This is a genomic window from Hallella colorans (assembly GCF_003096815.1).
Lineage (GTDB): Bacteria > Bacteroidota > Bacteroidia > Bacteroidales > Bacteroidaceae > Prevotella > Prevotella colorans.
Map to the genome: position 1 here is coordinate 57,672 of NZ_QENY01000002.1, position 57,671 is coordinate 115,342.

Sequence of the window (57,671 nt, forward strand, 5' to 3'; positions counted from 1 at the left end):
GAACACCCATACCATCCGTTTCTCTGCTGTGCCTTGTTTTTGGTGCCGGGTGTAGCTCTAATCAATTTTTTGGACGACATGCTCGACAATTATCTTCTTGTCGGATTGGCTCGTTTGTCCAATGCATTGGTTCAAATCGCGTCCATGACATTCGGCATTGTCATCGCAGTTAGTATCTGTGGAGTGAATGATTTTCTCACCACGCTTAGCATAAAACCTGTTATTAGCTATTGGGAGGCAGCCATTGTCACTTGTGTTTCGGCCATCGGTTTCGGCATGATATTTGGTGTTCCTCGCCGCACCTTGCCCGCCGTGGCTTTACTTGGCGTAGTGGGCATGTTCACTCGCAATTTTTTAGCCTTTGATCTTGATTTAGGAGTTACCATTGGTACGTTGGTCGGCGCGTCGCTTGTATCCATCATTGCCACACGGTTGGTTCAACCCACGCGCAGCCCCAACCATGTGCTCACCATTCCAAGCGTTATCCCAATGGTACCAGGCATATTGATGTATCGTGGCATTTTTGGATTTATCCAGATGGGAACAGCTGTTGATGAACTAATGCGATCACTCGATTTTCTCATCAACGCCGGACTTATCGTACTCTGCATCTCTATCGGCGTGGCCATACCCAACATTTTTGCCCGTCGCTGGGTAGCCACTACACGCAAACGCGAGTTGCAAAAACTCATAGCTGATCGCCGTGAGCGTGGCCGCTTTGTCAACCTGTCCGATTTTGACCAATGACAAGAACGTCAACAAATAGGTATCAAAATCGTACTAAAAGGCTTATACCCGTATGTCAGTCTTGTTGAAAACCATACAGAAATAGGCTATGTTGATAAATGCTATATATTTGGCAAACGTCTCTCTATGGCCTTTTGTACAAGTTTCGCGAGGGTCACACCACGCCGAGTTCGCCTTGCTATCTCTGTTCGCACGTCGTTTATTTCGTTGAAAAGCTCTGCCGCCGCAGTTTGTATGGCATTAGGTTTGCGCAGGCTCTTGTCGCCATCAGGATTTACGACGATGTGGATACCCTTAGCCTCCACGTGTATATCAATATTAGTTCCAGCCTCAACCGGTTCTCCGTCATAGTGTATAACACCTGGTTTTGATCGGTGTATATGCAATTTTTTGGTTTGAAAAGTCTTTATTTTAGAACTAATGTCAAGTGTCTTGCTAAACATATCTATGGCTATCTGTGGTGCCTCGAGCATGTCAAATGGCTCCATGATGATCACATCCATCAGTCCATCGCTCATCGATGCTTGTGGGGCTATATAGGCGTTGTTGCCGTATTGTGACGCGTTGGCACACGAAATGAGAAAAGCCTTGTAGAGGGAGACGTCGTCATCATTGCTTATCTCATAAGTCTCAGGTCGATATTTCAAACCGCTCTCAAGCACTTTTTGTATATAGGTTATTGGTCCACGCTTGCCCGTTTCGGCAAATTTCATGCTCACAAAAGCATCAAATCCCATTCCGCACGTGCAAAAAAAAGGATGCTCATTGATAACGCCATAGTCAAGTTCTCGTATCAAATGACGGTTTATTATCTCTATACTTTGCTTTATTTTCAAGGGTATTAGCAAGTGCCGAGCCAATCCGTTACCCGACCCACAGGGTACAATACCCAATGCGGTTTGTGTGTGCACCAATGCGCTTGCCACCTCATTCACAGTGCCATCACCACCGACAGCCACTACGATGTTTATGCCGCGCGAAGCCGCTTCTTGGGCTAAAGACTTGGCATGGCCTGCGTGGTCAGTGAATATAATGTCAATATCAAACTTGTCTTTGTCAATGTATCTCATTATCTCTGCTGGCAAATCCTCTTTACCAGCAGTTCCAGAGATTGGGTTGATAATAAATAGTACTGAGAGCTTCATTTTTCAAATTATTGACCCCGCAAAATTAATGATTTTATAACGATTAATGGGACGTTTCTTATTTGTTTTTTCTAAAATCCATGTTTTATCTGTTTTTTAAGTGCGATATTGGTTCTTTTTTGTATCTTTGCAGCCTATTTGAAATTGTAAGATATATCTACACCTATTTATATAATGGGACAATTACAGGAAAAGTTTAAAAGTTATCGTTTGCCTCAACAATATATGGAGGCTGGGGTTTATCCTTATTTTAGAGAGATTACAAGCAAGCAGGGGCCCGAAGTGACAATGGGTGGCCACAGAGTGCTCATGTTTGGCAGCAACGCTTACACTGGCCTGACAGCCGACGATCGTGTCATCACTGCGGCCAAGAAAGCTTTGGACAAATATGGGTCGGGCTGCGCGGGTAGCCGATTCCTCAATGGCACTCTCGACATTCACGTGCAATTGGAAAAAGAATTGGCTGCATTTGAGCATAAGGACGATGCGTTGTGCTTTTCCACTGGCTTTACGGTCAACTCTGGCGTTATCCCATCTTTGGTTGGTCGTGGCGATTACATTATATGCGACGATCGAGACCATGCCTCCATCGTTGATGGACGACGATTAAGTTTTGCCACTCAACTGCGCTATAAGCATAATGATATGGAAGATTTGGAGCGGGTGCTGCAAAAACTTCCCATAGAAGCCATTAAACTTATCGTAGTAGATGGCGTGTTCTCCATGGAGGGAGATCTCTGCAAATTGCCTGAGATCATTGCGTTAAAACACAAATATAACTGCTCTGTTATGGTAGACGAGGCTCATGGGTTGGGTGTGTTTGGCGAGCAAGGACGAGGCGTGTGCCACCATTTCGGCTTGCAAGACGAAGTTGATGTAATCATGGGCACTTTCTCAAAGAGTTTAGCTTCCATTGGCGGCTTTGTTACCTCAGATTTCGACACCATCAACTATATACGGCACACAAGCCGCACATACATTTTCTCGGCCAGCGACACACCGGCTGCCACGGCTGCCGCGATAGAGGCTTTGCACATTATTCAAAACGAGCCGGAACGCATTAGCCGCTTGTGGGATGTGACCAATTACGCATTGCAACGTTTCCGCGAGGAGGGTTTTGAGATTGGCGAGACCGAAAGCCCGATTATTCCTCTGTACGTTCGCGACATTGACAAAACATTCATGGTCACTCGGTTGGCTTTCGATAATGGTGTTTTCATCAATCCCGTGATTCCACCTGCGTGTGCTCCACAAGACACATTGGTGCGTTTCGCACTCATGGCAACACATACAAACGACCACGTAGAGCGAGGTGTACAGGTGCTCAAGAAGATATTTGTTCAAGAACACATTATCTAACAAGTGTTCGATGCCTTAGCGAGAACGAATGCAGAAATCGTCTTTCCGCATTCGTTCTCGTAATTTTTTTGCTACACGATACACATATTTGCCAATGCGTATCCATGCGACGAGGGTATAACGCCATGCCTTCTCCATAGCCTCGCGGGGGTGTGTATTTGTCTATGTACATCTTGCATGTAAGTCTCTAAATACTTAAGAATAGGGTAGGTTTTGGCCTTTCGCTCAGTCTCCATTTCCTCGGGTGACGTTTTCTGTTATCTGAGTTTTTCTTCCAATTTATAAAGCGTGACTATCGTTCTGGCGACACAAGCGGCATTTCTGTCGTCAGTAGCCAAAATGCTCGAACTTACGTTGTGCATGTGCCGTACATCCCAACAGCCCTGTGCCATCTGTTTGTGGTAGACGATAAAGCCATGGCGTTCGCAGTGAAAGTATCTTAATTCGGTTACGGGGACGATTGAAGCAAACGTAGACATCACCCTCGGAAGTGTTTAAATCATCACTGCATATCAATTGAGGCAGGCGAAGAATGCCCTGACGCGTATTCATAGGAGTGAATCAAATCCGAAAAAAAATTTGTTTTGTTGAGTGCAAACATATTTTTTTTCAGGCAAAGGAAGTAAAGCGGCTATACCACACAACGGCGTCTAATCTGGGATGCTTGCGGTGTTTGGGGCTGTAGCGTTTGACATAAGTTTGCCACGCTTTTGCCCATAACATTAAAAACCGTATATTCACCATTGGAATATACGGTTTTATGCCGTTAAGCGGGCATGCCCACTATACTTTTTAGATACGATTTTTAGCAAATTTTGCGCGAGCCATCGCCTATGACCACATCGATAACTTCAGGTTCATGGCCATATTTTGCGCAGAACTTTTGTTTGGCATCAGCTATAAACTTGTCGTAGATAGCATCTTTTACCAAGTTTATGGTACAGCCTCCAAAGCCGCCACCCATGATTCGACTACCTGTCACGCCGTTTTCTTTAGCCAGGCTGTTAAGATAGTCAAGTTCCTCGCAGCTCACCTCATACTCTTTGCTTAAACCCTGATGGGTCTCGTACATTTTCTTGCCCACTGTCTCGTAGTCTCCTTTGACCAAAGCGTCACAAACGGCAAGTACGCGATCTTTCTCGCCAAGTACATAGTGAGCGCGTGTGTAGTCTTCTTTGCTCACTTTGCCCTTTACTGCTTCCAAGTCATCCCACGACGCGTCGCGCAGTGTCTCAAATTTGCGCTCGGAAAATTGCTCGTTCAATGCTTTGACCACATTCTCGCAAGACAAGCGCCTGTCATTGTAGGGCGAACCAACTAACTCATGCTTTACCTTGGAGTTTAGCAATACCAACTTGTACCCTTGAGGGGCAAAGGGGAAATATTCAAACTCTCTACTGCGACAATCTAAGCGCATGAGCTTGCCTTTTTGCCCAAAAACGGAAGCAAATTGATCCATGATACCGCAATTCACGCCAACATACTTGTGTTCAGTGGCTTGCCCAGCAAGCACCATATCCCATTTGGAAACTTTGCCGTCGCCAAAGAGGTCGTTGATTGCAAAAGCGAAACAGCTTTCCAATGCGGCGCTCGAGGACATGCCCGCACCCAATGGTACGTCACCCGCAAAGGCAGCATTAAATGGCTTGACATCCACGCCAAGGGCTTTCATCTCGCGCACTATACCATAAATATAGCGTGCCCACGTGGCAGAAGGACCTTTGGGATCGTCTATCTCGAAGTGAACCATATCTTTCATGTCGATAGAGTAGATGTTGCAAGTTTTCTGTCCATTGGGCCTCACTTCTGCCATAATGCCTTGCTCCACGGCTCCTGGGAACACAAAACCGCCATTGTAATCGGTATGCTCGCCAATGAGATTAATGCGTCCGGGAGACGCATATATGTTACCAGTCTTACCATCAAAATGCTTGATAAAGCGGCTTCTTACATGTTCTATGTTCATGGTTGTAATATTTTAAAGGGTTAATAAGTTATTATTCATTTTTTTCACAGGCCTATTTTCGAGCCCCAGTTGCAGAACCAAATGATGTACGCGTAGAAAATAAACAAGCAGCAGGTGGCAGCTATCACGCCGGTTGCATCGACAATGACACCCATGAGCGGCATTAATAGGGCTGCCCCGATCACGCCAGTATTAATCACGCCGGTAGCCGTCTTCGTGTGGGGGCCAAGTTCTTGTAAACCTAAATTGAAGATTAGAGGCCACATCACTGAGTGGAACAGGCCAGCTACAAGCATGGCCCAAATGCCTGTCATGCCTGGCAGAACAATTGATAAACCAATGCAGGCAGCTCCAAGAATGAGGCAGGTGGAAAGTAATTTGCGAGCCTCAAATTTCGCCAATATGGCCGCGCCCACAAATCGGCCCACCATCATGCCTCCCCAATAGAAAGCAAGAAATGTCGTGGCTACCGTGGCATAACTGTCCGCATAAGCTGGTATGGCCCTAAACTTATAAGGAAGCATGGATGGAACACCAATCTCCACGCCCATATACATGAAGATGGCGAGTGCGCCAAGCCATACATGGGGATATTTAAACACGCTGCTCTTATATTGCCGATGCCCTCCTGATGCTTCAGCCTGCTTGGCCTCGTCTATCTTAGGCAGTTTCAAGAAAATGAGTATTCCACAGATGACGAGCGTAAAGATGCCAAGCCCAAGAAATGGACCGGGAACAGCGATTGGCGCTGGCGCTTGCCCTTTGATAATGACGTATGTGATAAAAAGGGGTGCCAATGTGGTGGCAACAGAGTTGAGAGCTTGGCTCAACGTCATGCGAAAAGCACCTTTCTCCGGGCTTCCCAACACCATGACATATGGGTTAGCTACATTTTGCAACATCACTACGCCACATGCCACTACGCACATGCTGCCTAAAAAGACGGCATATACTGTCGCTGAGTCTGCTGTGGCAGCGTCAACGCCTATGGCCGACCTAATGCCCACAGAGTTGGCGACGAACCCCAATCCCGCAACGGCCAGACCAAGGATAAGCGTTCCCTTATAACCAATTTTGTTCATAAGCATGGCAAAAGGTATGCTCAGCAGGTATGCGCCATAAAATGCGGTATTGACATATTGTCCTTGTTGAGCCGAAAGGTCAAAGGCCTTAGAGCAAAAAGCTATCATAGAATTGTTCATTGTGGTGATAAACCCTATCAAGAAGCACACTATGAACACAACAACAAGCGCAAATGTATAGTTGGTTTTGGGATTAGTCGAGTAGTTTTCCATGTGATATAATACGTGCGTTACATCTTTTAGAAAATAAAGAAAAGGACGAACAGCCTCCAACCGTGCTTTGTTGACATGAGGCTTGTTCATCCTTTCGGTTATTGTTTTATTTTACACCAAACTTGTAAATGGTCTTCTGCTTGTACTGCTCACCCTCCTTCAGCACCACGGATGGGAAGTAAGGACGATTGGGAGAGTCGGGGAAGTGCTGGCATTCGAAACAGATGGCCGACCGCTTCGGGAATGTAGCGCCATGTTGCCCTTTGTATCCATCGGCCCAGTTGTCCGTGTAGAGCTGCATGCCGGGCTCTGTAGTGTACACCTCCATTGTTCGGCCACTCTTTGGCTCGGTAATGCGCGCGGCAAAACTAAGTTCTCCTTCTTCTTTCTTGTTCAAAACAAAGCAGTGGTCATAACCTGCTCCACGCTTGATTTGTAGGTTGTCGGCATCAATGTCTTTGCCCACTTCTTTGGGAGTCCTGAAATCAAACGGCGTACCTTCCACGCATCGAATTTCGCCCGTTGGAATAGAAGTTTCATCAATAGGAAGATAAAAGTCGGCGTTGATCTCGCAGATGAGGTTGTCCACTTTGGGCGTAGGGTTGGCAATTCCAGCCAAAGAAAAGAATCCGTGATGCGTGAGGTTGACAATGGTCTTCTTGTTGGTACAAGCCAAATATTCTATTTGAAGCTCGTTGTTGTCAGTCCAAGTGTAAACCACCGTGGTTTTCAATTCGCCAGTAAACCCCTCTTCCCCGTATGCGGCCACATAGTGGAGCACTAACGTTTGATCGTTCATCATTTCTGGTTTCCACACTCGGGCATTGAAGCCTTTGACACCCCCATGCAAGGCATTAGGGCCATTATTTATCGGCAGGGAATACTCTTTGCCGTGCAAGGTGAATTTTCCTTTGGCAATACGGTTGCCAAATCGGCCGATCAGAGTGGACAGATAAGGCTCAGGGGAGTTGATAACGTCTTGGATATTGTCATGTCCTTGAATGACGTTGGCCAACTTGCCGTCTTTGTCTGGAACCATGATGGCTACAACAGCGCCACCATAATTTGTGATAGCCACTTCGTTGCCCGCTTTATTTTTTAGTATAAAGAGGTCAGTTTTTTTACCATTTACCGTGGTCTGGAAGTCCTCTCTTCTCAGACCACAAATGTTTTTGGTCTCTGTTGTATTCGTCATAGATATAAGTTTTTAGTTATATATTACTTTAATGCAAAGTAAATAAATTAAAATGACAAATACAAACTAATGGGTGAAAATTATGGAGCGATTAATGTTAAAAATCGTTTAAACATAGCAAATCGGCAACAATGTAATTGGATCCACCTATAAATATGAAATCGTCGGTGTCGGCGTCGTGTTTGGCCTCATGGTAAGCCTTGCCCACATTGTCAAATATTTGTCCTTTCAGCCCATGCTTTTTCCCCAATTCGTCAATCTTCGTGGCAGCTATCGCACGTTTGGTGGATGCCTGCGTCCAATAGTAAACCGCGTCTTTAGGTAGCATGGCCATCACACTGTTAACATCTTTGTCGTCCACCATTCCGAACACCATACGCAGCGTTTTGTATTTTTGCCCTTTGATTTGCGGAGCCAAATATTCCCAACCTGCCACGTTGTGGCCAATGTCGCATATGGTTTTTGGATGATCCGCAAGCAGTTGCCATCGACCCATAAGATGCGTTAGATGAGATATATTAGCCAATCCGTTTCTTACATTATTATCTGTTATGTTGAGCAAGACGCCTTTGTCGCCTATTTTTCCACGCAATACGTTGATAGCGCTAAGCACCGTGTTGGTGTTTTGGGTTTGGTATGCGCCGCTTAGCTCTCCGTGAAAGAAACCAAACGACTTGCTGTCGTAGTCGCGTCCGCCAGCCACACACGGCTTCGAGGTTATCACCTCCGGCGCGTCTTCGGCAAAAAAGATTTCTGCGCCGTGTCTCTTGGCCACCGCCTCAAACACTGGGCGAGTTTCCGGCGTGGCCTCACCGACGACCACTGGCGTGTTGTCTTTGATGATGCCAGCTTTCTCACCCGCTATCTTAGCCAATGTGTTGCCCAAAAATTGTGTGTGATCAAAGCTGATGTTGGTGATGACAGATAGGATGGGAGAGATGATATTGGTACAATCGAGCCGTCCTCCAAGCCCAACCTCTATCACGGCTATATCAACTTTTTGCTGCTTGAAATAGAGCAAGGCCAGAGCTGTGGTCAGCTCAAAAAAAGATGGATGGAGCGGTTCGAAAAAAGCTTTCTCGCTCTCTACGAACTTCGTAACGTCTCGCTCGCTGATGCACACGCCATCCACCCTGATACGCTCTCTAAAATCAACGAGGTGCGGAGACGTGTAAAGTCCCACCTTATAGCCGGCGTTTTGCAAAATAGCGGCTATGCTATGCGAGCACGAACCTTTGCCGTTGGTTCCCGCAACGTGAATGGTCTTGTAGGATAAGTGAGGATGCCCGAAATGCTCATCGAGTGCCAAAGAATTGTCCAATCCCTCCTTGTAGGCGCTGCCGCCCACGTGCTCGAACATGGGATAGCAATTGTACAGATAGTTTATGGTATCTTGATAATTCATCATCTTTCTGTCATGGTCATGCCATGGGATAATGATATATAAACAGAGACGACGTAAAACGGTTGCGTTTTTACGTCGTCGCCTTGTAATAATTAATGAAAAAAGTTTCTAAATCTTTCAAAGATATGTTTTTTGGTGGTGCTGTCTCCCATGAAGTTGTCGCTACCTTTCAATGATTCGACGGCCTTGCGCTCATCCGAGGATAGTGTCTTTGGTACATACACGCTGATATTCACAATGAGATCGCCCATGCCACTGCCATATCCCTGCACGGCTGGCAGGCCTTTTCCCCTGAGTCTTACGCTTTTGCCGGGTTGTGTGCCGGGCTCTATTTTCATTCTGACACGCTTGCCGTCTATGGTGGGAATAATGGCGTCGCCACCAAGCGTAGCGGTTGGAAAATCCAAGAGCAAGTTGTAAATCACGTCTTGATGGTCGCGCACAAAGGTGTCGTTGGGTTCTTCCTCCACTATGACTTGTATGTCACCGTTCACCCCGTTGCGTGGGCCGGCGTTGCCTTTGCCGCTCATGTTGATCACCATTCCTTCTTCTACACCCGCTGGTATTTTCACCTCGACAACCTCTTCGCCTTTCACTGTGCCCGTGCCACCACATTTATGGCATTTGTTTTTGATGATAGTACCTTCGCCGTGACATGTCGGACACTCGCTCTGCGTGGTCATCATGCCAAACATGCTTCTTACCGTGCGGTTAACCATGCCCGCGCCATGACAGGTGGGGCAAGTCTCTGGTATATGCCCGGGTTCGGCTCCTGTGCCATGACAATCGTCGCACACGATATCCTTTCTCACCTTAAACTTTTTGGTGACGCCACTTGCCACGTCTTGCAAAGATAGTTTAACCTTCAGTCTGAGGTCGCTGCCACGGTATACACGTTGCCGCGAACCGCCATCGCCACCACCAAATCCGCCAAATCCACCAAATCCGTCGCCGTGACCGCCAAAGATATCTCCGAACATGGAGAAAATGTCGTCCATGTTCATGCCGCCAGCGCCAAATCCGCCAAAACCGCTGCCTTGGGGGCCGTTAAAGCCAAACTGGTCGTACTGTTTGCGTTTTTGTGCATCGTGGAGCACCTCGTAAGCCTCGGCGGCTTCTTTGAATTTTTCCTCTGCCTCTTTGTTGTCGGGGTTGCGGTCGGGATGGTATTTGATGGCCAATTTGCGATAGGCCTTCTTGATTTCGTCTTCAGACGCATTTTTATCTACACCGAGAACCTCGTAATAATCTCTTTTCTCTGCCATTTTTTAGTTTTTTCTTGAGAAAATATTCGATACCGCAGAATTACTGTCCAACAGCCACTTTGGCATGACGGATCACTTTGTCGTTCATGGTATAACCCGTTTGCACACAGTCTATCACCTTGCCTTTCTTGTCATCCTCGGCTCCGGGCACCATGGCTACAGCCTCATGGAAATCTGTGTTAAAATCTTCTCCTACCGCGTCTATTTGTTTTACGCCAATAGATTCGAGTGTCTTCACAAATTTATTGAATATCATTTGCGTACCCTCCTTGATGGCTTTCGGATCCTCGCTCTTGTCAGCGACGGCTCGCTCAAAATCGTCAAGGATAGGCAACAGCGCCGAAACCGTCTTAGCACCGCCATTTTGTATTAGTTCCATCTTCTCTTTGATGGTGCGCTTTTTATAGTTTTCAAACTCGGCGATGGTGCGTAGCAACTTGTCCTTGAGAGACGCGATCTGCTCCTGAGCCTCCTCCAAAGGATCTTTTTCTGGCTCGGCTGGTTCAGCGGGAGTTTGTTCGTCAACGCTTGTTTGATTTTCGTTCGTGTCATCAGACATGGTTTCTTTCTCGCTCGCTTGCTCTGTTTGCGTGTAGTTATCTTCAGAAACCTCATTGTCTTGCGACAGTGGTTTTTTGGTATCTTTTATCTTTTCTGTCATAGTTTATTATATTTACACTTTGCAAACAACAAAAAACATGCCACTATTTAGGCCTTACATATAATGGCAGATGGTGGCTAACTGTACATCTTCGCTTTTTGCTCTTTTATCTGTTCGTCGTATATATACTCATCGTATGGCATGAGTTTGTCAATGGTGCCTTTGGGAGTGAGCTCGATGATGCGGTTTGACACCGTGCGTATGAACTCGTGGTCGTGGCTGGAAAATAGCACATTGCCCTTGAATGCTATAAGATTGTTATTGAAAGCCTGTATGCTTTCCAAATCCAAATGGTTGGTGGGGGTGTCGAGAATGAGACAGTTGGCGTTTTGTAGCTGCATGCGCGCTATCATGCACCGCATTTTCTCACCTCCTGATAGCACATTGACGCTTTTCTCCACCTCTTCTTGTCTGAAGAGCATTCGGCCCAAGTAAGCCTTCATGGCCACTTCGTTGCCGGGGCCGTATTGACTCAGCCAGTCCACAAGGTTAAGGTTACTCTCGAAAAATTCGGTGTTGTCCAATGGCAAATAAGCCGTGGTGATGGTGACGCCCCATTTATACTCGCCGCCGTCTGGTTCTCGATTGCCGTTGATAATCTCAAAAAGTGCGGTCATAGCCTTGGGGTTATGGCTTAGAAACACCACTTTTTGCCCCTTCTCTATGTTAAAGTTCACATTGTCAAAAAGCACGGTGCCATCGCTGTCAACAGCCTTGAGGTTTTCCACCTCGAGTATCTGGTTGCCCGGCTCGCGCTCCATCTGGAAGATTATGCCCGGATATTTGCGGCTCGACGGGCGTATCTCCTCCACATTTAACTTTTCTATCATCTTCTTGCGCGAGGTGGTTTGTCGGCTTTTTGCCACATTGGCAGAGAAACGACGGATAAACTCTTCCAGCTGTTTCTTTTTTTCCTCGGCTTTCATTTTTTGGTTTTGGGCTTGGCGCAGTGCCAACTGTGAGCTTTCGTACCAGAAACTATAGTTGCCGGAGAACACCGTCACTTTTCCAAAATCGATATCTATGGTTTGCGTGCTCACGGCATCGAGGAAGTGTCTGTCATGACTCACCACCAACACGGTTTGCGTGTCATCGATGTTGCCCAAATAGTCCTCAAGCCACTCCACGGTGTCGAGGTCAAGGTCATTGGTAGGCTCGTCCAAGAGTAGATTGTCCGGTTTGCCAAACAATGCCTTGGCCAACATTACGCGCACTTTCTCGTTATTGGATAGCTCGCCCATTATTTTCTGGTGCGATGCCTCTTTTACGCCCAAATTTTGCAGCAATTGAGCCGCGTTGCTCTCGGCTTCCCAACCGTTCATTTCGGCAAATTTCTCTTCGAGTTCGGCCGCCCGTGTGCCATCCTCGTCTGTCATTTCAGGCTTCGAGTAGAGCCTCTCGCGCTCTTTCATGTTATCCCACAAAGCCTCGTAGCCCATCAGCACTGTGTCCATCACGGTGTGGTCGTCATATTTGAAGTGGTCTTGCTCGAGAACCGAAAGACGTTCGCCCGGGCCCATTTCCACGGTACCCTTATTAGGTTCCAGCTCGCCGCTGATGGCACGTAGCAGCGTTGACTTGCCCGCGCCGTTGGCACCGATAACACCATAGATGTTGCCGCGCGTGAACTTAACGTTGACATCTTTGTAAAGTACTCTCTTTCCAAATTGGATAGCGATATTTGTCAGTGTAATCATTAATGGATTCTTGTCTTAATTAATATACTGTTATTATGTGCAAAGGTACAACAAAATTGGTAGATAAAATAATAAACCGTGCAAAAACCTACGGCCAAATGGTTTAGCGAGCCCAACCAAGGCGCTGTGGCAAACGCAAAGGGCAAAGTGACGAAACGCGAGGTGACGAAACGAGACAGGGCTTGGATAGCAAAATGACGACTGCAAACATTTGTCTAATTGATACATGAAAAAATACTACAAACATGTGCTTGTATTAACGATATTTGAAAAATAAAAGAAGTTTGTTCAAAAAACGCTCAAATTTCATGAGTTGGAATAATTGCCATTGTGTCAAGGATTTACAAACAACAATAAGTAAAACTTTACATTTTGTGGGCTTGTCGGTTGACGATCAATATCTAATGGGCGCGCGATTAGGTACTAATTACATGTTGATTAGCGTGTAATGGCGAGCTGAATAGAGCTTTTACACGGTGCCATTAATGCTCAATTGTTCAATGACTATGTTTTTGGAGTGTGAAAATTGCATCAGAAATCTGAAAAAACAGAAATATCTTCTCTAAAAGCATAAGTTTGTAAGGTCGTAATAATGGTATATTTTCTCAACAAATACACATTGTGAAAAGATTGCGCCATCGTGTTGAAGAGCGGACAAACAGAATGAGACGAAAAAGCCTCGGCGAGCAAATAAATGAAGACGGATTGACGGCACACGTAGCGACAAAAGACAGAATAAGTTAAGAAGAAGCTCTATATTTTCGATTTGAAAGCTTGTGGCATTGAAAAAAACTTCGTACTTTTACAACTTGTAAGAGCTGCTAAACGCATCAGAGCGAAAATAAACGGCCTTAAATCGAATTTACAGTAAATAACATATAGATATCAAATGGACGAGAATCAAACAATTGATCACGACAGAATTTTAAGGATTAACATTGAGGATGAGATGAAGTCATCCTATATCGACTATTCCATGTCGGTGATAGTGGCACGCGCCTTGCCCGATGTAAGGGATGGTTTCAAGCCTGTGCACCGCCGTATACTTTATGGCATGCTGGGCCTTGGCAACACGAATGACAAACCCTATAAGAAGTGCGCGCGCGTAGTGGGCGAGGTGCTCGGTAAGTATCACCCCCACGGAGATAGTTCGGTGTATGGCGCGCTTGTACGCATGGGCCAAGATTGGAACATGAGATACAAGCTCGTTGACGGGCAGGGTAACTTTGGTAGCGTGGATGGTGACTCGCCGGCGGCCATGAGGTACACGGAGTGCCGGTTGTCTAAGATGGGTGAGCACATCATGGACGACATAGACAAAGAGACCGTCGACATGGTGAACAATTTTGACGACACACTGCAAGAGCCGGCGGTAATGCCTACGCGCGTACCTAATTTATTAGTGAATGGCGGCAATGGCATAGCTGTGGGCATGGCCACCAACATGCCCACGCATAATCTTAGCGAGGTGATAGAGGGCTGTTGCGCTTATATTGACAATCCGGAGATAGACACAGAAGGCCTTATGCAATATATCCCTGCGCCCGATTTCCCCACCGGAGCTTATATCTATGGTCTACAAGGCGTGAAAGATGCCTACGAGACAGGTCGCGGCAGGGTAGTAATGCGAGCCAAAGCCGAGATAGAAAGCGATGAGAGCCATGACAGGATAGTGGTGACAGAGATACCCTATGGCGTGAACAAGCAGCAACTTATCGAATATATCGCCGACTTGGTGAAAGAAGGAAAGATTGACGGTATATCAAACGTGAACGATGAGACAGGGCGCCAAGGCATGAGAATTGTGGTGGATGTGAAGCGCGACGCTAACGCAAAAGTCATCTTGAACAAACTCTTCAAGATGACAGCTCTACAAAGCTCATTCTCTGTCAATTGTATAGCTTTAATACCAAACAAGAATAATGCGCTTCTGCTACGTCCTAAATTGCTGTCGCTTTGTGAGTGTGTGGGCTATTTTGTGGACCATAGACATGATGTGACCATACGTCGCACGCAATATGAGCTAAGAAAGGCTCGCGAGCGCGCGCACATTCTCAAGGGATTAATCATTGCCTGTGACAACATCGACGAGGTGGTGCACATCATTCGAGGCAGCAAGACCCCCGCTGAGGCTCAGTCTAAATTGGAGAAGCGGTTTGAGCTCGACAACCTACAATCCAAAGCCATCGTGGACATGCGCTTGTCTCAATTGACGGGGCTGCGCATGGATCAGCTGCATGCGGAATATGATGATTTGATGAAGCAAATAGACTATTTGCAATCTATTTTGGACGATCCTGAAAAATGCAAGGAGTTGATGAAGGCCGAGCTTAGGGAGGTAAAAGAGAAGTATGGCGATGAGCGTCGTACCCAAATTATCCCAGATGAGCATGAGTTTAACGCTGAGGATTTCTATCCCAACGATCCTGTGGTTATCACGGTGAGCCATCTTGGCTACATCAAACGTACGCCATTGAGCGATTTTCGCGAGCAGGCGCGAGGTGGTGTAGGCTCCAAAGGCGCCCACACGAGAGAGAAAGATTTCACTGAGTACATCTATCCGGCCACCATGCACCAAACCATGCTCTTCTTCACCAAGAAAGGACGCTGCTACTGGTTGCACTGCTACGATATTCCTGAGGGTGATAAAACATCGAAGGGTAGGGCCATACAAAACTTGCTCAACATAGAACCGGACGATGCCGTAAACGCTTTCTTGCGCTTGCGTGGCCGAGGGTTGTTGGACGAAGACTTTATCAACAGCCATTATGTGGTGTTTGCAACTAAGAATGGCACGGTGAAAAAAACATGCCTGAAGGAATATTCCAGACCGCGCGCCAATGGTGTGATAGCCATCAATATCGTTGAAGGCGACGAGGTGGTGGACGTGCGCCTGACCAATGGCGACAACGAACTTATCTTGGCTAACCGCAACGGAAGGGCAGTTCGCTTTGACGAGAGCGCTATTCGCCCCATGGGACGTGTATCCACAGGCGTGAGAGGCATGAAGATTGACGATGACGACGATGCCGTGGTAGGTATGATCGTGGTGAACGATGCAGAGAAAGAAACTGTCATGGTGGTAAGCGAAGATGGCTATGGCAAACGTTCTGACGTAGAGGATTATCGCAAAACCAACCGTGGCGGCAAAGGCGTGAAAACCATGTCAATTACGGAAAAGACTGGCCGATTGGTAGCCATCAAGAACGTGACCGATGATAACGACTTGATGATTATCAACAAAAGCGGTATCGTGATACGCTTGGCGGTGGCCGAAGTGCGAGTGATGGGCCGCGCCACACAGGGTGTTAGGCTGATTAACTTGGCTAAGAAAAACGATGTGATAGCAAGCGTTTGCAAGGTTATGTCATCTGAATTGGAAGCTACGGCAGAAGAGGAGAGCCGTCAAGAAATGCGCGAAAACAATGCGCAATTTGACGAATCGACCAATCAAGCTGTATCTACAGATAATGTCAATGACATCGAATCGAACGATGATACTGAAGAAATCATAGACTTTGAAAAGTAACATCTTCGCCTCATTGGACGTCTGTTTAACAAGGGCTATTATATATTGAGTTAACATATAAATTTATAACACGATGAAAAAAATCATGATTGCAGCGATGATGATGCTCAGCACATCAGCTGTATTTGCCGGTGATAGCGACGCTCTGAAGGCTATCACCAAGACAAAAAATTATGCAGATGCCGCACAATTGGTCAAAAACACTTTGGCCCAATTAGCCGATGCTTCTGAAAAGGCTAAGGCTTACGAGCATCTTACTAAATTGGCATTGGAAAAATTTGATAAGGAAAATGCCATCCAAGCACAGAACATGCAAGCTCAACTTACCAAGCAGAAAGAGCAACCATATGACACTATAGGTTTCTATCAGGCCGCTTATAACGCCACAATGGATGGTTTGGAATGTTTAAAGTATGATGCTATGCCCAACGCCAAGGGTAAAGTGAGAAAAAAATACACTTCTTCGCTAACGCCATTGATCTCAAACGCACGCATGCAATTGGTTACCGCGGGTAATTATTACGCTCAAAATGGCAACCAAGATGGTGTCTTGAAGTATTGGGGTACATTCTTGGACACGGATGACAATCCAGCTTTTGCGGCGTCTAAGCAATCAGAAGCTCAGTTTATTGGTCAAGTAGCTTATTATACCGCGCAGTATGCCAACCAAGCTAACCAATATGACCGCGCGATGAAATACGCGGAGATAGCCATGCAAGACAAGGATATGAAAAAGCAAGCGGAGGCTTTTAAGTATGCGATGGCGCAACGTGGGCTGAAAACTAAGGAAGACTCGGTGAAATATGCCGCTACATTGAAAACAGCGTACGACAACGATCCGAGCAATGAGATGATTTTTGGAACTCTCTGTAACATGTATACCGGTCTGGAGATGGGTGCTGAACTGGACGCTTTGCTGGCAGAAAAGCTTGCTAAAGAACCTAAGAATTTCACGGCTTGGGCACTGAAAGGGCAGACGCTTCTCAATCGAAACGCTAAGGCCGAGAACCCCAATTGGGACGAATGTATCAACGCTTTCAAGGAAGCAATAAATATTGATGCCACCAACCCCGTTGTTTTAACTTATTTGGGTTTTGCCATAAACGCTAAGGCATCACAGATTAATGGTGATTTAGCTGCACAGAAAAAACTCTACGAGGAGTCTATGGGTTACTTGGAAAAAGCCAAGGAAATAGATCCTAACAGAGAGAAGGCCAATTGGGTTTACCCACTCTACCAGTGCTATTATGTGATTTATAAGGCGACAGATCCGCGTACAAAGGAATTGGAAAAGATTTTGAAGCAATAAAAATCAATTGATATAGTCTCATGTGTAAGATATTTACTGTGGGACTATTATGCGATATACGAATTTGAAGGACCAAGTTGACACTCTACGTGTCAGCTTGGTTCGTATTAAAAACAAACGCTTCTATGTACATCATGTAAAGGTGTTACCCTAATCAATGTTTATTATATGATTAACAGGGTGAATTTAAGGATGAATTAAAAGGTACTAAGGTGAAATCAAGGATAATGCTTTTTATAGTATTGCTATCTATTAGTTGCAATGCTTTTTCGCAAAAAAGAGAGATTAATACAGCTCGAGATTGGGTAAAAAAGGGGAAAAATTTAGAAAAGGCGGAACTTTCAATGCGTAGGCTTTTGGAAGATTCGGCTAACCAAAGAAACACTAAAATTTGGGATGTTCTGTTTGAAACTTTGCGTAAACAGTACCAAGTGGGAAATGAAAAGTTGTATCTTAAACAAAAATATGACACGGTATCGCTTTTCAATACAACTTCGCGCATGTTCTCAATCATGGTTCATTACGATTCCATTGACGCTCTCCCAGACAAAAAAGGTCGTGTGAAGATGGTCTATAGAAAGGTCAACGCCGAGTTGTTGAATACGATTAGACCCAACCTTTATAATGGTGGCGTTTTCTTGATAAGTAAACAAAAATACCCAGAGGCATACATCATGCTCGACCAATATCTTGCCACGGCTTCACAACCTATGTTCAAAGGGTATAATTATGGTGAGAAAGACAAGAATATTCCGACTGTATCCTATTGGGCGATGTATTGTGGCTACAAGATGAATGATACCACAAAAGTGTTAAGACATGCCCCCTTGGCCCTTCAAGACAGTCTTCATCACGAGATGGCAATGCAATATCTATCAGAGACTTATATGTTAATGAAGGATACATCAAACTATGTTCGCACGCTGAAAAAAGGTTTTGAGCAATATCCACGAACAACATTCTTTTACTCTCACCTTGTTGATTTCTACTCACATAATAGACAGTGGGATAGGGCTTTAGACTTAACGAATAGAGCCTTGGATGTAGATAAAACTCAAAAAATGTATCATATTACCAAGAGTTCTTTGTTGCTTAATTTGGGAAAATACAAGGAGTGTTTTGACATTTGCGACTCGTTGCTCCAAGTGGATGATAGTTTGCCTGAGGCATACCTTAATGCAGGTTTGGCCAAATTTAACGCGGGTGTGACCATAGAGAAGCAATCCGTCAAATCTAACAGGTCTAAAAAAGACATCTTAAAGCTCTATCAAGAAGCTCTGCCTTATTTGCAGACTTACCGAAAACTATGCCCAGAAAAGTTGGACGTATGGGGATTGCCCTTGTACACCATATATTTGAGTTTAAACATGGGCAAGGAATTTGACGAGATAGATCGTCTGATTAAAAAATAAGCTATAATATTTTCGCGAGAGTCAATAGTGTGTCATATTGTTTATAACAACCGAACATGTCACATTGAGACGCAAAAGTCTTTTAATGGAGCTTTTTTAGCAATGTAAACGAAGAAGGTAAAATTATCCGTTTACCATTTTTATTCGAAATTAAGATGGTTTAGTTTCGTGCGCAATTGTTCCGCAAGGCTTTTCCTTATTGCCAAAACGATCTGGCATGTTGCCTCAAATTTTTGTGAGATGATGCGCGCGTCCATTTCTTTAACAACCCTCATCACCCCATTAATCATAGGATAAGAGAAGTCGAAAGTTATTTTATCCTCTACCAAACGCTCCACTATCTCACAGTGCTCAATCGCATTTGCCGCAGCTGTTCGATAGGCTACAATAAGTCCACTGGTTCCTAAATTCACGCCACCATAATATCTAACAACACAAATTAAAATGTCTGTTAGATTGTTTGAGTTAATTTGCCCAAGTATAGGCCTGCCTGCTGTAGAAGAGGGTTCGCCGTCATCGTTTACCCTAAATATGTCGCGAGCGGGACCAAGAACATACGCCCAGCAACAATGGCGTGCGTCATAATACTTCTTTCGACACTCTTGTATTAAATTTTTAGCATTCTCCGCTGTCTCTACATGATACGCAAAAGCGAGGAACTTGCTACGTTTTTCAGCGTAGAAGCCCTCGCCTATATTGTTAATCGTCGTATAGCTATCAGTCATTAAAAATTTATTGGTTTACAAACAAGAAAGTTATATTAATCAAACAAAATATTTATGGCTGTAGCTTTGACGAAGATGATCAATCCTCCAACTTGTGAATGATAAGACCGGAGCGCAGTTTTGGCTCGAACCAAGTGGCCTTCGGAGGCATTATTTTGCCAGAGTCGGCAATATCCATGATTTGTTTCATAGATACAGGATATAATGCAAGTGCCCAGCGCATTTCACCACTGTCTACTCTTCTCTTAAGTTCTTTGAGTCCTCGGAGTCCTCCAACGAAGTCTATTCGCTTGTCAGAGCGGAGGTCTTTGATACCCATCAGCTTGTCAAGGATAAGTCTGCTGGAGATGTCTACATCAAGAACACCGATAGGGTCACTATCATTATAGGTGCCCGGTTTAGCTTTCAGGCTGTACCAACACTTGTCCAAATAAAGAGAAAACTCGTGCAAAGCTTGTGGTTTGTATTCTTTCTCACCTTTCTTCTCAACAGTGAAATCCTGCTCCAAAGCTTTTAGGAACTCCTCTGCTGTCATGCCGTTGAGGTCCTTCACCACGCGATTGTAATCGAGAATGGTAAGTTGGCTGGCTTGGAAACATACAGCCATGAAGTAGTTGTATTCCTCATTGCCGTTGTGATTTGGATTTTGGCGAGCTTTCTCGGCACCCACAAGAGCAGCCGCAGCGGATCTATGGTGACCGTCTGCAATGTACAAACTTGGCATTTTGGCAAACTCTTCTGTGATAGTTTTGATATCATTCTTGTCAGAAATGACCCATAATTGATGGCGGAAACCATCTATCGGAGCAATAAAATCATACTCTGGTTTGGTCTTGGCATAACGATTTAGCAAGTCGTTCAAAACCGAATTGTCAGGGTAAGCGAAGAATACTGGTTCAATGTTAGCGTTGCAAACACGCACATGTTTCATGCGATCCTCTTCCTTGTCACGGCGTGTCAATTCGTGTTTTTTAATGACCCCAGTCATATAATCCTGCACAAACGCTCCAACTACCAAGCCATATTGTGTTTTGTCGCCCATGGTCTGGGCATAGATGTAATAATGCTCGTCGTTGTCTTGTACAAGCCAGCCCTTCTCTTGGAACTTTTTAAATTGGTCGGCTGCACTTTGATACACACGGGTATCATATTCAGAAGTACCCTTCTCAAAGTTGATTTCAGGTTTAATTATATGATAAAGTGATTTCTCGTTGTTGCCAGCTTCCTCACGCGCTTCTTCAGAGTCAAGCACGTCATAAGGGCGAGATTCTACCTCTTCGACAAATTCTTTTGGTGGTCGAACTCCTTTAAAAGGTTTTATTGTAGCCATAGTAAGATTTATTGGATATATTGTTTTATCATACTAAAATGGGTGAAAGCAATGCTTTAAAAGCACCTTTTACTCCTAATAGATATGCTATAAAAATATTTACCCACTCGTTCGGTCATTCTACAGAGAAGTCACGATCGAGTGGGTAACATGTTATTTGTTCACTTGAAATTTGGTGTCACCACTTTCAAAGAAAGCGTTGATCTGCTTAGCGGCAGCGATACCAGCGTTGATATTGGCCTCAGCAGTCTGTGCGCCCATTTTCTTCGGAGTGGAGAAGTAGCGACCTTCAAACTTCTTGAATTCCTCATCGGCATCTGGCTTGATATCAGTGATAAACTTGATGTCATCGCGATCTGCCATTAATTTGAGCAATTCAGGCTCATTGATCACTTCCTTGCGAGCGGTGTTAACCAATATTCCACCTTTCTTCATGAGGTTAACCACATTGTAATTGATGCTCTGCTTGGTCTCTGGAGTAGCAGGAATGTGGAGGCTTACCACGTCACAGCACTTGAACAATTCGTCACGGCTGTCAACGGCATGTACGCCAGCACTCTCGATAGCGTCTTTGGGGCAGTACTCATCATAAGCACAAACATCCATACCAAAGCCTTTGGCGATACGAGCCACATTGCGTCCAACGTTTCCAAAAGCCAAGATACCAAGTTTTTTACCCTTAAGCTCAACGCCTGCCTTGCCATTATAGAAATTGCGAACAGCAGATACCAACATGCCAAAAACCAATTCGGCCACTGCGTTAGAGTTCTGTCCCGGAGTGTTTTCTACCACTACATTTTTCTCTTTGGCGTAAGCCGTATCGATAGAGTCATATCCTGCGCCAGCGCGAACAACGATCTTGAGGTTCTTGGCGGCATCCAAAACTTGCGGAGTGACTTTGTCAGAGCGAACGATCATGGCGTCTACGTCTGCCACAGCGTCTAACAATTGTTTTACGTCTGTATATTTCTCAAGTAACACTACTTCGTGCCCAGCAGCCTTAGCCTCTTTTTTGATACCTTCTACAGCAGCTGCAGCAAATGGTTTTTCAGTAGCAACAAGTATTTTCATAGCTTTATTAATTTTCTTAGATTTATGATTTAATGAAATAACAATCCCTCCATGGCGGAGGGATTGCCTTTTTAATGTTGAGCCTCGAAATCCTTCATGGCTTTCACCAAAGCGTTAACGCCCTCGATGGTCTGTGCGTTATAGCAGCTGGCGCGGAACCCACCTACTGAGCGGTGACCCTTAAGGCCTACCATGCCACGCTCTGTAGCGAACTCGAAGAATGGAGCTTCCAGATCTTTATACTCATCGTTCATTACGAAGCAGATGTTCATCAGTGAGCGATCTTCCTCGGCAACAGTGCCTTTGAAGAGCTTGTTGCGATCGATTTCGTCATACACAATCTTGGCGCGCTCTTTAGCACGGCGATCCATTTCTTTGACACCGCCCTCGGCTTTGACCCAACGCATTGTCTCCATAAGAGAGTAGATAGGCACAACAGGAGGTGTATTGAACATAGAGCCTTTGTCTACGTGTGTGGTGTAGTTGAGCATTGTAGGCAATTCGCGAGGAGCCTTGCCAAGCATATCGTTCTTTACAATAACAAAGGTAACACCTGCCATAGCCATGTTTTTCTGTGCACCGCCATAGATAGCGATATACTTAGAAACATCTACAGGGCGGCTCATAATGTCAGAAGACATGTCGGCGATCAATGGAACTGGTGCGTCAATGTCCTTGCGCAGCTCTGTACCATAGATGGTATTGTTGGTTGTGATATGTAGATAGTCAAGATCTGAAGGGATCTCGTAGTTGTGGGGAACGTATGTAAAGTTCTTATCGGCAGAAGAAGCAACCTCTACAACCTCACCATATAGCTTAGCTTCTTTCAGCGCTTTTTTAGCCCACGTACCAGTATTGACGTATCCTGCTTTCTTGATAAGGAAGTTAGCAGGTATCTGTGTGAACTGTAGCGAGGCGCCGCCACCAAGGAAGATTACCGAGTATCCCTCAGGAATGTCGAGCAGTTCCTTGATCAAAGCAACCGTCTCGTCTACCACTGGCTGGAAATACTTGGCACGGTGGCTGATTTCCATTAGTGAAAGTCCGTTACCGTTAAAATCCAAAATTTGTTTTGCGGTGTTCTCAATCACTTCGCGAGGAAGCATCGAAGGACCAGCATTAAAGTTGTACTTCTTCATATTTTTTATAGTAATTAAATGGTTAGTAAATCTTACCCTATTCGGTTAACTGGCTGCAAACATAATGGTTTAATTTGGAATAAACAAATTATCGACGTGTTTTTTTTGAAAAAAAAACGTAAATCGTCAAATACCTGAATTTCATGCATATCTACTTTCAACAGAGAGAATTGAGCGTTTATATTAGCTTTATAAACATTTGGTTACATTTTGTCACATCAACTTATTTCTTGTATATCAAAACAACAAGTGTGTAGCTTGGAAATCTACATTATGAACAGATGCGAAACGGCCTAAAATGAAAATATAATAAGGTATGTAAATCATTGTTCCCACCCAAAAAGTGTCATTAAAAAAAACGACGTTAGGTTGGACTTAAAAACGTAATAAGTTGAGATTTTTTATCAATCTGTTCATCCTGCTACTTGCAAGTAAATAATCATAGCCAAACATTCATCAATCTTAAGGTTATTCGTGGTATAGCGGATTCAATATTGAAAAAATATGACAAGTGGTCGCTTGTAGTTTGCGTATTTACAACCGAAGATGCCCGCGCTCGCAAATACGCAAAAAATGAGCGTTTATTGTAATGGGCTATATTTCAATATTTTATAGCGATTTCTCTTATTTTGAGCTTCGAAAGGTTTGTTTTTCGTTTGCCTTTAATGCTTAATGGCTTCTTGAATAAGGCTTATTCGCAACGTCAATAATACCGAAACGTCCTGCGTTTAGAGCTTAAACGCAGGACGAATAGGTACTAATGACATTAACATGATACAAGAAAGTGAATGCCGAAGGCAAAAAATATGTTGAGAAATGGTTTTCTATCACGTAGTTTGTACGGTTTAGATACACACTTTTTTGTGACTATTTTCTGACATTTTGATTTGAGAACGCATGTTGCGAACGTGTCATTTAATATGATCTAACGGCCATTCTGGCTGCCATCTTGGATTTTGTCTGGTAAGTGTTCGAGCGTAAAACGTATACTATTTCCACATCGCATACCACTGTTTGTAGTTGTCTCATGCTGTATTAGCCAATAAAAGCAAAAGATGACAAGGTGCAATTCATGTTTTTATTCTTTATTACATGATGTGGAATTATTTAGGGTCTGCCTTTAAAACTCAAAGCCGAGGTTTACAAAGAAGTTTATTTTCTTAGACTTACTCGAATATCCTATCGTGGCACCCATGGGGCCAAACATAGAGCGATAGTAATAGGCTGCTTGATACCCCATTGTCGGACCTTTTGCAAAAATATCGTCCAGTTTGTCGGCGTGCTGTGCTCCCACAACTTTTAAAAGAATGTAATTGTTGGTGCTGAGACGCTCTTGCAACTTAATTTGGCAAGCAGCAAACTTGCTGTCAGTACGCTCTAACCACGAAACGCCCACAAATGGCATTTGCTGGTCAATGTAATGACCAAACCATTGGCCACCTATGAAGTTTTGCCTGATGAGCGGAATATCATCGCCAAAGAGCATGCGCCCATAGAGTAGGGGTTGGAGGGTGAGGCGCTTGGTCAACTTGAACGACATTTGCCAGCCTGCACTCAACTCGCTGAAACCCTTGTGACCGTTGTATTGTAGGAGGTTGTCGGTGAAATATGCATACTCGGCCTGAAACTTGGCACCTCGTGTGGGAAACAACCCTGTGTTTTCGGAGTTGTATCTAAAGTTGGCGTGATAGCTCAAGAGATGCTCATTGTTGAGCGTAAGGTTTTTATGTTCTGAATTGTTGCTAACCAATAGTTTGTAAAAATTGTAGTAATCCCACTGCACACCAATATCCATGGCTAAATTTTTAACGTCGATATTGAGTGCGCGCAACCTGGCCTGATGCTGGTTGAAAGTAATGCTGTAATTGTTATTACCCTTTTCATACACCTCAATGTCGTGTCGATAAAAATTGTAATCTAAAGACATGTTCACAAGTCCGTTAGACATCCACATGGCTTTGGTTCCCACCATGATGTTACGCCCAAGCCTTACAGTGCCCTCTATGTCGAGCGGTGCATGTGCCAACGAATAAACACCATTGAGCTGCAAGGCTACTAATTCTTCTGTGTCAAATCTCACGCCAAGGTTGCCCTGCAGCATATTGTGGTCCGGCCTGCGATTGCGTGCGTCTTTTTTAAAATCGATGGGCTGCATGGCCATTGGGTTTGGCTTGTGTGGGCGCGGCTTGTAGTTGTCAGGTAGGCCCAGTTTTCGTTTGAGTGCCATTAGTTCGTCCCAGTGTGCCATGGCCGCTTCCTCACCCCGTCTTATGAGTGTGTCTATCGCAGCTTGGTTGAAACTGGCCGCGCCGTAACCATCTACGTTTACGTGGATGGGTATGTTGGTGATGGCGATATTCTCGTCATACTTATGCCTACAGTTTACGTCTATTATCTGTCCTATTATCGCAGAACTGCTGTTCAGTTCGTCGGCAGTTTTGGATTCGCCTTGTACGGTTGATCCTATGATGTAATCAGCTCCCATCGAACGGGCAATATCGGCAGGATAATTGTTGCGCAGACCACCGTCGACAAGCAATTTGTCGCCCATTCTTATAGGTGTGAAAAAGCCGGGAATAGACATGCTGGCACGCATGGCTCGAGCCAAAATGCCACTGTGAAAATCGTGCTCGGTATTGTCTATAATATTGGTTGCCACGCATGCGAAAGGTATTGGAAGATGCGAGAAATCCATAGAGTCGTGGTATCCCTTTGTCAAATGCTCGAAGAGTTGGTCGAGGTTTTTCCCTTTGACAAGTCCACCAGTGGTAGTTTTCTTGTCTTTATCAAATACAAATGTTTTGGATAAGAAATAGGTGTTCTGCTTGCGCCGTTTAAAAAGGTTTTGCGAATAATAGTTGTCGCGGTCGCTGAGCAAGAAATTCCAATCCTGTTTTCTAACGATGGAATCGAGTAATTGTGCGTTCCATCCACAGCAATAGAGACCGCCTACGATGCTTCCCATAGATGTGCCGGTTACCATATCGACTGGTATACCAGCTCGCTCTATGACCTTCATCACACCAATATGAGCCACTCCTTTGGCTCCTCCGCCTGAAAGCACGATGGCCACCTTCTTTCGTTGGGCGTTTGACTGTGCCCACATGGGTGATAATAGGCACAAAAGGAACAGGGATAGAATATATAAAAATCTACATTCCTCTTGGCTTAAAAACTTATTTTTCATATCATTATATCTATTTAATGCAAAAATAGTGGGTTCTTGAGAAAAAAACAAAAATTTAATAAAAAGTTTTCTATTATCATGTAATATGAGTATTTTTGTATATTAATCAAACAAATAAATAGCATGAAGTTTGCAATTATTGCTGCGGGAGAAGGCTCTCGGTTGGCATTGGAAGGTGTTAGTGCACCCAAACCTTTGGTCAAAGTGGGCGGAAACTGTCTTCTTGACCGGCTTATAGGCATTTTCATGGAGCACGATGCTCATGAGATAGACGTGATATGCAATGACCTGACGCCTTTAGTGGCAGCACACTTGAGTGATATCAAGGCTAATGGCATGAATGGAAAGCGAGTGCCATTAAAGTATATTGTGAAAAGCACGCCAAGCTCCATGCACTCTTTTTACGAGTTGAGCCACCTGTTAGCAGACGAGCCATTTGTATTGACCACAGTAGATACCATTTTCTTGGAAGATGAGTTTGCCGAATATCTCAAGGCTTTTGATCGTGCGTTGAGAACCGATTGTGATGGTGTGATGGGCGTTACCGACTATATAGACGATGAAAAACCACTATATGTCAAGACAGATAACAGCATGCAAATCACGGGCTTTTATGATGATAACAGTATGGACTGTACTTACGTTTCGGGTGGCATCTATGGCCTAAAGCCCACGGCTATAGAAACCCTGAAACACTGTATGCAGCGTGGAGAGAGCCGTATGCGTAACTTTCAACGCGCGCTTGTAAACGAGGGCAAGTGTATGACGGCTTTTAATTTTTCTAAAATCTTAGACATAGACCATGCCGCAGACATTGCCAAAGCTGATCGCTTTTTGACAGAGCATGCTCAAAAAAACATGAGAGAATGATGGATAGCAAGCGGCCAAATATTTTAGCCATACGCCGAAAGGCTTGCTTCTCACCTAATTCTGTTGAGAAAGATCGATTGATATTACAGTTGGTTTGTGATGAAATAAAAAAAATAGGACATCTCAAATCGGATATAAAAATGGTCGATGAAGTTGCTTTGACACAACCGATCGAGACGGTGGATTGTTGCGTATCAATGGCTCGTTCAGACAGGGCATTAGCCGTTTTGGCAGCTATGCAATCTAATGGTTGCATGATTGTGAACAGTCCGCAAGGTGTGATGAGCTGCCAACGATCCAAATTGAACAGGCTAATGCTTGAAAATAATATTCCGATGCCTAACCAAGAAGGTGAACATGGCTACTGGTTGAAACGAGGTGATACGGCGGCGCAAACAGAAAGAGACGTGGTATATTGTCCTGACAAAACTGTTCTCGAAAAAACAAAAGATGAGTTTCGAGCGCGTGGCATAGACGACTTGGTGGTCAGCGCACATATAATTGGCGACTTAGTGAAGTTCTATGGAGTGGGAGAGCGGTTCTTCCAATACTTCTATCCCAGTGATGATGGTATCTCGAAGTTTGGCGTGGAGCAAGTAAACGGCAAGGCTCATCATTACGATTTTAACGTGGAAAGACTCAGGAGTTGTGTTGTAAAACTGGCCAAGCTAACAGGCATAGATGTATATGGGGGCGATGTGATCATTGATAAAAACGGCAATTACAGCATCATTGACTTCAATGACTGGCCCAGTTTTTCACGCTGCAGGATTGCGGCGGCCAAGGCCATAGCCTTGGAGGTGGTGTCAAAAATAGGTTGGGATATTGTTTCGACGGATAACCGTGAACAAAAAGCGTCTCCTGTCATATAAAAAATAATATTAACAAAGCAAACAAAATGTCTACATTTAAAGAATTATTACAAGCTTCTTTTAAATCAAACGACACAGAAGAGTGGTTGGACGTGCATTTCACGCGCCCAATAGGATTGGTTTTCGCACTGTTGTGGAACAAGTTGGGCATACACCCCAATGCCATAACCATTCTGTCTATCTTTTTGGGAATAGGCGCTGGATGGATGTTCTACCATACAGATTTGGTATACAATATTATAGGTATGATCCTTTTGATGCTGGCCAATTTTTGTGATTCTACCGATGGACAGATGGCTCGGCTTACGGGAAAGAAGACCCTCACGGGGCGCATTCTTGATGGTTTCTCAAGCGAATTGTGGTTTGTAGCTGTCTATGTGGCCCTCTGTTTGCGTATGCAAAACCAATTAATTCCCGGCACGGAAATAACTTGGAGGTATTGGATATGGATTTTGGCGGCACTCGCTGGCTTTCTTAGTCACTCGCAACAAGCTATGTTAGCCGATTACTATAGACAGATACACCTCTTTTTTTTGAAAGGCAAGCATGGGTCAGAATTGGACAATTCGGCACAACAAGAAATCAAATACAAGGAAACCCCACATTCGCAGATATTGGCCCGACTGTTTTATAAAAACTATGCAGCTTACTGTAGAAAGCAAGAAAAGCGCACGCCGAAGTTTCAAAAATTCTTTTCGATGTGGAATAATATGGATGCAAGTTGTTCCAAAGAAAAATTAGAGGCAATCCGGCAAAAGTTTCTTCAAGGAAGCAAACCTATGATGCCATATGCCAATATCTTGTCTTTCAACACGCGAGCCATCGTGCTTTATATGGCATGCCTACTTAATATTCCGTGGGTTTACTTCTTGTTTGAAATTACATTGCTCAATCTACTCTACATCTATATGCACAAATGTCATGAGACTCTGTGCGCGGACATGACTGCACAACTCGCTAATCTTCAGAACAATGATTAAAGGTTATATATTCGACTATGGCGGCACGCTCGATACTGCCGGCTGCCACTGGGGCCAAATGCTATGGCACGCATATCAAAGACAAAACGTACCGGTGAGCGAGCAACAGTTTCGCGACGCATACATACATGGAGAACGAATGCTTGGCAGAGAGCCATTGATACGCCCAGACTATACATTCCATAAGACACTGGCTACAAAAATAAGGCTTGAGATGGAGCAATTGTGTACCTCTGGAGCGTGGAACGCTCATGAAGACGATTTTAATAACAAGCACGACGCAGTGCTACAGGATTTGTACGAACAAGTAAAAACAATAACCGCATATAGTGGAAAAGTGCTGAAAGAGCTCTCCTCAATGTACCCGATGGTTTTAGTAAGCAATTTTTATGGTAATATCAACGTGGTGCTTCGAGAATTTGGACTGGCGCAATATTTCCAAGATGTAGTCGAGTCTTCAGCTGTAGGCATCAGAAAACCAGACGCGCGGATATTCTCTTTGGGTGTAAAATGTTTGGGCATGAAACCAGAGGAGGTCATGGTGGTAGGCGACAGCTTCTACAAAGACGTGGAGCCCGCCATTAAAATAGGATGTCATGCGGCATGGTTTAAGGGAGAAGGTTGGAGCAACAAGATTTATGACGAGAATTTGCCAGACATTATTATAACAGATTTAGCCCAGTTGTTGGACAAAAAATGATTGATATTTAAATCGTAATTGATGAAAACTGCCAAGATATATCTTACATTATTGTTAATGGTGCTTGCGACAAGTGTCGCGGCACAGATACATGGTGTCGTGACCGACGCGGCAACGGGAGACACGCTGCTCTATCCCAGCATATCTTACAAAGGTCAGCATGTGGCAGTGAGTGGAAACGCCCTGGGCCAATATTCCATTGAAAAGCATGTGGGATGGCATCTCACTTTTTCGGCCGTGGGCTATAAGTCGAAAACTATCAAGATTACGGATGGAACAGCCAACAAATTGGATGTAAAACTAAAACCTGACACCAAGCAACTGAATGAAGTGGTGGTGAGATCAAAACGAGGGCGTTATAGCCGTAAGAACAATCCTGCCGTGGAACTCATGAGACGCGTAATCGCCGCCAAAAAAAGAACCAACTTGCTAAACCATGACTATCTGCAATATACAAAATATCAAAAGATTACTTGTGCCATTAACGACATAACGCAAGCTGATATAGACTCGGGGCGCATCAGTAAGCACCGTTGGTTGTTGGACCAAGTGGAGACATGCCCCTACAATGACAAGTTAATTTTACCACTAAGTGTGGACGAAACAGTGACGCAATACCTATATCGCAAAAATCCGAAGAGTGAAAAAAACATCATACAAGGACAAAATACCACGGGGGTCAACCAATTTATTCAGACTGGAGACATGCTAAACGTGGCCATGAAAGACGTTTTCACGGACATCGATATCTATAACGACCAAGTGCGATTGCTCCAACATCCTTTTACCTCGCCTATTGGAAAGGATGCCATTGCTTTTTACAGATTCTATATAGAAGATACTGTTTATGTGGACCATGACCTGTGTTACCACCTACAATTCATCCCTAACAACCAACAAGACTTTGGTTTTAGAGGCGAGCTTTATATTCTTGCAGATTCCACACTGCATGTCAAGCGATGCAACCTAACCATACCGCGAAGTAGCGATGTCAACTTCGTGGAGAACCTCCAAGTGAGGCAAGAATATCGCAAACTGCCAAATGGAGAGTGGGCGCTTAGCGTAGACGACCTGATTGTGGAGATGAAGATTAGCAATTTTCTTGCTAAAGCCATTGTCATTCGGACCACACGGCTCTCCGACTACGCTTTTGACGAGTTGCCTAAGCAACTATTTAAAGGTAAAGCCAAAGAGAGACGGGAGTCTAATGCGCAAATGAGGGATGAGGCTTTTTGGAATAAATACCGAAGTGTGGAGCTTACCAAGGGTGAAAGTTCGATGGATGCGTTCATCCACCGCATAGAGCAGCTCAAAGGTTTTAAATATATTGTCTTTGCAGCCAAGGCTTTAATTGAAAACTTTGTGGAGACAGGTGACCCCTCGCATCCCAGTAAAGTGGATATCGGCCCTATCAATACAATGATAACTTCCAATTTTATTGATGGCTTGCGAACTCGCGTTAGCGCACAGACCACTGCCAATTTAAACAAGCATTGGTTCCTGTCGGGCTACTATGCGCATGGGTGGGGGTCAAAAAAGAATTATTATAAAGGGCAGATTACCTATTCATTTAACAAGAAAGACTATCTTCCACGCGAGTTTCCCAAACGCACGCTGACATTCACATCAACGTATGATATCATCTCGCCCTCAGACAAATTTATTCACACTGACAAAGACAACGTCTTCACAGCGTTTAAGTGGGCAAAGGTGGATAAGATGATGTTTTATAATCGTCAGCACTTAGAATTTGAATATGAGTTTGAGGGTGGCCTGAAAACCACGCTGGGATTGAAAGCTGAGGAGAACGAGGCCGCTGGCCGATTGTTTTTCAACAGGTTGAACAGTGGCATCAACTATGAGATTCCTACCGATGTCAAGGTAGGTAGTCTGCTACACAATGGAAAGATAAGAACTACCGAACTGAATATAAACTTACTGTACGCACCCGGCCGAACATATATTAATACCAAGCAGAGACGTAGGCCCATCAATCTCGATGCTCCTGTGTTTACACTTGGTCATGCTATGGGATTGAAAGGCTTTATGGGTGGTGAGTATGCTTATAACTATACCGACGCATCTATCTACAAACGCATTTGGATGAAGAGTTGGGGCAAGATAGATGCGTTTGTAAAGGTTGGAGCGCAGTGGAATAGGGTACCTTTTCCATTGCTAATCATGCCAGCGACCAATCTAAGTTATATTGTTCAAGACCAAACCTTCAATTTGATTAACAACATGGAGTTTCTCAACGACCGATTTGCAAGTGTGGATATTGCGTGGGATTTGAATGGAAAAATACTCAATCGCATCCCTCTAATCAAGAAACTTAAATGGAGAGAGTACTTGGGCGTGAAGTGTTTATGGGGGCAGTTAACAGACAAGAACAATCCATTTCTTGAGCAAAATGCGGGTAATAATATTTTAATGCAATTCCCAGAAGGTTGCAACGTCATGGATCCCAAACGGCCATACGTGGAAATTGTCGCAGGCTTACATAACATTTTCAAATTGTTGCACGTGGAATATGTACACCGTTGCAATTACAACAACTTGCCTACAAGCACGCGCAATGGCTTGCGACTAATGATTAGAATGACTTTCTAACAATTGTGTCATATAAGATGATAGCATCTTGATAGTTTCTCATTGTTTTGATACACAAATGTTTACATTTTGACACTTTATTTTTCAGCGCTCGATTTACTCGTATCGAATACTCTTCGTGGGCGAGATTTTTGAGATAAGGTAACTTGGAGCTACCAACATCAGTACACACAGTGCAAACGTCAAAACATTCAAGGCTAAGAATAACGGCAAGTTCACTTCCACTGGCACTGCGCTGATATAATAGACCGAGGGATCAAGTTTGAATATCTTGAATTGGTTTTGTAGAAATATAAGCGCCAAAGCGACAGCATTTCCTATTAGCAAGCCACGGCCAATGACAAACGTCGAGAACCACAAGAAGATGTGCCGAATGCTCGTATTGGTGCTACCCAAGGCTTTCATTACACCTATCATGTTGGTGCATTCAAGGATAATGATGAGCAAGCCGGAAATCATCGTGACAGCTGACACAGCTATCATCAGCACGATGATAATCACGACATTGACATCCAACAAGTCAAGCCAATTGAAAATCTGTGGATTTGCGTCTCTGATTGTTTGCGAGGCATAGGTTTCTCCATACTTGTCTGTGGTGCGATTAACCGTTTTAATGAAATTCTTTTCTGTTTGATCAAGTTTGCTAAAATCAGTCAAGCTAACCTCCGCCCCCGAAGTTTGGTCTGCGTTCCAACCGTTAAGTTTGACCACAGTATATAGGTCTGCGAAGCAAATCGACTCGTCATACTGGTTTAAGTTGGTTTGATATATACCTTGAATGGTTAACCTTCGCATACGAACACCCGATTGATCTATAAAATAGGCGAATATTTTCTCACCGCATTTAAGATTAAGTTTGTCCGCCATGATTTTTGAAATCAATATTCTATTGCTCGAAACACTATCCGAAAACGTGGGAATAGATCCTTCCACCATGCTGTGATGAATAAACGTGGAGTCAAACTCCTGCCCAACTCCCTTAAACGTTACCCCCAAGAAATCATTGTCTGTCTTCAGTATGCCCTGTTTATAGGCATACCGTTCAACATGCTTCACTCCCGGCATCTTTTTGATTACATTCATCATCGAGTCGTCAATCACGATGGGATAATCATTGGCAGACATTTGCGACATAAAGTTAGTTACCTGTATGTGCGACCCAAAGCCAATAACCTTGTTTTGTATGGAATGTTTGAAACCCAATACTACAGATATCGACACGATCATCACCATCAGTCCAATAGCTATTCCCGCCACGGCAATGACAATGGCCGGACGAGACACTTTTCTTTCATTATGATGGTTTCCGTATATTCGACGGGCTATGAAGAGAGGAAAATTCATACCTTGTCACTTTTTTTGTTATACGCCTCAAGAGCTTTTCGCAATACCACCAAGGCTCTCGACAAATCTTCGATTTTGAGCACATAGGCAATACGCACTTGGTCCTTGCCAGCCCCCGGCGTTGTATAGAAACCTGCGGCTGGGGCCATCATCACGGTTTCTCCTTCATAATCAAACTCTTCCAAGCACCACCTGCAAAAATCTTCAGCATTATCTACAGGTAGCTGGGCTACCGTATAAAAAGCGCCCATGGGGATAGGGGAGTACACGCCCGGTATGCGATTTAAACCGTCTATCAAGCATTTCCGACGCTCCACATAACTATCATAAACATCTCGATAATATTCCTCGGGTGCGTCCAACGAGGCTTCTGCCACTATTTGACCCAAAAGCGGAGGGGAGAGGCGTGCTTGGCAGAATTTCATAACTGCTTTTCTGACTTCGGAATTTCGCGTAATCAAGGCTCCAACACGAATACCACATTCTGAGTATCGTTTAGAGACCGAGTCTATGAGTAGTACATTGTCATCAATATTGCTAAGATGCATGGCACTGATATAAGGGCTACCCGTATATATATATTCTCGATACACCTCATCTGAGAAAAGAAAAAGGTCATATTTTTTGACCAAATCGCGTATTTGGTTCATTTCCCTACGAGTGTAAAGATAGCCTGTCGGATTGTTCGGATTGCATATCATGATAGCCCGCGTGCGTTCATTGATAAGCTCCTCAAACTTTTCAACTTTTGGCAAAGAGAAGCCTTCTTCTATCGTCGTAGCTATTGTGCGTATTTTGGCACCTACTGATATAGCAAAAGCCATGTAGTTGGCATAGGCTGGTTCTGGTATGATTATTTCGTCGCCCGGGTTTAGACAACTCATAAACGCAAACAGCACAGCCTCCGAACCACCCGTTGTAATTATAATATCGTCTGGCAAGACATCTATGTTGTACTTTGCGTAATAGTTAACAAGTTTCTTCCGATAAGAAAGATGTCCTTGCGAGGGTGAATATTCCAATACCTTTCGGTCTATATGTTTTAACGAGTCCAATCCTATTTGGGGCGTCGGCATATCCGGTTGCCCTATATTAAGATGGTAAACTTTTATTCCACGCCCCTCAGCCGCAGTGGCCATAGGTGCCAACTTCCTAATTGGAGACTCGGGCATTTCTTGCGCACGCATTGAAATTTCAGGCATAATTTTCCCTCTTTATATTTCATTTTTTCTATGACAAAGATAATTTTTTTATTTATATTATACAAATAATATTATGACAAACAAATCCAAAATATAGCCTATTTATCATAATGCCGATTATGCCCAGAATTTAATCGTTTATTGTTTAACATGCAGCGCAAACGCAATTGATTGTCTAAGCATGCAAAGAACAAAAGTTTTTTTTAATTATGCCATTAATGATGACGCGCGCACTCTGCTCAGCGTTTCGGGTGTCATTTGTAAATAGCTGGCAACATACACCAGCGGTGCCCTCAAAACCACTTGCGGATTTGTCTTGCACAGCCTGAGATAACGGTTTTGAGCAGACTCAAATCGCACAAGATCAGCGTGTATCTGTGAGATGATCAAGCTTTCCTCCAATATTTTTCTATACAATATCTGTATGTTCACGTTGTGTAATGCCACTTGCTCCAATCGCAATTTTGGCAACGCGTAAACAGTCGTTGGCTCAAGAGCTTCCACTTGCAAGTGCGTTTTTTCTTCTCTGAACAAACTTTCGATGCACATAAAGATTTCACCGTCAGAGCCAATATGCTCCGTCAATTCTTTGTCATTCTTATAGTAAAATTGACGTATCAATCCTTTTTCTATATATCCTATCTCCTTGCAAACCTCTCCTTCGGCCAAGATAATCTCACCTTTAGCGTATTTTCTTGGCACAAGGATACTTTCCAATGTATCAAGCTCCTCATGAGTCATGGTACTGTATTTTCTTGCCAATTCCCTGGCAATATCCCGTGTGGTAGTCTGCAATTTGTTCATAGTTTTGGTTAATATTTTGAAGTTCTTAGTCCAACTTAAGCACGGCAAGAAACGCATTTTGAGGCACTTGCACATTGCCCACCTGTTTCATACGTTTTTTTCCTTTTTTCTGTTTTTCCAAAAGTTTGCGCTTCCTGCTCACGTCACCACCATAACATTTTGCCAAGACGTCCTTGCGCACTTGTTTCACGGTTTCGCGCGCTACGATTTTAGAGCCTATGGCGGCTTGTATGGCTATGTCAAACTGTTGCCTTGGTATCAGCTCTTTCAACTTCTCGCACATTCGACGGCCAAAGGCTACGGCGTTGTCTTGGTGCGTTAGCGTGGAAAGTGCGTCCACCGAGTCGCCATTGAGCAGTATGTCGAGCTTGACAAGTTTGGATGGTTGATAGCTATCTACCACATAGTCAAACGATGCGTAGCCTTTCGATATAGACTTCAGTTTGTCGTAAAAATCAATGACAATCTCACCAAGAGGCATGCTAAAGTGCAGCTCTACCCTATTACCTGAAACATATTGCTGATTAATGAGTTCGCCACGCTTGTCAAGACACAATTTAGTGATAGGACCATAATATTCTGTCGCCGTAATGATATTGGCTTTGATGTACGGCTCTTCTATATAATCTATATTGGTAAGCTCTGGCAATCCACTTGGGTTGTGCACCTCTAACTTGTTGCCTTGTTTGTCATGCACCATATACGACACATTTGGAACGGTAGTGATAACCTCCATGTTGAACTCTCGGTCAAGCCGCTCTTGGATGATCTCCATGTGTAACAACCCCAAAAAACCACAGCGAAACCCAAAACCTAAGGCTTGGGACGACTCTGGCATGAATGTTAGTGACGCATCGTTGAGCTGCAGTTTCTCCAGCGAGGCTCTCAAATTCTCATACTCTGAAGGGTCTATCGGATATACCCCCGCGAAGACCATGGGCTTCACTTCTTGGAAACCGGCAATGCCATGTGCGCATGGACGTTCTTTGTGCGTGATGGTGTCTCCCACCTTTACCTCGGTAGCTTCCTTGATACCAGAGATGACATAACCCACCTCGCCGGTAGAAAGCGATTGGCAAGGGCACATATCCATCTTCAAAACGCCTACCTCATCGGCGGTATACTCCATGCCCGTCTGCACAAATTTTAATTTGTCGCCTTGGTGAATGCAGCCATTTTCTATCTTGCAAATGGTGATAATGCCACGAAACGGGTTGAAAATAGAGTCGAAAATCAAGGCTTGCAGCGGTTGCGCCGCATCGCCCTTGGGTGCCGGCACGTGCTTGATCACCGCCTCGATTATCTTGTCAACGCCTTCGCCGGTCTTGCCACTGGCACGGATAATGTCCTCCCTCGCACAACCTATAAGCTCGACTATCTCGTCTTCTACCTCCTCGGGCATGGCGTTGGGCATGTCTATCTTGTTGATCACGGGTATGATTTCCAAATCGTGATCTATGGCCATGTACAGATTTGAGATGGTTTGGGCTTGCACCCCTTGCGTCGAGTCGACCACAAGCAGCGCTCCTTCGCAGGCTGCTATGCTTCGAGACACTTCATAACTGAAATCAACATGCCCCGGAGTATCTATCAGGTTGAGCACGTATTTTTTGCCATCCAACATGTGTTGCATCTGTATGGCGTGGCTTTTTATGGTAATGCCACGCTCGCGCTCCAAGTCCATGTCGTCGAGAACTTGGCTGTCCGTTATCGCAATTGTGCCAGTATATTCCAAGAGTCGGTCAGCCAATGTAGACTTACCATGATCTATATGCGCAATAATGCAAAAGTTTCTTATCAATTCCATCCATCTAATTTTCTCATTGCAAAGATACGAAAAAGATAAGATATAATCGTTCAAGCTCCAATTTTTTATTAACTTTGCAATAGACAAGATGCCATAATTTCATATCTGTTGCGCAAATTACATTTGCTATGGCTACATGATAGGTTTGTAAATAATGGCTACGCTGGCATTTAAACATGTGTTATAAAAAATGAAAAAGAACTTATACTTAATTTTTTCTACCGTTTTTATCGTATTAACAGTGGCGTTTACGTCGTGCAAACACACCACATTGGCTGACAGGGCTGCCAAGGATGCGCAAGATTTTACAGAGCGCTACTGCCCCACTCCTGTCCAAAACATGCAACGGCTGGATAGCATTACTTTCGACCGCGCGACCCTTACACTTTGCTACCATTACCAGCTTAGCGGTAGCGCGGACAATTTGGACGCGATAAAACTTGTGCGTGGCAAGATTAAGAAAGCCCTACTCGAAGATCTCAAAAACGACACTCGGGTCAAGACTTACAAAGATGCAGGCTACAACTTCAGGTACATTTTTTATTCTGAAAAGAGCAAATCAGTGCTCATGGAAGAAAAGTTTTCTAAAAATAATTACAAATAGCCTTGGTCAATCTGGCCCAAAACACCGTATCAACATGCCTAAAAGCATGCCCATGTCTATGTCAAGATAACGCCCAAACGTTACGACGCAAATTGTATTATGTATAAATAACGATACGGTTGTTATATGTAACACTCTGTTTATAAATGTTTTTTAGATTTTGGATAAACCAATAGAAAAGAAAGAAAAGCAAGAGCTGTGTCAATATAAAATACCAAAATAAACACTTTGGAAATGTTATGTTACAGAGAATTTTTGCTTGTTTATAACCAAGACGCCTCCCAAAATCAGATCGAAAAATAAGACACGCATCCCGATTGGGTACTATTCGTTACGGCTATAAGCCGTAATCGCGTCTCGTTTAAGCATTATTTGTCTCGTCATTAATGCCTAATCGAATGGCCATTAATATCCAAACGAAAAAGGTTTAGCTAATATTTGTTTCAGGAAATTTCCCGGAAATTCATAAAACGCAATGGTACAGACACTTGCATAAAACAGCATTTTATGGGCATATAGGCGCATAAAATGATATCTTTATTAAATAAACACCTTGTAAAATCGTTTTTGTCAAGTTATTTACAAGTAATTAATATATCCATAATAGAACTAAACTTATACTTAAATATATAATTGTAAATGTTTAATTATAAATAATTTATGATATTTTATGATGGTGTTTTCCAATCTATGATATTTGTCACAATTGCCAGTTGAAAAAACGTCACTCTTCCATGAGTCTGATTTGACAATTGTCCAACGACTCCACCACGGCAAGACTTTCCACCCGTATGTTCATCTCTTCAAGCCTTTCACGCCCATGTTGAAACGATTTTTCGATGATAAAGCCCATGCCTTCGAGTGTAGCCCCTGCTTGTTCACACAACTCTACGATGCCTCTCGCAGCGTTGCCATTGGCCAAGAAGTCGTCTATAAACAGCACGTGATCATTCGCCGAAAGGTACTCGCGAGATACCACCACATCGTAATTGCGCTGCTTGGTGAACGAGTAAACTGTTGTGGCAAGCATGTTGTCCATGGTAGAGGGTTTCTTTTTCTTGGCGAAAACAACAGGCACATCCATCAATAGACCCAAGATGACGGCCGGAGCAATGCCACTGGCCTCTATGGTAATAATCTTGTTGACTTTCGTCGAGGCGAAACGACGAATAAATTCAACGGCTATCTGTCTCATCAGGTAAGGGTCCATTTGGTGGTTTATGAAGCTGTCCACTTTGAGAATGCCACCCGGCAAACTTCTGCCGTCTTTTAAAATGCGAGCTTTCAATTCTCTCATCGCAATGTTTTATTAAGGGTATAAAAATAACAAAATTAATGTGTTGTCGCTCATCCGTTACATAATTTGCGCGCTTGTGTTTTCAATAATTTTCCGGAAGGTCTGCCCCATACAGGGCGTAATCTCCCCGAGCCGGATCGCCGGGAAACACCTTGCCCATTTCGAGGGTAAGCCTTTCCACTGTTTTCCATGTTGCGTTCATACTATTCAAGAGCCCAAGCCGGCGGGCAGTCTGCATGACATGCGTATCCAGCGGGACGAAAAGCGATGCCTTGTTAACATAGTCAGCCCATAGTCCAAGGTCAACGGGTGACAAGTCTCGTACCATCCAGCGCATGAACATGCACGGACGTTTGCACAATGAGGTGTGAGGCTTAGGTACAATACCTTGCAGTCCACTGTCGTAAAACCAATCGGCCAAGGCGTTGAGCACATTGATGGCATTGCCTCCGCAACCATCCAAACTTAGGCTTTTGCATGCAGCAAATGCGCCAATCGACCCAAAAGTTATTATTAGCCTACGCAAGGCGTGCAAGAACTGGTTCATGGTGTGATAAGAATATAACCTATAAAAACATTCGGGTCTGCCTGGCACGTCGTTCTCAAAGGCTCCGCTTCGCACCCACTCGAACGGTTCGCCCTTAGAAGCGTGCAGCAAGAATTGGATTTTAGGCATGAACTGTTTGCGTGATCCATAGCTTAAACATGATGCTATAAACGCCATGATTTCCTGATTGTTACATCCATCAACTTGGTGCATGAACCAAGACGGGTCATTGATAAGGAAAGATGGTGTTTCAAACCGTTCTGCATATCTAATGAGAAGTTCGCGAATGGCGATGTCCATAATGCGTAAACATATTGTGGCATGACTGGCACACATAGGTTCCAATCATGCCTTTAGTTGCATGCCAATGGCTTATTTCGTTTAGACGAGCCGTTAGCGATCATTTAAGCAACAGCGTGCGAATCTTCTTTTCTATCTCTGTTTTGCTCATAGCGCCCAACGTGCTTTGCTGCGTTCCGTCGAGTGGGAAGAAAACGAGCGATGGAATGGCTTGCACCCCAAACATGTTAGCCAATTCCTTCTCTTGGTCTATGTCTACCTTATAAAAAACGATTTGCCCATCATATTGCCGCGCCAATGCCTCCATGACAGGTGCCAGCTGCTTGCAGGGGCCACACCATGTGGCACAAAATTCGACAATCGCCGGCTTGCTGCCTGTTGGTTTCCATTTGTCATCCGTGCCGTCGGCGTTGGCAAACCTCATGTCGAACATCTCCTTGGTAAGTTGGACCATCTTAGATGCTTGCTTCCCGGTATGTTCACTCGTGGCATTTTGCGCTATGTGTGAAGTCTCTTTTTTAGGTTTTCGCGCGCAATTCGAGAGCGCAACGACAGCCACAAAGGCTGCGACGAATAGAAAAAAATGTTTTGTTCTCATTACGTTTGTACTTTATAAAGGTTTATTTAAATTAATGTGTTACATGAAGTAATATGCTTAACGTTCTCTGTATCAATATAATTCATGTGTCATATTTGAATGATATATAGAGGCGATTCTTTATGATAATCATTAGATATTCCATCTATTTTCTCACTATTTTTGTGCTTGTGCAGACCGACATATCAATCTACAATGGGCACACGCGAGGGCACTTGGGCTTGTTTGCCAATGGTTAGGTGTATTAAGTCATAGTAAGAACCATTATATACGTTCAGGTCTACATTGTTTTTTATGCCTGGCAGTTGACCGGTATCGGTGTGTTGCCAAAATCTCCACTTGCCCTTGTACTCTATTTTGTCTACATAATAATGGGCTATCCAGTATGGATAGTCATCAAAAACAGGCGCGCTGAGATATGCTTCCTTAAATTTATAGTAAGTGTAAATGATGGGCTTGACCCCGTATTTATCTTCCACGATATGCAACCATGTCAACACATCCAACTGAAAATCCTCTACACTAACATCGCTTGGTTTGTGCTCAATGTCGAGTACGGGGGGCAAGTCTCCATCTTGTAGATGCACATGGTTTAAGAAAAAATGGGCCTGTTCGCGTGCCGACGACTGGTTACTCCAGAAGTGATACACTCCCCTTAAAAAACCATTTTCACGGGCTTGGGCGAAGTTGTCATCAAAATTAGGATCAATACGCGTGGCACCCTCTGTGCTTTTGATAAAGATAAAACGAATAGGATTGCCATCTATCAATGCGTTCGCCTTGAGTTTCTCCCAGTTGATATTGCCTTGATAATGTGAAATGTCTATGCCGTGAATATCATAACCTTGTGGGTATTTAGGGTCTCCGTAAAGTGCTCGCCACCTGAAACCCGTGGGACCAACAAAGAAATAATAAAATATGAGCACATAAATCGTCAACACACCGACTGCACCGAAAATACATCCACCGGGTGATTTGATTTTGAGAAAAGATATATGTCGCCAGAATGTCATGATGCCCGTATGTCGATGATATAAAGCACGGTGCTGGTTTGGCACCGACGCTCTTTTTTTATTGACATTTTTTTTATTGGACATCTGTACTATTAAATTAAAAAGGACATTCCCGCCTATAAAAAACGGGCGAGGAATGACCTTTGTAACTATGTATGCATGTCAGGTATTACTTCTTGGCAGCGTTTTCCAAAGCAAGCGTACGTGTTTCGCGATCGCATACTTCTGTTGGCCCCCAATACTGTACCGGCCCAGGATATACAAAGCAGGTGTTGCGCTTGCACTCGTCGCGATGCTCCACAAACTTTTTGAAAGGCGCGCCATCAAGGTCTACCAAAGCCTTGCGAATGACTGGTTTCATTTTGCCATTGCGACGCTCCATGTTGAGCATCATGGTGATAGGCACACCGCCTGCCTTCCATTCGGTGGCAGGAGCGGAGAGATTTTGAACAGTGGCCATATAGCCTGTCTTGCCATTTGCGATAAGATTTGCGGCACTTGCACCGAGCGCATAGCAGTAGTCGGCATCAAAATTGGATGGCACGGCACACCTTCCCTCATAGCCAAAGAAATGGTGCAACGTGGCGAACTTACCACTAAACTTGCCCTCTTTCGCCCATTTCTCAAGCTTGTCGCCAACCATATCTGACAGCAATTTCTCGGTTTCGATGAGAGAAACTTGTACATTTCCGTGTGGATCGCGATCCAACGAGAGTTGTTGCGCCACATTGTTGGGCAATGTCTCGAACGTCGCCGCGTTCTCTTTTGAGAGATGAGCAAGGATATATTCGCGCTGTTCCTGCTCTTTCAAATCTTTATATTCAGAACCATGAGCGGCTAACAAGTCGTTCAACTCGTCTATGAGACGCCCTATGGCAGGGATAAACTCTATGAGACCTTCGGGTACTAACACAACGCCAAAGTGGTTACCATCCTCGGCACGCAGTGCCACCACAGAGGCAATATCTTCCACAATTTGGTTGAGCGTCATGTCTTTCTTCTCTATTTCTTCAGAAATGAGACAGATATTTGGTTGCGTTTGCAGTGCACACTCCAATGCGATATGAGAGGCAGAACGCCCCATCAACTTGATGAAATGCCAATATTTGCGAGCCGAATTGGCGTCGCGCTCAATATTACCAATCAATTCTGAGTACACCTTGGTGGCGGTATCAAAACCAAAACTTGCCTCAATCTGATCATTCTTAAGGTCGCCGTCAATAGTCTTGGGGCATCCAATTACCTGCACGCCAGTGTTATGAGCTGCGTAATATTCAGCCAGTACGCACGCGTTGGTATTGGAATCGTCACCACCAATGATAACCAAGGCCTTGATATCAAGTTTTTTAAGCACCTCGAGACCTTTTTCAAACTGTTCTTCTTTTTCCAGTTTGGTACGGCCAGAACCTATCATGTCAAAGCCACCCGTGTTGCGGTAGTTCTCAACATATTCATCGGTAAGCTCCATATAATTATGGTCTACCAATCCGCCGGGGCCCATCAAGAAGCCATAAACCTTGTTCTCTGGGTCTTGATGTTTCACTGCATCATAGATACCACATATCACATTGTGACCGCCAGGAGCTTGGCCGCCCGAAAGAATAACACCCACATTCATCTTCATGGCAGTGCGTTTTTCGCCGGGTACAAACTCTATCACGGGCATACCGTAAGTGTTTGGGAACAATCTCTTTACCTCATCCTGATCTCCTACGCTCTGCGTTGGCTCACCCTCTCTTACTTTTACCACTCCCGCAAGACCATTGGGGAGTTTAGGTTGATACTTGGCGCGAGCTTTTTGTAAAAGGCTTGCTTTCATTTTTATAACTTTTTAGATGTAAAAAAATACTTGATGCAAAAGTACATCTTTTTTTTAATGAAAGAGATAAAAATTATATAAAACATTTTAGAATTATTTTTTTAATAATATTTTTCTATCTATTGTTTTTTTCATACCTTTGAGCAAAATATTGCAACATCACTTATTTTTAGAATATATGGCAAATAAAAGAAATCTCAAACAAACCATCAACTACATTTGCAGCGAACTGTTTGCGGAGGTTGTGGCAGCTTCTCTGTATGGCACCACTGACAATAAGGATAGTGCAGAAGCATTACTTTCCACAATATTAATTGTGCGTAACGATTTTGTGAAACGTATCTCACACCCTGAGCCGGGCATGAAACCCAAAGAATACTATCAGAAACTCATTGCAGACTTTAACGAAAGAGTTTCTGAAATCATTGACCAAATTGGTAATTTGGGATGATTAGGAAATTATGTAATTGGCTATTGTACGACCTGTTAGGATGGAAGACACACGTAACGGTTGAGCATCCAAAAAAGTTTATAATCTGTTTGGCCCCACATACCAGCAACTGGGACTTCTTGATAGGTTTGCTTTACATGTACGCTTCGGGCATGAGAATTAATTTTTTGATGAAAAAAGAATGGTTCTTTTGGCCTTTAGGACCTATATTCAGGTGCATGGGGGGTATACCTGTACATAGAGCTAAACACACAAGTATGACCGACAGCTTGGCAGAAATTGCTTCCAAGCAAGAAGAATTCAAGTTGTGCGTAACCCCAGAGGGAACTCGCTCGCTTAACCCTGATTGGAAAAAAGGATTTTATTTTATCGCTCTCAAAGCGCGTATTCCCGTGCTATTATATGGCGTAGACTATGAGCAGAAACTCATAGAATGTACCAGAAGTTTCATTCCAACAGGCGATTTTGAGCATGAGATGAGACAAACCAAACTGTATTTTAAAGATTATCGAGGCAAAAAACCTGAGAAATTCACCATTGGCGAGATATTATAGAGAATTAGAAAAAATGCAAAAAATATTGTTGGCCCTATGCCTATGGGTCACATCGACAGCATTGATGGCACAAAACACCGCTTTGAAAATCAAGGCGGAAAAGGCTGTTAACAACTATTTTCTAACCTATACGGCCAAGCATACTACTTTTACGCAACAACCACGATTGCTAAAGATGGTCGTGGACAACGACACTCGGACCGTCGTTGTGATTACAACAGAGCATTTCGCGTTACAAGATTTCACCCGCAAACAGGTGGGAAAGATATATAAAAAAGTAAAAAAGGCGCTGCCCATACCTTATAATAAGTATAACATACAGATTCTTACCAATGGTATGCCCATAGAACAGTACGTCCCAGGCTATGTTAAAAGATACGACGACGGGAGGGCGTTATGGGGGAAAATAGACTACAAAGGAAAAGCCTGGGTAAGTAATTTCTCAAGAATTGCAAAGATAACACATGGCCTTAGCAACAAACACATCACGGTTTGGCAATCACACGGTCGTTATTATGACAACCAAAAGGGGTATTGGAAATGGCAAAGGCCAAATCTTTTTTGCACCACCGAAGACCTGTTCACGCAGACCATTGTGGTGCCTTATCTCATACCCATGCTTCAAAACGCTGGCGCTGTAGTGTTTACTCCACGCGAAAGAGATTGGCAAACTGATGAATACATCATCGACGCGGAGGCTTCCTTGAACAATTCGGGGCGTGGATACGACGAGTATGCGGAAGGCAACAGGTGGATATCGACGGGCATAAAGGGTTTCGCGCCACACCAAGGGAGATACTTGGATAATGAGAATCCTTTTGAGGCAGGTTCAGCACAAATGATTAAGGCGACCAAAAAAAGTGGCAAAGCATATGTGAAATGGCAGCCCAACTTTAAAAAAGCTGGCCGATACGCGGTTTATGTGAGTTACCAGACGCTTGAAAAGAGCATTGACGACGCACATTATACAGTCTTCCATAAAGGCCAAGCCACCGAGTTTAGGGTAAACCAGCGTATGGGTGGAGGCACATGGGTGTATCTCGGAACGTTCGATTTTGATCGAGGCGACAACATTTACAATTGCGTGATGCTTACCAACCAAAGTAGGCGGCGAGGCTATGTCACGGCCGATGCCGTGCGATTTGGTGGTGGTATGGGCAATATTGAGCGTGGCGGCATGGTTAGTGGTTACCCTCGTGCGTTAGAAGGGGCTCGCTATTACGCACAATGGGCAGGTGCCCCCTACCCCGTATACAGCAGCCGCGGTGGCACCGACGACTACGCCGACGATATCAACGCTCGCTCTCGTATGCTCAACTGGTTGGCCGGCGGATCTGTTTTCGTGCCTACACTCGAGGGTAAGAATGTGCCTATGGAGTTGGCCTTGGCCATACACAGCGATGCCGGCGTCTCACCTAATGGGCGCGACTTGGTTGGCTCGTTAGCTATATGCACCACCAATTTCAATGACGGGCGGTTAGACGCCGGCATATCTCGGCAAGCCTCCAAGATGTTTGCCGACCAGCTTCTCAGTGGCGTGACACGCGACTTAACATACCAATATAAAAGATGGGCACGTCGATACCTATGGGATCGCAACTATTCCGAGACACGTTTGCCGGAGGTTCCATCGGCCATTTTAGAGACATTGTCCCACCAAAACTTCCCAGACATGCTGCTTGGGCACGACCCTAACTTCAAATTTACCATCGCACGATCCATCTATAAAACCATTGTCAGATATGTCAACGACATGCATGGACATGCCGCCATCATACAGCCGTTGGCTCCTAAGGATGTTTGCGTGACGCTTAAAACAGGCAAAAAAGCGGAAATATCGTGGATCAGGCAAGATGACCAGCAAGAACCCACCGCTACCCCCACCTATTATATATTGTACACAGCCACCGGGACAGGAGGCTTTGACAATGGCAAAAAAATCTGTTCCACATCTGCCGTCGTCAACATTGAGCCAGGCGTGCAGTATCATTTCAAAGTAACGGCCGCAAATAGAGGTGGCGAGAGTTTTGCCTCCGAGGTGGTATCGGCCTACGTCCAGCCCGGAGCCACACAAACAATCCTTGTCGTCAATGGATTTCACAGGCTTTCCGGACCTGCCGTCATAAACGATGGTACCAAGCAAGGCTTCGACCTCGATTCGGATATAGGTGTCTCTTTGGGCGCCACGGCAGGCTGGAATGGACGCCAAATCATTTTTGACCGCTCACGAGCGGGTATCGAAGACGCGACAGGGTTGGGGTATTGTGGCAACGAATTGGCAGGAAAAATTATCGCTGGCAACACTTTCGACTATATCTCCACGCATGCTGACGCCATCGCCTCGACCCATCGGTACAACGTGGCCAGCTGCTCGTCCAAGGCGGTGGAGACCGGTCGCGTCAACCTCAACGACTATGCGGCCGTGGATGTCATCCTTGGCATGGAGCGATACCTGCCGGACGCTCTGAAGTTCTACAAGGTTTTCCCCTCCTCTCTCAAGCGAAAGGTCACGGCGTACACCCTCGCGGGCGGCCGACTGATGGTCAGCGGCGCATACATTGGTACCGACATGCAGTCCGAGAGCGATGCAACATGGCTGACCCAGACACTCAAAACAAGCATGGCAAGCCCCATCAAGACCGACACGATAACCGGAGCGTTTGGGCTTGGCATGTCGATCGACTTCTATCGCGATCTCAACCCCGACCATTATGCGGCCACACATGTCGATGCCCTTAATCCAGAGGCTGGAGCCATTTGCGCCATGCAGTACAGCAATGGGTTACCGGCAGCCACCGCATACGATGGACGCAATTATAAAACATTCGTCATGGGCTTTCCATTCGAGTGTGTTATTAATCGTGACAACCGCCACATGCTCATGCAAGGCATCATGAATTATCTTTTAAAATAATATCCACTATGAAAATTCAAGCCAATCATTCAGGAACGCGAAGCATTGAAGTGAGCGACAGCCACCTCGAAACTATAGACAAATATTCGTTGCTACGCAATCTCATAGATAGCAATGGCATCATAGACGAGGCCGTGCTCGACAAGCTCAAGCTCAATATTCGCTCCATGCTCAGCTCAGAAGCGGGTAACGACAAGGCTCTCTTGGATCTATGCCTTGATGTCATATATAATAAGAACATGAAAGCTTTTGGTCTCCATCAATTAGTATTGCTCTATATAGATTGGAAGAACAAGCACGAGTTTGGGCAAGAACCAATTGCCCCAAACGCAAGCGAATAAAATGCGCCAATACCTTCTCACTGATTTTTTACCCACCACGCGCAAAGAATGTGATTTGCGAGGGTGGGATCAATTGGACGTTATCCTCTTCTCGGGCGATGCCTATGTGGACCATCCCTCATTTGGAGCGGCCGTCATAGGTCGCATGCTCGAGAACGAGGGCTATAAGGTGGCTATTGTGCCACAACCAGACTGGCATGGCGACTATCGTGATTTCAAGAAACTCGGGCGGCCAAGGCTTTTTTTTGGTGTTAGTCCCGGAGCGATGGACTCCATGGTAAACCATTATACCGCCAACCGAAGGCTGCGCCACGACGACGCTTATAGCCCAGACGCGCGCCACGACATGCGTCCCAATTACCCCAGTATAGTATACACCCAAATACTCAAACAGCTCTTCCCTGACGTCCCGGTGGCATTGGGTGGCATAGAGGCATCACTTCGAAGGCTCACTCATTATGATTATTGGCAAGACAAATTGCGCAAGTGTATACTTTGCGACAGCGGAGCGGACATAATCCTTTATGGCATGGGCGAAAAAAACACGCTCAAGCTATGTCAGGAGTTGGAGTCTGGCAAGAATATCAAAGACATACGCGACATTCCACAAACCGTATATCTATGCAGGCCAGAGCATATTCCGGGCGGTATCACAGATCAAGATATAGTGCTCCACTCACATGAGGAATGTTTGCGCGACAAGCGTGCCCAAGCTGAGAATTTCAGACACATAGAGGAAGAATCTAACAAAATGCACGCCCAACGGCTATTACAAGCCGTCGGCAATGTCTACACTGTGGTCAACCCTCCCTATCCACCTATGACCACCGAGGAGATGGACGCAGCTTTTGATCTACCCTACACACGCATGCCGCACCCCAAGTACAAGGGCAAAACCATCCCAGCCTATGAGATGATCAAATACTCCATCAATATGCACCGAGGCTGTTTCGGGGGCTGTTCGTTTTGCACCATATCTGCTCACCAAGGCAAGTTTGTGGCCTGCCGCTCCAAAAAAAGCATATTGCGCGAGGCGAGACAGGTCATCCAAATGGATGGTTTCAAGGGATATATATCCGACCTCGGCGGACCGTCGGCCAACATGTATGGCATGCGTGGGCGCAACCTTAAAGCCTGTGAGGTTTGCAAGCGACCATCTTGTATCAACCCAAAGATATGTCCCAACCTTGACACCGACCACTCCAAACTTCTCGATATTTATCGAAGTGTGGACGCGATGCCCGGTGTCAAGAAGAGCTTTGTGGGCAGTGGCGTGCGCTATGACCTTATCTTGCACAAGGGCAAAGACGAGAAAGCCAACAAGACGGCTATGGAATATGCCCGTGAGCTCATAGAAAAACACGTGAGCGGTCGCCTCAAAGTGGCGCCCGAGCACACCTCTGACCGTGTGCTCCAGCTCATGCGCAAACCTCCGTTCAAGCAATTTTACGAGTTTAAACGTATCTTTGACGACGTGAACCGCAAAGCGGGTCTCAACCAACAAATCATACCTTATTTCATCAGCAGCCATCCAGGCTGCAAGGAAGAAGACATGGCAGAGTTGGCCGCACTCACCAAAGACTTGAATTTTCATTTGGAACAAGTGCAAGATTTCACGCCAACGCCTATGACTGTGAGTACCGAAACATGGTACACTGGCTATGATCCATATACCCTCGAGCCTGTTTTTTGCGCCAAAACTCCTCGCGAAAAACTCGCCCAGCGGAAATACTTCTTCTGGTACAAAACAGAAGAACGACGTAACATTGAGCAGAGCCTAAAGCGTATTGGGCGCACAGACCTCATCAAGAAGCTATACGATGGCAAGACATTTAGAGGCAAGGTGCACTATGACGACAAAGCCATAGGCAGCGCGCCCACAACAAACAGAGTCAAACCAACGCGCCGCAACAACGAGAACGACAACCACAAGCCATATCGGCAAGCTCGAAACACAAATAAAAAACCAAAATCTTTTAATCCCAATTTTCAATCGGGCACACGCCGCAAAAAGGGTAGATAAAACACCAGCGACATGAAAATTATCGAGCGTCAACTCATCGGCAAACACACACAGAGTGATTGTGAGGATGGCATTGTTGTAACACCCCATTTCGTGGCGGTGATAGACGGTAGCACGAGCAAGACAAGACATAGGTTCAATGCTGACATGAGCAATGGTCGTCACTGCATGAAGATGATAGCCAATTTTATCCGAAAGATGAAAATCGATATTCTTCTTGACGACTTTTGTGACCAAATCACCGAGATTATTCGTAGTGAATATTTAACTAATAGCAATAATCGACCTGAAAATCAAATTATTAACAACTACATTCCGCCGCATGAACGTCTTTGTGCCAGTGTCGTTATTTACAGCGAGGCACATCGACAGATATGGATGATAGGCGACTGTCAAGCTATGGTAGACGGCCAGCTGCATGAAAATGGCAAGCCCTACGAAGCCTCAATGGCCGCTCGTAGAGCAGCTTGCTTCCGCTCGTGCCAGTTAGCGCACAATGATATGACAGATGGACTGACCATCGTTCACGACTATGCGCGCGATGCTATCTTGCCCCATCTCATCAAAGCGATGGATGGCCAGAACAAGACTTTCGCCGTGATCGATGGCTACCCCATATTTCGAGATGGCATCAAGGTCATCTCCATTGACAAAAATCTGTCAGAGATAGTCTTGGCATCAGACGGCTATCCCATGCTAAAATCCACATTGGCAGAAAGCGAGGCAGCCCTGAGCGAACAGCTTGCGCGCGACCCTTTCAATATAGGAGACTTCAAAGCCACCAAAGGATTGATGCGCGGCAACCACTCTTTTGACGATCGCGCGTATGTCAGGTTTCTCACTTGAAGATTTGGCGAACCAATCGCCATATCGTTTCGTTTCATTAATATCACGCTTATACCATGAGATATTTTGTTTGGATTAGTTTTGATGGCACAGCCTACCACGGATGGCAAATACAGCCCAACGGCATGTCTGTGCAAGAGAGGCTACAACAATCGCTTTCCACATTGTTGAGACAGCCAGTGGAGGTCGTTGGCGCGGGGCGTACAGATGCCGGCGTGCATGCCCGACAGATGGCGGCTCACTTTGATATTGACCGCGACTTAGACTGTCAACAGTTGGCTTATCGGCTCAATCGCATATTACCAAAAGATATCAGTTGCAACGGCGCGCAACGGGTGTCAGACGATGTTCATGCCAGATTTTCGGCCACACGCCGCACCTATCGCTATTACATCCATACACGCCGCGACCCTTTCGCACGCCACTATTCAGTGCTAATGAACTGGTCTCTTGATTTTCAGCGCATGAACGAGGCCGCCGCTTTTCTGCTCACCGTAGACGATTTTAAGGCTTTTTGCAAAGCCAACGCTGACAACAAGACCACACTGTGCCATGTCAGTAAAGCCAGATGGGTACAAACATCAGATAGCACATACTACTTTGAGATAGCCGCCAACCGCTTTTTACGCAACATGGTGCGCGCCGTGGTGGGCACCCTCATAGACGTGGGGCGGCACACCATCAGCATGGATCAGTTTGAGACGATAGTGAAGCGAGGCAACCGTTCAGACGCGGGCCAGTCCATGCCAGCCCATGGTTTGTTCCTCTGGCAGATTGAATACGATGACACGAGTGCGCCAAGCATCTGACGCAGGCACAACGCTTACGGTTCACGCACACATTGCCCCCACCCCTCGTCATCCATAAACACGAACGTGCAAAAGTGCCTCCCACCCAACTCCACGTATATTGTGACATTATGAAAAATGTTTAACAATGCAAAGACAAACGTTGAAATGCTTTGATTATTTGAAAAAACAGAAGACATTTGTACAAATTCGGCCAAAATGACGCTTGCTTTGCAAACGCCTAACATACAACATTTTATAAGAAAATTCATCCTCCAAGCTTGAAATAAGCTCCTTTTTGTCGTCTCGATAAGATACCAATGGCAACATGACTAAGGTCCAAACGCATCGTCATTACAACCTATTCGGCACACGAATAGCACTTACACAGAGTGCCGTTAGGTATTAATGGCCCACCCTTGTGTTATTTTATTTTGCGCAAACGCGTTTTTTAAGTTTAATATTCATTTTTTTCTCGCTCTTTCATCCCTATACTAAAAGTTGGAAAAAATGATATTTTTTATTACATTCTGAGATGTTATATCGCAAGCGTCCAACATTAGCCACTTTTGTGTGGCTTTCCGGCATTACTACCTTTACCCAAAAACTTCATGCTTGCACTCAACGAAAAAGCAAACGGTGGGTTGTTTACCGCCGCTTCCTCGCTCGCTGAAATCATCACCGACATGTTCGCCTGTCACCAGTTCGAGTGACAGATGGAAGGAGCATGGCGTCAGCATACCTACCTCAACCGTCAATCGCTGGGTTCACAATGTCGCCGACACACTTTGTCCATTTTGCAAACTTTAAGCAATACAGATCTTGCAAAGTCCTTACTTTCAGGTTGACGAACCCAGCGTATAGGGTGCCGGCCGCAAGGGTTGTCGTAGGCGTGGCGAAGTCAGTTGCTTACCTCGCGAAGAGAGACGCGGCGGGCGAACTGACAGAATACCAAGCTCACAAGATCGCTCCATGTATTAAAAAACTTTGGCATGTTTGTCCGTGCCATGCTATTTTTACCAATTATTTGATTAATTCTTTTGGCAATTCTTGGATTACTTGAGCGAAAAGTGTTATCTTTGCCATGGAGGATGGTTTGGTTTTGAGAAAACGCTAAGGCAATACTTTTTCTTTAATGAAAGCCACTTCCATCATTTTTTTAGAAAAACATTTAGGACACTATTGATCACAACATGAAGAAAAATAACATCTACTATACTTTCTTTGACCATGATAACGTTATCTATCAATGGGCAAGAAGTTTCGGCCACCATCCATGTAAACAAGGGTGGCGATAAAATAGACAAGGAGACACACAGCCAGTTTGCCGAACGTCTTGGCACGTGCATATCGAACGGATGGGCTCTCCTTGCACGACTCATATGGTGAAAAGCTGGGCTGAGAAAGGACCTACAACCAAATTCGGCAACCAAGAATACTATTGGACTTTGGGGAAATGTCTACAAATAGAAGACGTTATCAAGAAACATAGCGACATTATGGATGCTAAAGACCCTCATAAACGCATCGGCCTGCTCGTAGACGAATGGGGAACATGGTGGGATGAGGAAGCGGGCACCATCCAAGGGCGCCTGTATCAGCAAAACACTATGCGCGATGCAATGGTGGCTGCGCTCACACTCAACGTGTTTCATCGCCACGCCGACCGTGTGAAAATGGCTAATCTTCGTGCAAGGGGGCCATATGAACAATGCTACCGACTGCAAGATTTCGGAGGTATCCATCTCCGCGGCCAAAAAAACAGATGGCTCTATATGCGTATCGCTAACGAATGTCAACTTGGACAAAGCCAAAACTGTTGAACTTGCGCTCGATGGTGCTTCATCGCAATCAGTGACTGGCGAAATATTGACCGCAAAAAATATGGACGACTACAACGACTTTAACCATCCAGAGGTGGTGAGACGTACTGCCTTTAAGGACAGCAAGAAAAAAAAAAGGAAAATAAGACTGAAAGTTCCAGCCATGTCTGTCGTCGTATTCAATGTGAGTTAAACGAACCTCAGAAAATAAATTATCCCATAAACCTTATAAACATGAATGACATTAAAGTGATGAACCATGCGGCTGACAATATCAGAATTTTGGCCGCGTCAATGGTAGAAAAAGCCAAATCAGGCCACCCGGGTGGGGCCATGGGTGGCGCCGACTTTATCAACGTGCTCTTTTCTGAGTACTTGGTGTACGATCCCGAAAACCCCAAATGGACAGGACGCGACCGTTTCTTTCTTGATCCAGGACACATGAGCCCAATGCTCTACGCTGCGCTAACCCTTCGTGGCCTCTTCACCATAGATGATTTGAAGGAGTTTCGCCAATGGAAATCGATCACACCGGGGCATCCAGAGCTTGATGTCATGCACGGCATAGAGAACACCTCAGGCCCTTTGGGACAAGGCCATGCCTTGGCAGCAGGTGCCGCTGTGGCCGAAAAGTTTCTTGAGGCACGCCTCGGAAAAACCATGATGCAGCACAAGATATACGCTTATATCAGTGACGGCGGCGTGCAAGAAGAGATTTCACAAGGAGTGGGTAGGATAGCAGGACATTTGGGTTTGAACAATCTTATCATGTTCTACGACTCGAATGATATCCAGCTTTCTACTGAAACAAACGCCGTGATGAGTGAGAACACCAAAGCTAAATACGAGGCATGGAATTGGAATGTGATGGAGATAGATGGCAACGATGTCTCTCAAATACGTCAAGCACTCGACGCAGCACAATCTGAAGAGAGCCGCCCCACCCTCATTATCGGCAAGACTGTAATGGGCAAAGGTGCCCTAAAGGCAGATGGCAGCAGCTACGAGGCATGTGTAAAGACGCATGGGGCGCCACTCGGCGGTGACGCTTACACCAACACCATCAACAATCTCGGTGGCGACCCAGCGCACCCATTCGTTGTCTTTGATGACGTAAAAGCTCTCTATGACAATCGCCGAAAAGAACTTTTGAAGATTGTTGCCAAACGCAAGACTGAGGAATCTGAGTGGCGAAAGGCCAATGCAGAGAAGGCTAAACAGATGGACGAGTGGTTCTCTGGCAAGGCCCCGAAGGTGGATTGGAGCAAGGTAGAGCAAAAATCAGGCACCGCCACTCGCGCCGCCAGTGCTGTGTGCCTTGGCGTCTTGGCCGAACAGGTGCCCAATATGATTTGCGCGTCGGCCGACCTTTCCAACTCTGACAAGACTGATGGCTTCTTGAAAAAGACCCAAAGCATGAAGAAAGGCGACTTCAGCGGCGCTTTCTTCCAAGCGGGTGTGAGCGAACTGACCATGGCTGACATGTGCATAGGCATGATGCTTCACGGTGGGGTCATCGCAGCTTGTGGCACGTTTTTCGTATTCTCCGACTACATGAAGCCTGCTGTCCGTTTAGCAGCTTTGATGCAAACCCCCATCAAGTTTATTTGGACGCACGACGCCTTCCGCGTGGGTGAAGATGGACCCACCCATGAGCCAGTTGAGCAAGAGGCACAAATCAGACTTATGGAGAAACTTCAAAACCACTCGGGGCAAGATAGCGTGCGTGTTTTTCGTCCCGCTGATGCGGACGAAACCACCGTGTGCTGGAAACTCGCCATGCAGAATATGGATACGCCCACCGCGCTGATACTGTCTCGCCAAAACATAGAAAGTCTACCCGAGGGTACAGATTACGAACAGGCCGCCAAAGGCGCTTATATCGTTTCCGGATCTGATGCAAATCCTGACGTTATCCTTGTTGCAAGCGGTTCGGAGGTATCAACACTCGTATCTGGTTCTGACGCACTGCGAAAAGACGGATACAAGGTTCGTGTCGTGAGCGCTCCCTCGGAAGGATTGTTCCGTACGCAGAGCCAAGAATACCAAGATAGCGTATTACCTTATGGGGTGAAAAAATTCGGGTTGACAGCTGGTTTGGCCGTAACGCTCCAAGGATTGGTAGGCATCGGTCCTAACAGTAAGATATTTGGCATGCCCAGCTTTGGTTTTTCCGCACCTTACAAAGTGCTCGACGAGAAGTTGGGTTATACTGGAGAAAACGTATATAACCAAGTGAAGGCTTTCATGCAACAATAAAATAGACTTATCAAGGATAAATCCAAGACATGCTAAACGAACTTTTCTAAGTTTGCAAACATGTCTTGGATTTGTTACTAACACTTTAGCATTTATATTTATAACTATGAAAATCAATAAAATAGGATTGGCCAGTGATCACGCAGGTTATGCCTTGAAACAGTTTGTAAAAAAGTATTTGCAAGAGAAAGGCATCGCCTTCAAAGACTATGGCACTGATACCGAGGAGAGTTGCGACTATCCCGATTATGCACATGCCTTGGCAAAGGGCATTGAAAATGGTGACGTATACCCCGGCATTGCTATTTGTGGTTCGGGAGAAGGTATCAGCATGACGCTCAACAAGCACCAAGGTATACGAGCAGCATTGGCTTGGATGCCAGAAATAGCTCGGCTTAGCCGCGCGCACAACGATGCCAACGTGTTGGTAATGCCAGGGCGTTTTATAGAGGAGGATACGGCTCGCTGCGTCATGGACGAATTTTTGACTACCGATTTTGAGGGTGGTCGTCACCAGCGTCGTATCGACAAGATACCATGTGCCAACGATAAATAAGCATCAGTAGCAAATAAAAAGAATATATAGGCCATATTTTTGTTCACTCCACATATTGTGACAAAAGTATGGCTTGTGTTTTCTGAATCAAAAATACACACTCTATCAATGAGTCTCTAAAAACTGTTTATATATTTATTTATGGATAATTCCAATCAGATTTTGTTGTTGTCGTTAGGCACCAACAAAGAGCAAGTTAAGCATATGAATGATGCACAAAAATATATTAATCAGGTTTTTACAAAAGTGCGTTATAGCAAATGTATATGGACGGCGCCTATTGGTGGCGGCACTAATCTTTATCTCAATTGCCTGGCTGTCACCTCCACGGCTTTATCCTATGACAAAGTGGAAGAAATAACGAAAGATATTGAGCGCCGCATGGGCCGGCTGCCCGAAGATAAGCGAGCGCATAGGGTGCCTATCGATATTGATATTTTACAACTTGGTCAAACCATTTACCATGATAAAGATTGGCAACGTCACTATGTTAAGCAACTATTGAGCGACATTGGGTTATAGTTTATAAAACAATGGATTACACATTTTATATTAATTCTTGTATAGCCCACCTATATTTTAAATTCAAACACACTCCTCTTAAAGAATTTAATATTAGCCGCCTTTTGTTTGGTATAGCCTCTTTGCTATCTTTTTTCGAGAAATTTTATGTTTGTACTCAACCAAACAAATATTTTCCGAATTTATCACATTCCTTTGAATATGTGTCAAAACATTCTTGCCTGTCTTCTCTAAACATGTGATGTTTTTATAAAAAAATGATTTTTCTTTTGTTTCTTAGCCACTAAAACCTTATATTTGCATGAGAACCATTCTTGTTTCCTGTCCATGAAACAATCGTTAATATTTTCTACTCTATTATTTTTCGCTTTCCCCACATTTTGTGCGGCGCAGTTAGTCCGTACACAAGAAATGGGTGACACCATTGTTTCGCCATCCTTGGAGATTTCCACAGGGTCTGTCGACATCGTGACTCAAGACCGTATGAACAAGGGATTGGTAACCAATCCGCTTGGCGCATTGAGTGGCCAGGCGGCGGGAGTGAGCGTAGTATCAGGTGAAAACCGAATGGCACAGCTCAGTGCCGTACGCGTTCGTGGCACGACATCGCTCACTGGCGGCAATGACCCCTTAGTAATCATAGACGGTGTTTACTCTGATCTAACTACCCTTTCAACCGTTTTCCCAGCAGACATAGAGAGCTTTTCAATACTGAAAAACGCATCAGAGACAGCGCTTTATGGCTCTCGTGGAGCTTCCGGCGTCATTCGCGTAACTACCAAAAAAGGAT

At 44.8% G+C, this 57,671-nt stretch carries 45 protein-coding genes and 1 pseudogene (2 of these 46 cut by a window edge); 23 read left to right on the forward strand and 23 right to left on the reverse strand.

What is annotated here, in order from left to right:
* Positions 1-747 carry the 3' portion of a threonine/serine exporter family protein gene (locus C7379_RS01250; RefSeq protein WP_116615635.1) on the forward strand. Its footprint begins 615 nt before the window's first position, so the window shows 747 of its 1,362 coding nt (coding positions 616-1,362); the start codon falls outside the window, past its left edge; its stop codon occupies positions 745-747.
* A gap of 101 nt (positions 748-848) precedes the next feature.
* Here the strand turns inward: C7379_RS01250 and C7379_RS01255 are convergent, their stop codons facing one another.
* Positions 849-1,892 (reverse strand): diacylglycerol/lipid kinase family protein, encoded by a 1,044-nt coding sequence (locus C7379_RS01255; RefSeq protein ID WP_116615636.1) that lies wholly within the window; start codon positions 1,890-1,892, stop codon positions 849-851.
* Positions 1,893-2,066: 174 nt separating this feature from the next.
* On the opposite strand from C7379_RS01255, the gene spt reads away from it, so the two are divergent.
* The gene (spt, locus tag C7379_RS01260) at positions 2,067-3,251 is read left to right on the forward strand and encodes a serine palmitoyltransferase (protein ID WP_116615637.1); all 1,185 of its coding nucleotides are present in this window, start codon (positions 2,067-2,069) and stop codon (positions 3,249-3,251) included.
* A 327-nt stretch (positions 3,252-3,578) separates the two neighbouring features.
* Here spt and C7379_RS12890 read toward each other — a convergent pair whose 3' ends face one another.
* From C7379_RS12890 to C7379_RS01305, 8 genes are all read right to left on the reverse strand, one after another.
* Positions 3,579-3,803: a hypothetical protein gene (locus tag C7379_RS12890; RefSeq protein WP_243406672.1), complete on the reverse strand. Its 225-nt coding sequence runs from the start codon at positions 3,801-3,803 to the stop codon at positions 3,579-3,581.
* Between the two features lie 253 nt (positions 3,804-4,056).
* Complete coding sequence (gene galK, locus C7379_RS01275; RefSeq protein ID WP_116615638.1) at positions 4,057-5,217, reverse strand: galactokinase; 1,161 nt, start codon at positions 5,215-5,217, stop codon at positions 4,057-4,059.
* Positions 5,218-5,261: 44 nt separating this feature from the next.
* Positions 5,262-6,602, reverse strand: a complete 1,341-nt coding sequence (locus C7379_RS01280) for an MFS transporter (protein WP_243406673.1) — start codon at positions 6,600-6,602, stop codon at positions 5,262-5,264.
* A gap of 16 nt (positions 6,603-6,618) precedes the next feature.
* Positions 6,619-7,707 carry an aldose epimerase family protein gene (locus tag C7379_RS01285; protein ID WP_116615639.1) on the reverse strand — a complete coding sequence of 363 codons (1,089 nt, stop codon included), beginning with the start codon at positions 7,705-7,707 and terminating at the stop codon, positions 6,619-6,621.
* A 97-nt stretch (positions 7,708-7,804) separates the two neighbouring features.
* Positions 7,805-9,112, reverse strand: coding sequence for a bifunctional folylpolyglutamate synthase/dihydrofolate synthase (locus C7379_RS01290; protein WP_116615746.1), 1,308 nt, complete (start codon positions 9,110-9,112; stop codon positions 7,805-7,807).
* A gap of 92 nt (positions 9,113-9,204) precedes the next feature.
* Entirely contained in the window at positions 9,205-10,377 is a 1,173-nt protein-coding gene (gene dnaJ, locus C7379_RS01295; RefSeq protein ID WP_116615640.1) for a molecular chaperone DnaJ, read from the reverse strand.
* A gap of 40 nt (positions 10,378-10,417) precedes the next feature.
* On the reverse strand, positions 10,418-11,038 hold the full coding sequence (locus C7379_RS01300) for a nucleotide exchange factor GrpE (RefSeq protein WP_116615641.1): 621 nt from the start codon (positions 11,036-11,038) through the stop codon (positions 10,418-10,420).
* A 77-nt stretch (positions 11,039-11,115) separates the two neighbouring features.
* Positions 11,116-12,735: an ABC-F family ATP-binding cassette domain-containing protein gene (locus C7379_RS01305; RefSeq protein ID WP_116615642.1), complete on the reverse strand. Its 1,620-nt coding sequence runs from the start codon at positions 12,733-12,735 to the stop codon at positions 11,116-11,118.
* 889 nt (positions 12,736-13,624) lie between these two features.
* On the opposite strand from C7379_RS01305, the gene gyrA reads away from it, so the two are divergent.
* The 3 genes from gyrA (at position 13,625) to C7379_RS01320 (ending at position 18,985) form a co-directional block, all read left to right on the forward strand.
* Positions 13,625-16,264 (forward strand): DNA gyrase subunit A, encoded by a 2,640-nt coding sequence (gyrA, locus tag C7379_RS01310; protein WP_116615643.1) that lies wholly within the window; start codon positions 13,625-13,627, stop codon positions 16,262-16,264.
* A gap of 73 nt (positions 16,265-16,337) precedes the next feature.
* Positions 16,338-17,573, forward strand: a complete 1,236-nt coding sequence (locus tag C7379_RS01315; protein ID WP_116615644.1) for a tetratricopeptide repeat protein — start codon at positions 16,338-16,340, stop codon at positions 17,571-17,573.
* 500 nt (positions 17,574-18,073) lie between these two features.
* A complete protein-coding gene (locus tag C7379_RS01320) occupies positions 18,074-18,985 on the forward strand; it encodes a tetratricopeptide repeat protein (RefSeq protein ID WP_336469913.1) in 912 nt (303 codons plus the stop codon).
* Positions 18,986-19,125: 140 nt separating this feature from the next.
* Here the strand turns inward: C7379_RS01320 and C7379_RS01325 are convergent, their stop codons facing one another.
* The 5 genes from C7379_RS01325 to C7379_RS01345 all read right to left on the reverse strand — a co-directional run bounded on the left by C7379_RS01325 (position 19,126) and on the right by C7379_RS01345 (position 26,356).
* The gene (locus tag C7379_RS01325; protein WP_116615646.1) at positions 19,126-19,710 is read right to left on the reverse strand and encodes an IMPACT family protein; all 585 of its coding nucleotides are present in this window, start codon (positions 19,708-19,710) and stop codon (positions 19,126-19,128) included.
* A gap of 79 nt (positions 19,711-19,789) precedes the next feature.
* Positions 19,790-21,040: a DUF1015 domain-containing protein gene (locus C7379_RS01330; protein ID WP_116615647.1), complete on the reverse strand. Its 1,251-nt coding sequence runs from the start codon at positions 21,038-21,040 to the stop codon at positions 19,790-19,792.
* A gap of 153 nt (positions 21,041-21,193) precedes the next feature.
* On the reverse strand, positions 21,194-22,111 hold the full coding sequence (locus tag C7379_RS01335) for an NAD(P)-dependent oxidoreductase (RefSeq protein WP_116615648.1): 918 nt from the start codon (positions 22,109-22,111) through the stop codon (positions 21,194-21,196).
* A 71-nt stretch (positions 22,112-22,182) separates the two neighbouring features.
* Entirely contained in the window at positions 22,183-23,250 is a 1,068-nt protein-coding gene (serC, locus tag C7379_RS01340) for a 3-phosphoserine/phosphohydroxythreonine transaminase (RefSeq protein WP_116615649.1), read from the reverse strand.
* Positions 23,251-24,370: 1,120 nt separating this feature from the next.
* A complete protein-coding gene (locus C7379_RS01345) occupies positions 24,371-26,356 on the reverse strand; it encodes a patatin-like phospholipase family protein (protein WP_243406674.1) in 1,986 nt (661 codons plus the stop codon).
* Between the two features lie 204 nt (positions 26,357-26,560).
* On the opposite strand from C7379_RS01345, the gene C7379_RS01350 reads away from it, so the two are divergent.
* Genes C7379_RS01350 through C7379_RS01370 form a run of 5 tightly spaced genes read left to right on the forward strand, consistent with a single transcriptional unit; the run spans position 26,561 to position 32,469 of the window.
* A complete protein-coding gene (locus C7379_RS01350) occupies positions 26,561-27,307 on the forward strand; it encodes a sugar phosphate nucleotidyltransferase (protein ID WP_116615651.1) in 747 nt (248 codons plus the stop codon).
* Positions 27,304-28,179, forward strand: a complete 876-nt coding sequence (locus C7379_RS01355) for an ATP-grasp domain-containing protein (RefSeq protein WP_336469914.1) — start codon at positions 27,304-27,306, stop codon at positions 28,177-28,179. Before C7379_RS01350 ends, C7379_RS01355 begins: the two co-directional genes overlap by 4 nt.
* Positions 28,180-28,205: 26 nt before the next feature.
* On the forward strand, positions 28,206-29,159 hold the full coding sequence (locus tag C7379_RS01360; protein WP_116615652.1) for a CDP-alcohol phosphatidyltransferase family protein: 954 nt from the start codon (positions 28,206-28,208) through the stop codon (positions 29,157-29,159).
* Complete coding sequence (locus C7379_RS01365; RefSeq protein WP_116615653.1) at positions 29,152-29,859, forward strand: HAD family hydrolase; 708 nt, start codon at positions 29,152-29,154, stop codon at positions 29,857-29,859. The genes C7379_RS01360 and C7379_RS01365 overlap by 8 nt, the downstream gene beginning before the upstream one ends.
* 21 nt (positions 29,860-29,880) lie before the next feature.
* Entirely contained in the window at positions 29,881-32,469 is a 2,589-nt protein-coding gene (locus tag C7379_RS01370; RefSeq protein ID WP_116615654.1) for a DUF5686 and carboxypeptidase-like regulatory domain-containing protein, read from the forward strand.
* Positions 32,470-32,565: 96 nt separating this feature from the next.
* Here C7379_RS01370 and C7379_RS01375 read toward each other — a convergent pair whose 3' ends face one another.
* The 4 genes from C7379_RS01375 to lepA form a co-directional block, all read right to left on the reverse strand.
* Positions 32,566-33,813: an ABC transporter permease gene (locus C7379_RS01375; protein WP_116615655.1), complete on the reverse strand. Its 1,248-nt coding sequence runs from the start codon at positions 33,811-33,813 to the stop codon at positions 32,566-32,568.
* Positions 33,810-35,015, reverse strand: a complete 1,206-nt coding sequence (locus tag C7379_RS01380; RefSeq protein ID WP_116615656.1) for a pyridoxal phosphate-dependent aminotransferase — start codon at positions 35,013-35,015, stop codon at positions 33,810-33,812. The genes C7379_RS01375 and C7379_RS01380 overlap by 4 nt, the downstream gene beginning before the upstream one ends.
* 207 nt (positions 35,016-35,222) lie before the next feature.
* On the reverse strand, positions 35,223-35,819 hold the full coding sequence (locus tag C7379_RS01385) for a Crp/Fnr family transcriptional regulator (protein WP_036893678.1): 597 nt from the start codon (positions 35,817-35,819) through the stop codon (positions 35,223-35,225).
* A 25-nt stretch (positions 35,820-35,844) separates the two neighbouring features.
* Positions 35,845-37,626: a translation elongation factor 4 gene (gene lepA, locus C7379_RS01390; RefSeq protein ID WP_116615657.1), complete on the reverse strand. Its 1,782-nt coding sequence runs from the start codon at positions 37,624-37,626 to the stop codon at positions 35,845-35,847.
* Between the two features lie 190 nt (positions 37,627-37,816).
* On the opposite strand from lepA, the gene C7379_RS01395 reads away from it, so the two are divergent.
* Complete coding sequence (locus tag C7379_RS01395) at positions 37,817-38,230, forward strand: hypothetical protein (protein WP_116615658.1); 414 nt, start codon at positions 37,817-37,819, stop codon at positions 38,228-38,230.
* A 724-nt stretch (positions 38,231-38,954) separates the two neighbouring features.
* Here the strand turns inward: C7379_RS01395 and xpt are convergent.
* The 5 genes from xpt to C7379_RS01420 form a co-directional block, all read right to left on the reverse strand.
* The gene (xpt, locus tag C7379_RS01400) at positions 38,955-39,527 is read right to left on the reverse strand and encodes a xanthine phosphoribosyltransferase (RefSeq protein WP_116615659.1); all 573 of its coding nucleotides are present in this window, start codon (positions 39,525-39,527) and stop codon (positions 38,955-38,957) included.
* Between the two features lie 82 nt (positions 39,528-39,609).
* Positions 39,610-40,374 (reverse strand): DUF2400 domain-containing protein, encoded by a 765-nt coding sequence (locus C7379_RS01405; protein ID WP_116615748.1) that lies wholly within the window; start codon positions 40,372-40,374, stop codon positions 39,610-39,612.
* Positions 40,375-40,474: 100 nt separating this feature from the next.
* Entirely contained in the window at positions 40,475-40,972 is a 498-nt protein-coding gene (locus C7379_RS01410) for a thioredoxin family protein (RefSeq protein ID WP_116615660.1), read from the reverse strand.
* A 185-nt stretch (positions 40,973-41,157) separates the two neighbouring features.
* Positions 41,158-41,985 (reverse strand): glycoside hydrolase family 25 protein, encoded by an 828-nt coding sequence (locus C7379_RS01415; protein ID WP_116615749.1) that lies wholly within the window; start codon positions 41,983-41,985, stop codon positions 41,158-41,160.
* A gap of 169 nt (positions 41,986-42,154) precedes the next feature.
* On the reverse strand, positions 42,155-43,804 hold the full coding sequence (locus tag C7379_RS01420; protein WP_116615661.1) for a diphosphate--fructose-6-phosphate 1-phosphotransferase: 1,650 nt from the start codon (positions 43,802-43,804) through the stop codon (positions 42,155-42,157).
* Between the two features lie 178 nt (positions 43,805-43,982).
* On the opposite strand from C7379_RS01420, the gene C7379_RS01425 reads away from it, so the two are divergent.
* The 12 genes and pseudogenes from C7379_RS01425 to C7379_RS01485 form a co-directional block, all read left to right on the forward strand.
* Positions 43,983-44,255: a hypothetical protein gene (locus C7379_RS01425; RefSeq protein ID WP_116615662.1), complete on the forward strand. Its 273-nt coding sequence runs from the start codon at positions 43,983-43,985 to the stop codon at positions 44,253-44,255.
* Positions 44,252-44,809, forward strand: coding sequence for a 1-acyl-sn-glycerol-3-phosphate acyltransferase (locus C7379_RS01430; protein ID WP_116615663.1), 558 nt, complete (start codon positions 44,252-44,254; stop codon positions 44,807-44,809). Before C7379_RS01425 ends, C7379_RS01430 begins: the two co-directional genes overlap by 4 nt.
* Before the next feature lie 13 nt (positions 44,810-44,822).
* Entirely contained in the window at positions 44,823-47,723 is a 2,901-nt protein-coding gene (locus tag C7379_RS01435; RefSeq protein WP_116615664.1) for a golvesin C-terminal-like domain-containing protein, read from the forward strand.
* An 8-nt stretch (positions 47,724-47,731) separates the two neighbouring features.
* A complete protein-coding gene (locus C7379_RS01440) occupies positions 47,732-48,064 on the forward strand; it encodes a hypothetical protein (RefSeq protein ID WP_116615665.1) in 333 nt (110 codons plus the stop codon).
* 1 nt (position 48,065) lies between these two features.
* Entirely contained in the window at positions 48,066-50,087 is a 2,022-nt protein-coding gene (locus tag C7379_RS01445; RefSeq protein WP_116615666.1) for a YgiQ family radical SAM protein, read from the forward strand.
* 12 nt (positions 50,088-50,099) lie between these two features.
* Positions 50,100-50,933 carry a hypothetical protein gene (locus C7379_RS01450; protein ID WP_116615667.1) on the forward strand — a complete coding sequence of 278 codons (834 nt, stop codon included), beginning with the start codon at positions 50,100-50,102 and terminating at the stop codon, positions 50,931-50,933.
* 56 nt (positions 50,934-50,989) lie between these two features.
* Complete coding sequence (gene truA / locus C7379_RS01455) at positions 50,990-51,742, forward strand: tRNA pseudouridine(38-40) synthase TruA (RefSeq protein ID WP_116615668.1); 753 nt, start codon at positions 50,990-50,992, stop codon at positions 51,740-51,742.
* 1,330 nt (positions 51,743-53,072) lie between these two features.
* A pseudogene (locus tag C7379_RS13240) lies at positions 53,073-53,737 on the forward strand (alpha-L-arabinofuranosidase C-terminal domain-containing protein); the annotation flags it as partial.
* Positions 53,738-53,778: 41 nt separating this feature from the next.
* Positions 53,779-55,803 carry a transketolase family protein gene (locus tag C7379_RS01470; RefSeq protein ID WP_116615670.1) on the forward strand — a complete coding sequence of 675 codons (2,025 nt, stop codon included), beginning with the start codon at positions 53,779-53,781 and terminating at the stop codon, positions 55,801-55,803.
* Between the two features lie 106 nt (positions 55,804-55,909).
* On the forward strand, positions 55,910-56,359 hold the full coding sequence (gene rpiB / locus C7379_RS01475) for a ribose 5-phosphate isomerase B (RefSeq protein WP_116615671.1): 450 nt from the start codon (positions 55,910-55,912) through the stop codon (positions 56,357-56,359).
* Positions 56,360-56,500: 141 nt separating this feature from the next.
* Positions 56,501-56,881, forward strand: coding sequence for a 2-amino-4-hydroxy-6-hydroxymethyldihydropteridine diphosphokinase (locus C7379_RS01480; RefSeq protein WP_116615672.1), 381 nt, complete (start codon positions 56,501-56,503; stop codon positions 56,879-56,881).
* A gap of 327 nt (positions 56,882-57,208) precedes the next feature.
* On the forward strand, positions 57,209-57,671 hold the start of the coding sequence (locus tag C7379_RS01485; protein ID WP_116615673.1) for a SusC/RagA family TonB-linked outer membrane protein. It continues 2,294 nt past the right edge of the window; only the first 463 of its 2,757 coding nucleotides appear in the window; it begins with the start codon at positions 57,209-57,211; its stop codon lies beyond the right edge, outside the window.

Excerpts from the sequence above, each read along its gene's own strand:
- truA (WP_116615668.1), top strand. The coding sequence starts at position 50,990 with ATGAGATATTTTGTTTGGATTAGTTTTGATGGCACAGCCTACCACGGA.
- C7379_RS01385 (WP_036893678.1), bottom strand. The coding sequence starts at position 35,819 with ATGAACAAATTGCAGACTACCACACGGGATATTGCCAGGGAATTGGCA.
- C7379_RS01430 (WP_116615663.1), top strand. The coding sequence starts at position 44,252 with ATGATTAGGAAATTATGTAATTGGCTATTGTACGACCTGTTAGGATGG.
- C7379_RS01360 (WP_116615652.1), top strand. The coding sequence starts at position 28,206 with ATGTCTACATTTAAAGAATTATTACAAGCTTCTTTTAAATCAAACGAC.
- C7379_RS01445 (WP_116615666.1), top strand. The coding sequence starts at position 48,066 with ATGCGCCAATACCTTCTCACTGATTTTTTACCCACCACGCGCAAAGAA.
- C7379_RS01480 (WP_116615672.1), top strand. The coding sequence starts at position 56,501 with ATGGATAATTCCAATCAGATTTTGTTGTTGTCGTTAGGCACCAACAAA.
- C7379_RS01370 (WP_116615654.1), top strand. The coding sequence starts at position 29,881 with ATGAAAACTGCCAAGATATATCTTACATTATTGTTAATGGTGCTTGCG.
- C7379_RS12890 (WP_243406672.1), bottom strand. The coding sequence starts at position 3,803 with ATGAATACGCGTCAGGGCATTCTTCGCCTGCCTCAATTGATATGCAGT.
- C7379_RS01365 (WP_116615653.1), top strand. The coding sequence starts at position 29,152 with ATGATTAAAGGTTATATATTCGACTATGGCGGCACGCTCGATACTGCC.
- C7379_RS01395 (WP_116615658.1), top strand. The coding sequence starts at position 37,817 with ATGAAAAAGAACTTATACTTAATTTTTTCTACCGTTTTTATCGTATTA.
- C7379_RS01450 (WP_116615667.1), top strand. The coding sequence starts at position 50,100 with ATGAAAATTATCGAGCGTCAACTCATCGGCAAACACACACAGAGTGAT.
- C7379_RS01350 (WP_116615651.1), top strand. The coding sequence starts at position 26,561 with ATGAAGTTTGCAATTATTGCTGCGGGAGAAGGCTCTCGGTTGGCATTG.
- C7379_RS01325 (WP_116615646.1), bottom strand. The coding sequence starts at position 19,710 with ATGACTGATAGCTATACGACGATTAACAATATAGGCGAGGGCTTCTAC.
- C7379_RS01300 (WP_116615641.1), bottom strand. The coding sequence starts at position 11,038 with ATGACAGAAAAGATAAAAGATACCAAAAAACCACTGTCGCAAGACAAT.
- C7379_RS01335 (WP_116615648.1), bottom strand. The coding sequence starts at position 22,111 with ATGAAAATACTTGTTGCTACTGAAAAACCATTTGCTGCAGCTGCTGTA.
- C7379_RS01435 (WP_116615664.1), top strand. The coding sequence starts at position 44,823 with ATGCAAAAAATATTGTTGGCCCTATGCCTATGGGTCACATCGACAGCA.
- gyrA (WP_116615643.1), top strand. The coding sequence starts at position 13,625 with ATGGACGAGAATCAAACAATTGATCACGACAGAATTTTAAGGATTAAC.
- C7379_RS01315 (WP_116615644.1), top strand. The coding sequence starts at position 16,338 with ATGAAAAAAATCATGATTGCAGCGATGATGATGCTCAGCACATCAGCT.
- C7379_RS01410 (WP_116615660.1), bottom strand. The coding sequence starts at position 40,972 with ATGAGAACAAAACATTTTTTTCTATTCGTCGCAGCCTTTGTGGCTGTC.
- C7379_RS01320 (WP_336469913.1), top strand. The coding sequence starts at position 18,074 with ATGTTCTCAATCATGGTTCATTACGATTCCATTGACGCTCTCCCAGAC.
- C7379_RS01330 (WP_116615647.1), bottom strand. The coding sequence starts at position 21,040 with ATGGCTACAATAAAACCTTTTAAAGGAGTTCGACCACCAAAAGAATTT.
- C7379_RS01355 (WP_336469914.1), top strand. The coding sequence starts at position 27,304 with ATGATGGATAGCAAGCGGCCAAATATTTTAGCCATACGCCGAAAGGCT.
- C7379_RS01380 (WP_116615656.1), bottom strand. The coding sequence starts at position 35,015 with ATGCCTGAAATTTCAATGCGTGCGCAAGAAATGCCCGAGTCTCCAATT.
- C7379_RS01285 (WP_116615639.1), bottom strand. The coding sequence starts at position 7,707 with ATGACGAATACAACAGAGACCAAAAACATTTGTGGTCTGAGAAGAGAG.
- spt (WP_116615637.1), top strand. The coding sequence starts at position 2,067 with ATGGGACAATTACAGGAAAAGTTTAAAAGTTATCGTTTGCCTCAACAA.
- C7379_RS01420 (WP_116615661.1), bottom strand. The coding sequence starts at position 43,804 with ATGAAAGCAAGCCTTTTACAAAAAGCTCGCGCCAAGTATCAACCTAAA.
- C7379_RS01405 (WP_116615748.1), bottom strand. The coding sequence starts at position 40,374 with ATGGACATCGCCATTCGCGAACTTCTCATTAGATATGCAGAACGGTTT.
- C7379_RS01290 (WP_116615746.1), bottom strand. The coding sequence starts at position 9,112 with ATGAATTATCAAGATACCATAAACTATCTGTACAATTGCTATCCCATG.
- galK (WP_116615638.1), bottom strand. The coding sequence starts at position 5,217 with ATGAACATAGAACATGTAAGAAGCCGCTTTATCAAGCATTTTGATGGT.
- lepA (WP_116615657.1), bottom strand. The coding sequence starts at position 37,626 with ATGGAATTGATAAGAAACTTTTGCATTATTGCGCATATAGATCATGGT.
- C7379_RS01280 (WP_243406673.1), bottom strand. The coding sequence starts at position 6,602 with ATGAACAAGCCTCATGTCAACAAAGCACGGTTGGAGGCTGTTCGTCCT.
- C7379_RS01470 (WP_116615670.1), top strand. The coding sequence starts at position 53,779 with ATGAATGACATTAAAGTGATGAACCATGCGGCTGACAATATCAGAATT.
- xpt (WP_116615659.1), bottom strand. The coding sequence starts at position 39,527 with ATGAGAGAATTGAAAGCTCGCATTTTAAAAGACGGCAGAAGTTTGCCG.
- C7379_RS01425 (WP_116615662.1), top strand. The coding sequence starts at position 43,983 with ATGGCAAATAAAAGAAATCTCAAACAAACCATCAACTACATTTGCAGC.
- serC (WP_116615649.1), bottom strand. The coding sequence starts at position 23,250 with ATGAAGAAGTACAACTTTAATGCTGGTCCTTCGATGCTTCCTCGCGAA.
- rpiB (WP_116615671.1), top strand. The coding sequence starts at position 55,910 with ATGAAAATCAATAAAATAGGATTGGCCAGTGATCACGCAGGTTATGCC.
- C7379_RS01375 (WP_116615655.1), bottom strand. The coding sequence starts at position 33,813 with ATGAATTTTCCTCTCTTCATAGCCCGTCGAATATACGGAAACCATCAT.
- C7379_RS01440 (WP_116615665.1), top strand. The coding sequence starts at position 47,732 with ATGAAAATTCAAGCCAATCATTCAGGAACGCGAAGCATTGAAGTGAGC.
- C7379_RS01305 (WP_116615642.1), bottom strand. The coding sequence starts at position 12,735 with ATGATTACACTGACAAATATCGCTATCCAATTTGGAAAGAGAGTACTT.
- C7379_RS01345 (WP_243406674.1), bottom strand. The coding sequence starts at position 26,356 with ATGTGGGCACAGTCAAACGCCCAACGAAAGAAGGTGGCCATCGTGCTT.
- C7379_RS01415 (WP_116615749.1), bottom strand. The coding sequence starts at position 41,985 with ATGACATTCTGGCGACATATATCTTTTCTCAAAATCAAATCACCCGGT.
- dnaJ (WP_116615640.1), bottom strand. The coding sequence starts at position 10,377 with ATGGCAGAGAAAAGAGATTATTACGAGGTTCTCGGTGTAGATAAAAAT.
- C7379_RS01255 (WP_116615636.1), bottom strand. The coding sequence starts at position 1,892 with ATGAAGCTCTCAGTACTATTTATTATCAACCCAATCTCTGGAACTGCT.